This window comes from Thiohalophilus sp., from assembly GCF_034522235.1.
Taxonomy (GTDB): Bacteria; Pseudomonadota; Gammaproteobacteria; order UBA6429; family Thiohalophilaceae; genus Thiohalophilus.
This window is the reverse complement of record NZ_JAXHLN010000003.1, coordinates 283538-339884: the sequence shown is the minus strand read 5'-3', so window position 1 is coordinate 339884 and position 56347 is coordinate 283538. Positions and strand designations below refer to the sequence as shown.

Sequence of the window (56347 nt, the reverse complement as noted above, 5' to 3'; positions counted from 1 at the left end):
GATTTGTTGATACCCAGGGTTTCGGCGGTCTTATCCCGGCTGCCGTTGAAGCGATCCAGGATCTTGTAGATATAGCGTTTTTCCAGTTCGGCCAGGCTGGGCAGATCGCTATCGATACCGCCTCCGCTGCGGATGCTGTCGATATCATCCAGGTGCAATACCGGACTGTCGGCCAGGGCGATGGTGCGCTCGACAAGATTTTGCAGTTCGCGGACATTGCCGGGCCAGTCATGTTCCATCAGCTTCTGCATGGATTCCCGATCGAACTCCCTGACCTCCCGGCCATACAATTTAGCGTAATGGTCGATAAAGTGGCGTACCAGCAGGGGAATGTCGTCCCGCCGCTGGCGTAATGGCGGCATGCGGAATTTAACCACATTCAGACGATGATAGAGATCGTGGCGGAACTTGCCCTCGCTCACCAGCTGATCGATATCCTGATTGGTTGCCACGATAAAGCGCACATCGATGGGGGTGGGTTGCAGGCCGCCGACGCGGGTGATCTGCTGCTCCTGAATCGCGCGCATCAGCTTGATCTGCATGGCATCGGTGATGTTGCCGATCTCATCCAGAAACACCGTGCCACCCGTGGCCATCTCCAGCAAACCGCGTTTGCTTTGATGCGCGCCGGTAAAGGCGCCCTTCTCATGACCGAACAGCTCGTTTTCCAGCAGAGTATCGGTCAGTGCGCCGCAGTCGATCACCACAAACGGCTGGTCAGCATATTCACTCTGGTAGTGAATGGCCCGCGCCGCCAGCTCCTTGCCGGTACCCGATTCGCCTTCGATGACGACGTTGCAGCGGATGTCGGCGATCTTGCTGATGATTTTGTAGATTTCCACGATCGGATCGGCGTGACCGACCATGCCAAAGCGGTTGCGCTCGTCACTGAGTTGACGCTTGAGCAGCTGGTTTTCCTGGCGCAGCGCGTCGAGCTTGAGGTTGCGCTCGATCAGCAGCTGCAACTCGTCCATATCATAAGGTTTTTTGATAAAGTCGGTGGCACCGTGACGCATGGCCTCGATGGCATTATCCACGTTGGCGTAACCGGTGATGATAATAAAAGGAATATGGCTGTCCTGCTCGCGGACCGCCTGCAACAGTTCGGTGCCGCTCATATCGGGCATGCGCAGATCGCTGACAATCAGCTGTACCGGGTGCTGTTTGAAATACTCCAGCGCGGCGAGCGGTTCCTGATAGACCCGGCATTCGAACTCAGCCTCTTCGGTGAAGCGGGCCATCAGCTCACCGGCTTTGGGATCATCGTCGACAAACAGTATGACGGGCGGGTTATGCATTGGCGACTCGTTCCTGGTTCGCGCTGTCGGCCTGTAACGGTAGTACAACTGTGGCGGTGACACCAGCATCGGGGTTGTTTTCGATCGTCAGCGTGCCGTTATGGTATTCGATGATCCCCAGGCTGATCGACAGCCCCAGCCCGCTACCCTCGCCTTCGGCCTTGGTACTGAAGAAGGGATCAAAAATATTATCCAGTTTCTCCGGTGCGATACCCTCGCCTTCATCGCGAATGGTCAGTATCAATTGCCTCGCTTCGTTCCGGCAGCGGATCAGCACCTCGGTATCCGGGGGGCTGGCCTGAATCGCATTTAACAGCAGGTTGATCAATGCCTGCTGCAGCTGGCTGCGATCGCCTTCCAGCTCACCCGCGAAATCACACTGCAGGTTCAGATTCACACGTCGTCCCCTGGCGGCCTGTCTGACCAGCGCCAGGGTATTCTCCAGCCAGGGCCGAACCTCAAAGCGGGTGTATTGCGGCGGCACCTGGCGGGCGAAGTTGAGAATACCGCGCACGATATCCGAGGCCCGCAGCGCCTCGTCGCGCAGCGCCTCCAGATCCGCGTTTAAACGTTGACGGGTTTGTGCATCAGTGTATTCCCCTTTTTGCAAGGTGCGCTGCAATAATTTGGTATAGGAGAGCACATTGTTCAACGGGTTATTGATCTCATGACCGATACCCGCCGCCATCTGGCCGATGCTGGCCAGCTTGTTGCTTTGTAACATCATGTGTTCGGCGCGATCGCGCTGCTCGCGCGCGGTATCCAGGGTATCGGCCAGGTAATTGAAGGCCTGGGCCAGGGCCCCGATTTCATCGATCGCCTGCTTCTCCTCGGCACGCTGGGCATGATCCCCATTGGCATAGGCCTTGAGCCGCCCGGCCAGGCGACAGACCGGTTGCGCCACCTTGCGCACGCCGATGTCGGTCAGTAGCAGGGTAATAATCAGCGCGGCAATACCGAACAGCCCGATGCCGATGCGAATCGTCGAATAGGGGGAGAATATAACGCTTGAATCGATGTGCGAGGTCAGCACCCAGCTGATCAGTCGATCCGGATAGGGAATCAGCTCGACATAATAGTTATGGAAACGCTCGTCTTCACTCCGGTACAGGCCGCTGGTACTGTCCACCACCTCGTTCAACATCTGTTTGTCGTATTTGTCACCGACAAAGACCGCATCGGCCCGGATCTGGGCAAAACGGATATCGCTGCCCTTGTCATATAAAATCCGGCCGTGGCGTTGCGGATCGTCGGGGTTGTTTTCCACCACAAACAGTTCGCCCTGATACAGGCGCGAGGCGTTATCCAAGATCCGATCCAGATGCCGGCCGCCGAGGGTGACGGTCAACGCGCCGACCCACTGATCATCCTGATACAGCGGCACCACATAATCGAGCAAGGGAAAGTTGAACTCCAGCATCTCATTGAGCCGGTTGTGCGGCAGATCCAGCGCATGTGCCTGTTCCGGGGCCAGTTCGCGCAGCCGCGTGACGAACTTTTCGGAATTGATCTCCTGCTCGACATACGCCAGTCCCGACAGGCTCTCGTACGCGGGGACACTGCGGTTGTTGTGACTGACCTTGACCAGGGTGTTGCCATTAGTGTCCAGCAGGCGCAGATAAAAGGTGCCGGGCAAAATGGTCTGAAAGCCTTCGAAATAGCGATTGACCTGCGCGCGCAAACGGCGACTCTGGGTCGGCAGACGACCGGCGGTCTGCCCGGCCAGTACCGGGACAAATTCCTGTACCGCCGGCGCGCGCGCCATCCCCTGCGCCAGCTCCTGATTATCCCGCAGATGCCGTTCCAGCTCGCGGGAGACGCTTTCCAGACTCGATAACACATCGTGGGAAACCGCCTGTTGATAGGCACTCTGACTGTAATAGGTCGCACCCAGCATCAGACCGGTCAGCGGCACTACCGTGGCGAAAAATACCCAGATGAAGATGTTGGTTCGTATACGCAACGTTTCGCTTCCTGTCCGTCAGGCGGCTCGACGAAAATCTCACCACCAGGACACGAAGACACCAGGGGGAATAAAGTGGTGAATCGGGACTTCCCGGAACCCAAACAACGAATTCTTTGTGTCTTGGCGTCTTGGTGGTAATGCTTTTATGATCTATGCGTTAACGCACCTGTTCAGCGCCAGCGGCGCACTGCCTGTTCGGCAACGGCGTTGTCGGGCCGGGCGATCAGGCCGCTGGTGGTCAGGCTGACCGTGTATTCGGCGCGATCCGCCATCGGCATGTAGGTGGCGCTGCCATAGATCGCATCGACCCATGGCAACCAGCCCCGGTACTCGCGGGCCAGTTGCCAGATATCCATGCCGCGCGGCTGGTACAGACTGTAGACGGTATGCGGCGATTCCCGGGCCTGTTGCAGATTCCGGAAACGGCCGGTCAGGCGATCCAGTTGATAGGCAGTGTCCAGACCCAGCATGGTCGCCAGCCCGCTCCATTTCAGAACCCGTGCATCGATCTGCCATTCGTCACCGCGCAAGTCGAAACTCTGCGACAACTGATCGGGGTGGATCACATAGACCCGAAAGGCCTGCGGCCCGCGCGCTTCGAAACGCAGCGTGGCAATCGGTTGCTCCTGCGTGAAGCGTTGATAACCATACAGATTCAGCGCCACCGACCAGCTCAGGATGGCGGCAAAGATCAACAGCAGGCCGCTGAGCCCTTCCAGGGCACCGCGCAACAGCTTGCGCCGAAACAGCCGGGCGATGCCGGCCATCAGCAGCACCAGCCCCAGCAGTGAAATTCCCAGAATAACTATTTTGGTCAGCATACGCGTTACCGGCTGTTGATGGGGCCGCGACCTCTGACATCGGTCCGGCCATCCGCGTATAATGCCACAAACCTTCTATAAATGAGTCCGCCCATGCGCTTCTGCTGGCCACAAACCCTGTTTATCCTTCTGGTTATTGTCCTGGGCGTTGGCAGCATGCTCGCCGGCTGCGGCAAGAAAGGTCCCCTCTACCTGCCCGACGAACAACAACAAACCCGACAGGATTCCTGAACGAGCATGGATCATTTCAATTATCGCAACGGCGAGCTGTACGCCGAACAGGTGCCGGTGGCCGCAATTGCCGCGCAACACGGCACGCCCTGTTATGTCTATTCCCGCGCCACACTGGAGCGCCACTGGCAGGCCTTCGACCAGGCCCTGGGCGATCATCCACACCTGGTCTGTTACGCGGTCAAGGCCAATGCCAACCTGGCGGTGCTCAACCTGTTCGCGCGCCTGGGTTCCGGCTTCGATATCGTCTCCCAGGGCGAGCTGGAACGGGTGCTGGCCGCCGGCGGCGATCCGGCCAAAGTGGTCTTCTCCGGTGTCGGCAAACGGCCCGATGAGATGCGCCGTGCGCTGGAAGTGGGCATTCACTGTTTTAACGTGGAGTCCGAATCCGAGCTGCGGCGTCTCAACCAGATCGCCGGCGAACTGAACCTCAGCGCGCCGGTGTCGTTGCGGGTCAATCCGGATGTGGACGCCCGAACCCATCCCTATATTTCCACCGGCCTCAAGGAGAACAAGTTCGGTATCGGCATCGATCAGGCGCCGGACGTCTATGCCCGCGCCGCCGATCTGGCGCACATCACCGTTGTCGGCATCGATTGTCATATCGGTTCGCAACTGACCGAGACCGAACCGTTTCTGGATGCGCTGAGCCGGGTGCTGTTGCTGGTGGATCAGCTGGAGCAGGACGGTATCCCGATCGAACACCTGGATCTGGGCGGCGGTCTGGGGATCCGTTATCACGAGGAGACACCGCCGGAGCCGGGCGATTATGCCGCGGCCCTGCGCGAACTGCTGGCCGACCGGCCGCAAACCATTTTACTGGAACCGGGACGGGCCATCGCCGGCAATGCCGGTATTCTGGTCACACAGATCGAATACCTCAAGCAAACCCCGGACAAGAACTTCGCCATTGTCGATGCGGCGATGAACGATCTGATGCGCCCGGCCCTGTACAACGCCTGGCAGGAGATCATCCCGGTCAACACCGAACCCCACGGCGATCCCCGTTATTATGACGTGGTCGGACCGGTTTGCGAGACCGGCGACTTCCTCGGCAAGGATCGCGCCCTGTCGGTCGCCGAAGGCGACTTGCTGGCGGTGCGCTCCTGTGGCGCCTATGGTTTTTCCATGAGTTCCAATTACAACACCCGGCCGCGCGCCGCCGAGATCATGGTCGATGGCGATCAGATCCATGTAGTACGCGAACGTGAATCGCTGGCCGAGCTGTATGCCGGCGAAGCCACCCTGCCCTGAGCTGTATCCCCATGGAGCGTATCCCCGAACCGGAGCTGATGGACGAAGCGGAACAGGCCCGTGCCTATGCCTGGGCCGACTTCGACGCCCCGCACCAGTTTTTCATCGACTGTTTTCAGCAGCGTTTTACCAACCCGACCCTGCATGGCAACATCCTGGATCTGGGCTGCGGTCCGGCCGATATCAGCGTACGCTTTGCACGGGCCTACCCGCACTGCCATATTGACGGCGTCGACGGCGCCGAAGCGATGTTGCGGGAGGGTCGCCAGCGCCTGACGCAGGAACAGCTCACCGAGCGCATTCACCTGTATCGGGTCAAGCTGCCACGGGACACCATTCCCCTGCCCGCTTACGATGTCATTATCAGTAACAGCCTGCTGCATCACCTGCACGACCCGCAGGTGCTCTGGCAGGCCGTCATACAACACGGCCGCCCCGGCACACCGGTATTTGTCATGGACCTGCAGCGTCCCGCCAGCGCCCGGGAGGCACGCGAGCTGATGGAGCAGTATGCCGCGAATGAGCCGCCCATCCTGCAACGCGATTTTTATCACTCGTTGTGTGCCGCCTTTACGCCGGAAGAGGTGCGCCAGCAGTTACACCAGGCCGGACTCGATTATCTCGAGGTGAAAAGCGTCAGCGACCGGCATCTGGTGGTACAGGGCCACCTGGGCGAGTAGACTTATCACTATGGCCTTCACCAACCCCAGCCTTGAGGAAATCCGTGCCCTGCTCGGCACGATCCGGCACATTGCGGTGGTCGGTCTTTCTCCCAAACCAAACCGGCCCAGTCACCAGGTGGCCAGCGCGCTGCAACAGTTCGGCTACCACATTATTCCGGTCCGCCCGGCGGTGGACGACGTCCTCGGCGAGACAGCCTACGCAAACCTCGCCGACGCCCCCGGCCCCATCGATCTGGTCGACGTGTTCCGCGCCCCGGACCAGATCGCGCCGATCATCGACGCCTGCATCGAACTCAAACTGCCGGCCATCTGGCTGCAGGACGGCGTGATCAACGAAACCGAAGCCCAACGCGCCCGCGACGCCGGCCTCACTGTGATCATGGACCGCTGCATCTACCGCGACTATATGAATCTGATGCGTTAAAGCGCAGTCAAACGCCACCGGTTTGGTTACACTATCGTTCGTTAAGCAGGCTACCAGGCAGACTCGGCTGAAGACAAAGTGGTCTCTCCAGAGGTTTTAAATATAAAACTCTGCGCCTCTGCGTCTCCGCGAACTCTGCGTTAATTTTTTATTCTGGAAAAGTGACATGCCCTTACGGTTTACCAAAATGCACGGCCTGGGCAATGACTTCGTAGTCTTCGATGCCATAAATCAGGTGGTTGATCTGAGTCGCGAGCAGATCCGCCAGCTGGCGGATCGCCGCTTCGGCATCGGCTGTGATCAGCTGTTGCTGGTGGAGCCGCCGCGCGAGGCGGACGTCGATTTTACCTACCGGATATTCAACGCCGACGGCGGCGAGGTGGAACAGTGTGGCAACGGCGCGCGCTGCTTTGCCCGCTTCGTGCGCGACAAGGGCCTGATCGATCGCGACACCATCGAGGTGGCTACCGCCGCCGGGCGCATGACCCTGCAGATCGAGCCCGACGGGCAGGTGACCGTGAATATGGGCGTGCCACACTTTGCGCCGGCGGATGTGCCGTTTGAGGCACAAGCCCCCGCCGATCGCTACGATCTGCAGGTGGGGGATCAAACCCTCAGTATTGGTGTCGTTGCGCTGGGCAATCCGCATGCGGTGCTTGAAGTAGACAATATTGACACCGCCCCGGTCAGGCAACTGGGCCCGAAAATCGAGTCCCACCCCCGTTTTCCCCGGCGGGTGAATGCCGGGTTTATGCAGATACTCGATGCCGGCCATATCCGCCTGCGGGTCTACGAGCGCGGCGCCGGCGAGACCCTGGCCTGCGGCAGCGGCGCCTGCGCGGCGGTGGTTGTGGGTCGCCAACAGGGCCGACTTGGTGATATGGTTGAGGTCGCCCTGCCCGGCGGGGCCCTGCATATCCAGTGGCAGGGAGGGAATGCACCCGTACTGATGACCGGCCCGGCAACAACGGTGTTTGAAGGCAACATCCAGGTTCAGGGGTAATATCACGTTATGAGCAATCGCCAGGAAAACCCGCTTGCCGTGGACAAGGAGTTCGAGCGCGAGGTGGTGCGCTACCTGCGCGACAATCCCGATTTTTTCGAGCGCCATCTGGACCTGCTGGCGGACATGGTGCTGCCGCATCAGCCGCAGGGTGCCGTCTCCCTGATCGAGCGCCAGGTCTCGGTGCTGCGCGATCAAAAGCAGCAGCTCAAGCAACGCCTCCAGGAACTGACCGATTACGCCCGGCAAAACGAGGATCTCAGTACCCGGCTGAACAAGCTGATTCTGGATCTGCTGGATACCGATGACTTCGACAGCCTGCTGGGCCTGATCCAGGAGCGCCTCAAGTCCGACTTCGAGGCCGACGCGGTAGTGATTCGCCTGTTCAACTCCGGTGCGCCGATCCTCAAGGCCCATCCCGATATCATGGACTGGAGCGAACCGGCACTCGGTGCCTTTGAAAAAGTGATCGACGGCCGCAAACCGGTCTGCGGCCCCCTCAAACCGGGCCAACTCGATGCCCTGTTTAACGATTATGCCGACGTGGTGCGTTCCGCCGCGCTGATTCCGCTGGTGGAAAGCGAATCCAGCAAACAGTGTATCGGCCTGCTCGCCATCGGCAGCCAGGATCCACAACGCTTTCGCGCCAATATGGGGACCCTGTTCCTGTCTCATCTGAGCCACGTGCTCACCCGGATTCTGAAGCTCCATCTGGGCTCATGAACACCAGCGCACAGCAAGCCGTGCAGGATTATCTGGCCAAGCTGCAAAACGAACGCCAGGTTTCTCCCCACACCCTCAGCAATTACCAGCGCGATCTGCAACAACTCGCCGCGTTTTGTGCCGCGCACGATCTGACTGACTGGTCGCAACTGGATAGCCAGCATGTTCGTCAATATGTGGCACAACGCCATCGCAACGGCCTGGGCGCCCGCAGCCTGCAGCGGGCCCTGTCGGCCATGCGCGGGTTTTTTGATTTTCTGATCCGCGCGGGCCGACTCAACCATAACCCGGCCCGCGACATCCAGGCGCCGAAGATCAAACGCAAGCTGCCGCACACCCTGGACGTGGACAAGACCGCCGCGCTGCTGGATCTGCAGGGCAAGGATCCCCTGGTCATCCGCGATCGCGCCATTCTGGAACTGTTTTACTCCTCGGGGCTGCGCCTGGCCGAACTGGTGCAACTGGATCGATCCCAGCTGGATCTGGCCGAGGCGCAGGTGAGCCTGCACGGCAAGGGTAACAAAAGCCGCATCGTCCCCGTTGGCCGGCAGGCATTGGCGGCGTTGCAGGCCTGGCTCGTCGTCCGCCAGGCTATCCCCTTGCAAGATGAACAGGCTTTGTTTGTCAGTCGCCAGGGGCGGCGGATCTCCGGGCGCAATATTCAAAAACGCCTGCGCGAATGGGCGCAGCGCCAGGGTATCGATGTCCCGGTTCATCCCCACATGCTGCGTCACTCCTTTGCCAGCCATCTGCTCGAATCGAGCGGCGATCTGCGCGCGGTGCAGGAACTGCTCGGCCACTCGGACATCAGCACCACCCAGATCTATACCCATCTCGATTTCCAGCATCTTGCCAGGGTCTATGATCAGGCCCATCCCCGGGCGCGCAAGAAGCGGCGTGACTGAATCCGCACCTCACGAATAACCGCTGTCTATTCGCCTTTATCTGGGCTACGCTTGAGAATGTACTAATCGGACAACAGGAGTCCCTGACCATGTATCTGCTCCGCAAATTTCGTAAGGGCTTTAGTCTGTTCATTCTTACCACTATGCTGTCACTGGGGATCACGGCACCCGGTTACGCAGCCATGCTCGGTACCAATGACATTCTCGCTGGCGACAGCCTCCAGCAGGAACGGGCGCACGTAAAAGAAGTACTCCAGCGGGACGAAGTCCGGGACCAGTTGGTCGCGCTTGGTGTCGATCCGGCCGATGCGATCGAACGAGTTGATGCCATGACCGAACAGGAGATCCGGATGTTGGCCGGTCAGCTTGAGGAACTGCCTGCCGGCGCAAGCGCGCTGGGACTGCTCGCCTTTGTGCTGGTCGTTCTGTTGATTACCGATCTGCTTAACCTGACCAACGTCTACAATATCTGAGATCCGTTTTAATGGCTGTCTGTTACACCGGCCCCCGCCTTGCGGGGGTTTTTCTTTTGATCCTGACGGGTTTGCTGCCTGGCGGCTGTGCCGGAACACCGCAAAGCGATCGCCTGCTCGAGTCCGCTCCGGCCGACCTCAACCCGGTGGTGGAACTGACTGACGTCCCGTTTCATCCCCAGGAAGCCTATCAGTGTGGTCCCGCCTCACTGGCCATGCTTGCCAACTGGCAGGCTGTCGATATCACACCGCAGGAACTGACCCCGAAACTCTATATTCCCGGCAAAAAAGGCAGTCTGCAGATAGAACTGCTCAGCAATACCCGCCAACTGGGGCTGATCCCTTATGTCCTGAAACCCGAACTGCACGATCTGCTGCGCGAGGTCGAGGCAGGCAATCCGGTGCTGGTATTCCAGAATCTGGCCCTGGACTGGTATCCCCGCTGGCATTATGCGGTGCTGATCGGTTATGACCTCAATGCCGATACGATCATCCTGCGTTCGGGGACCGATCAACGACGTCTCAATACCCTGGCCCAGTTCGAACGCACCTGGCAGCGGGCCGATCGCTGGGCCATGCTGGCACTTCAACCGGGACAACTGCCGGCCACGGTGGAATACTGGCGTTATCTGCGCACCCTCGCCAGCATGGAACAGGTGAACCGACACGGGCCGGCGGCAGCGGGATACCGCGCCGGGTTGCAACAGTGGCCGGAGGATGTGCGCCTGCTGATGGGGCTGGCTAACAGTCAGTATGCACAGGGTCAAACCGCCGCAACGATGACGACCTTGCACCAATTACTCGATGCCCGACCCGATTATGCGCCCGCGCATAACAATCTGGCACACCTCTATTTGCAGCAAGGACGATTAACCCGGGCCGAACAACATGCCCGGCGCGCTGTGGCACTGGGCGGCGAACACCTCGGGACGTATCAACAAACGCTTGAGGAAATTCTTCAACGTCAACAGCTGGAGTAAATTATCGCGCCCGCTGTTTTCGGCTCAGCAGATAAAACAACCCGCCGGCTATTCCCAGTCCCCAGGCAATCATGGCCCCCGAAGGCAGATCAAATAATGCTGAGCACAGCAGCCCCACAAAATACCCGGTCACACCGATAGCGTAGGCCGCCAGACCCGGTCGACGCCAGTGCAGAGAGGCCAGCGCCGGAATGATCAAACTGGCAAACACCAGATAGACACCCACCAGTTGCGTGGAGAGGGTAATGGTCACGGCAAAAACGGGATAAAAGCCGTAGCTGCCAAGCCTCTCCCGCCAACCGAACCAGAGCGCCAGGATCACGGCATAGATGATCGCGGTGGCGATCAGGTCGCTGTATTCCACCCACAGGATCTGTCCGACCAGTACTTCACGCAATCGCTCTCCACCATGCGGATCCTTGGCCAGCAACAGAATACTGCCCGTCGCCGCCAGCATGAACAGGATGCCGATCAGGGCCTCCTGAATCGCAGCGGGGGCATGGCGTACCTGGTACAACAAACTGGCACCAACCACGGCGGCGCTGACCGCCACCAGCTGATTGATCAATGCCCCGTGCGCTTCCAGCCCGATAAAATGCGCGATGATCAGTCCCAGCGCCGCCATCTGGGCAATGGCCAGATCCAGGAAGATGATGCCCCGTTGCAGGACTTCCCGGCCGAGCGGGACATGGGTACTCAGGATCAACATACCGGCCAGCAAGGCCGGCAGGATGATGCCAAGTTGCAACATCAGATCATCAGATTTCACTGGCTGGCCTCCAGTAACTGATTCAGCATGGCGTCATACAGACTGAACAGATCCCCGGCCTGCTCGCTGCCACCGACGGTATAGGGCAGGGTAATCACCGCAAGCTGACTTCGCCGCGACAACCATTTTGCCCCCCGATCATTCTGGTAGGCCGCAAGAATAATGAAGTCGGGCCTGTCGCGTTGAATATTCTCCAGCAGACTTGCCAGATGTCCGCTGGTCGGCGGCAAGCCGGGCTTCGGCTCCAGATCGGCGACCGCCTCGATCCCTAACCAGGCAAACAGATAGCTCCAGGTACGGTGTTGCACCACCGCCTTCTTGCCGTGTAGCGGTTGCGCTTTTTTCTCCCATGCAGTAATGGCCGACTGCCAGCGTTCGGAAAACGCCTCGAGATTGGCCTGATACGCGGCGGCGTTATACGGATCGATCTTCTCCAGTCGCCGTGCAAGTTGCCCGGCAACTTGCAACAATCGATAGGGATCCAGATGCAGATGCGGATTTCCGGCGGCATGGATATCGCCCATACTGCGATCCACTTGCTCGAGCTTTTCGATCAGATCCACCTGCCCGGCCGCCATAAAATACCCCGGCTTGCCCTGCTGAATCCGCCCGTTACCGGACTGGCGCAGCAACAGCGGCAGCCAGCCCACCTCCAGTTCCGCACCGGTGCAAACCACCATATCCGCATTACGGGCTCGCGCAATCAGCGATGGCCGGGCCTCGATGTGATGCGGATCCTGGTAGGCGGTTGTCGCGGAAACGACACTGACCTGCTGTTGACCAATCGCCTCGGCCAGCGCCGCCCATTCCGGTTCGCAGGCCAGCACGTCCACTTTCGCCACGGCCTGAGAGGCCGTGGCGAACAGGAGGGCGAATAATGCAAGGAAGACTGGTTTGTTAAAGCTTCGCATCATCCTCCTCCTTTTCAGTACTTGTGCGCGCCATGCGCACCCAGGCTCATGATGTACTGCAGCATGACCATGTCGTTTTTCTCGTGTCCGTTATCCAGTTCGCTGTACTGCAAGCGCAGGCGGCTGAAATGGCTGGGCGAATAATCGATCATGACACTGACACGTTCGGGATCCTTCGCCTCGGTTCCCAGGCCCGACTCTTCGAGGTATTCATCCAGATCAATGTTCGTACCGGCAAAGTTGGTGATGGCGTTATCGGCCTTGAGACGGTCATAACGCAGCCCCACGCGCCAGGCGGGCATGAACTGATACACCCCTTGAAGATAGAAGCCCTGCTGTTCACCAACATAGTCAGCACTTGCGAATTCAGTGTCAGACTCGGCAAAGTCCGAATCGCCCTTTTCGTCGCGCACAAAATATTCCGCCTGGAATTTGAAATTGGTCTGCTTCGGGTTGCCGTTGGGCGCCCATTTGTAGACAAAATCAATCCCGGCGATATCGACCTCACCGTTGAGCAATTCATTATCGGCCGCATCCGTGCCTGCGCCATGAGCGTGCCCGCCCGCTTCACGCTTGTCGAATTTCGAGCTGTAGTAACTGGCGCCCAGTTGCCAGCTGGAACTGACACTCATATCCCCGCCGGTTTTAACAAACAGGCTGCGCCCGTTGTTGTTATCCGCGTTCTCGCCGCCGGGAAATGCGCTGCCGGCGGTGATCTCCGCGCCCAGGCTCAGATAAAACGGGGTCGGCGCGACCCAGCGTACCTGCATCCCGGTATCGTTCAGATGCCCACCCAGCATGGCATCATAGACCAGCGGTCGATCGGCAAAGTCGTGCGCATGGTCGTGGATGGCATTGAGATAGCCGATCCCCGAATAGAACTTGCCGCCTCTTATCATGACCCCCTGACCCAGTCCCAGGGTTTCGATAAAGGCCTCTTCCAGTTCAACGGTGGTTTCACCATCCTCGTAGACAATCGGCGCGGTCATCTGACCGTAGAATTTGTCATCGATATTGGCCGAGAGCACCAGCTCGTTGTGTCCCGTGGCAAAGCCCTTCTCGGGCAGACCGGCTTCGCCGCCGAGTTGAAAGCCGGGCAGTTCCAGCTCGCTGTTATCGATATCGGTATAGCGACCATCCAGAATCAAACTGATCGCGGGATTGAACTCATTACCGGCTATTTTTCCCATGCTCTGGGCTTGTGCAACGATCGGCAGGCTGGCGACGCCTGCCACACTCAGTGAAAGTATGCTTGTTCTGAACATTGTTAGCTCCTGACTCATTGTCCCGTCACATCACACCAATGACGATCGCTCATGTCTTGCATGGCGCAAAAACACGGCATGCCATGACGGGAAGATCACACCTGTACGCAATGCCCCGTTCGGGGATTACACTGTCAATTTAAATTTATGATCGAGGGAGTTCAGGCGCGCGGCGGGCCACGGGACGAATTGGCATAGACAGGGGAGAAGTAAACCGGCTGTTCAACAGACGGCGCAAGGATCCCGCGCCGTTCGAAACAGACGTTCAGAACCGGTGCGGAGTGTACCGCATTCATATTTGGCTGGGCATGCAGACAGAGCTGACATTCGCTCTCACCCGCGAAATCCCTGGCGTGTTCGCTCTCGTGCAACAGCAACGCGGACTGCCCCAGCAACACGAGCAGTAACAACACGCGTGTCAGGTTATGCCATCGAAATTGTCGCCAGGAGTGCATTGCTGTTATCAAGTCCGCTTCATGGAGAGGTCAGCTGCAGCTTATAACCCGAAAACTTGCGCAGGTTCAAGACGCCGCTGCTTAAAATCAGATATTGCCCCTTGATTCCCTGTAGCACACCTTCAATGAGTGGGGTTTTGTCGAAGTTCAGGGAAGTGATCTTCTGCGGATAAGCGGTGACCGGATAGCGGATGTCCACCACGGTCTCATCGGTCAACAGGCTCAGGCTATCCTCACCTTGTTGCGCCGCCAGCTGATTCAGTTCATTACGGCATTGTTCGAACAGCTCATCCCGGCGCGTCGCCAGATCGACGAACTCGGGTTCGCCCTTGAGCATTCGCTGCCAGGCGGTCTTGTCCGCCACGTGTTGCTTGAGAATCACTTCCGCCAGACCGGAGATCAGGCGGTTTTTAACCCGCATGATCGGCAGTGCCTGAGAAGCCCCCTGGTCCATCCAGCGGGTCGGGATCTGGCTGCCCCGGGTAATCCCCACCTTGATGCCCGACGAATTGGCCAGATAGACATAATGGTCCCGCAGACAGTGCTGCGCGGCCCATTCCGGCTCGCGGCAGGTCCCTTCGAAATAGTGGCATTGCTCGGGCTTGACGATGCAGCTGTCGCACTGGGCCAGGGAGCGGAAGCAGGGATAACAATAGCCCTGGTTGAAGCTTTTGCTGGTCTTGCGACCGCATTCGATACAGTGAATCTCGCCGAGGAACTGCAATTGGATGGCCCGGCCAAACAAGGGGCTCATTGCCAGCTGTTGATCCCCGATGGGTAGCTGGTAATCGACCGGATCAGACAGGTGCGTGGTGAGCTTGCGAATATTACCGATAATTTCCATGAGCGGATTGTCGCACAGTTTACGTCCGGCGCCCATCGCCGGGTATAAACTGCAGGATTAATCGAATCGGTGTTGATCGATTCAGTCGCCTTTGGCGAACTCCTCACGCAATTTCTTGTAGAAGGCGTTGGTGCCGCCCTCCATGAAGTAGTAGTCCTTCACACCACGCTGTTCGAGACGATACATCAACCAGCGTACCTGCTTGCCGGCTTCGTCATAGATATACATAGTCTCACCGGTCCTGGCCGCTTTGGCGATCAACTCGCCCATTTTCTTTTCATCCGCCAGGGAGGCCCGGTGTTCCTTGCCCATGAACAGCGCATAACCCGCGCGCTGTAACGGATCACGTGCATCGACGATCATGTTGCCATCCCGGTTGGCATTACCGACAAACTCCTCCGGTTTTATCAAATGTTGTTTGAACACCGGCTTGGCGATCAGTTTTGCCGGATCCAGTGGCGACTCACCCAGCAGCACCGACCGTTCCGGCTGGTTTTGTGCCCAGTCCATGATCCCGGCATCGAATGAGACTACATTCTCAACGCCGCGCTGCAACGCTTTACGCGCCGCCTTGTAGGACTTCATGCAGGTCTTGCCGTTACAGTAGGTCACAATGGTCTTATCCGGATTTGCCTGACGCAGCTGGTGCATGCGATCGACATAATCGGAGGCACCGAGTGAAATATTGATCGCCTTTTTGATATGCAGGGTATCGTATTCATAGCCGGAGCGGACATCGACGATAATCACCTCGTCATAGCGTTTGGCCAGTTCATCGAGTTCGATATGCGGGACATCCAGATACAGACTGCGACCGGGGAATTCGTCATTGGCCTGCGCCGAAGAGACCGCGATCAGAAGCAGACTCAAAAAACCGACAAGTACACGCATTTGACACCTCTGTAGTCATAAGCTGTGGGGCTGGTTGAATAAAATATATCGACCATCTGCTGTTCTGCTTGAATTATTTTTGAACCAGCTCACCTATTTATAATGCGTGTTTAACCGCCGTGGTAGGGGACACTCAATTCGTGGACGGCGTCAATAAAGGCGCGGGCGTGTTCCGGGTCCACATGCTGGTGAATGCCGTGTCCCAGATTGAAGATGTGTCCCTCGCCCGGCCCATAGCTCTCCAGGATAGTGGCCACTTCGGCGCGGATGCGCTCGGGGGAGGCGTAGAGGACGCAGGGATCCATATTCCCCTGCAGGGCAACCTGCTGACCTACCCGCTGGCGGGCCAGGCCGATGTCGATGGTCCAGTCCAGTCCCAGCGCGTCGGCACCGATGTCGGCCTGATCCTCCAGCCACTGGCAGCCCCCTTTGCTGAAGATGATCACCGGCACCTTGCGACCTTCGTGCTCGCGGGTCAGACCGGCGATGATCCGGCGCATATAGTGGAGGGAGAATTCACTGTAATCCCGCGTGGTCAGCACCCCGCCCCAGGTGTCGAAGATCATCACCGCCTGGGCGCCGGCGGCGATCTGGGCATTGAGGTAGTCGATCACGGTATGCGCCAGCTTCTCCAGCAACTGGTGCATCGCCCGGGGATTTTCGTAGAGCAACCCTTTGACCAGGGCGAACTCCTTGGTGGTGCCACCCTCCACCATGTAGGTGGCCAGGGTCCAGGGACTGCCGGAGAAACCGATCAGCGGCATCCGGCCGTCCAGCTCGCGACGAATCGTGCTCACTGCGTCCATCACATAACCGAGGCTGTCGGCGACATCGGGGACCGGCAGTTGCTCGATCGCCGCGGCCGAACGCAGCGGCCGCTCAAAGCAGGGACCTTCGCCCTCGGCAAAGTAGAGGCCCAGGTCCATGGCATCGGGAATGGTCAGAATATCGGAAAACAGAATCGCCGCATCCAGATCGAAGCGATCCAGCGGCTGCATCGTTACCTCGGTGGCCAGCTCCGGGTTCTTGCACAGATCCAGAAAACTGCCGGCCTTCTCACGCGTGGCGCGATACTCGGGCAGATAACGCCCGGCCTGGCGCATCATCCACACCGGCGTCACATCCACCGGCTCACGCGCCAGGGCCTTCAACAAACGATCATTTTTCAATTCAGTCATTCTTGTCCACTTTTTATGATCGACGACTCAAACGCGGAGCACGCAGAGGCGCGGAGGCGCAGAGAGAATCAATTCTGTTTCTTGTTGTCGGTTGCAGGCAGGATAAAGTCGCGCAGAAACGCAGGACGAAATTTATTATTTTTTTCTCCGCGCCTCTGCGACTCAGCGTCCTCTGCGTTAATTATTCACACCTCAAGATAGTCGAGGATGCCTTCGGCGGCTTCGCGGCCTTCGTAGACGGCGGTGACCACCAGGTCGGAGCCGCGTACCATGTCGCCGCCGGCGAAGATCTTCGGATTGGCGGTCTGGTGTTTGTATTCCTGTTTTTGCGGGGCCTTGACCCGACCGCGTTCATCGATCGCGATCTGGTATTCCTCGAACCAGTCACCGGGGCTGGGCTGGAAACCGAAGGCGATGATCACCGCATCGGCCATGATGATCTCTTCGGAGCCGGCCACCGGTTCGGGACGGCGACGGCCGCGCTCGTCGGGTTCGCCCAGCTGCGTGGTCACCACCTTGACGCCTTCCACCTGGCCGTTGCCGACGATCTCCACCGGCTGACGGTTCCACATGAACTTCACGCCCTCTTCCTTGGCATTGCCCACTTCCCGTTTGGAACCGGGCATGTTGGCTTCATCGCGCCGATAGGCACAGGTCACCGAGGCGGCACCCTGGCGAATCGAGGTCCGGTTGCAATCCATGGCGGTATCACCCCCGCCCAGCACCACCACGTGGCGACCCTGCATGCTGATGTAATCTTTCGGATCTTTTTCGTAGTTATAACAATGATTCACATTCGAAATCAGAAAATCGAGCGCCGCGTAAACCCCGTGCAGATCCTCACCGGCGATCCCGGCGGTCATGTATTTGTAGGTCCCCATCCCCAGGAACACCGCGTCATATTGATCCGCGATCGCCTTGAAGGCGATGTCCTTGCCGATCTCCACGCCGAGCCTGAATTCGATGCCCATGCCTTCGAATATCTCGCGGCGCTTGTGGACGACTTCCTTTTCCAGCTTGAATTCGGGAATCCCGAAGGTCAGCAGGCCGCCGATCTCCGGATAACGATCATAGACGGTGACAGCAACCCCGTTGCGCGCCAGCACATCGGCGCAGCCCAGACCGGCCGGGCCGGCACCGATCACGGCAACCTTTTTGCCGGTCGCCTCGACACCGCTCATGTCGGGCCGCCAGCCCTGTTCGAAGGCGGTATCGCTGATGTATTTTTCGATGGAGCCGATGGTCACCGCGCCGAAACCGTCGTTCAGGGTGCAGGCGCCCTCGCAGAGGCGATCCTGCGGGCAGACCCGGCCGCAGATCTCGGGCAGGGAGTTGGTGCGATGGGACAGCTCGGCGGCCTCGGTGATATTACCTTCGGCGATCAGCTTCAGCCAGTTGGGAATATAGTTATGGACCGGGCATTTCCATTCGCAATAGGGATTGCCACACTCCAGACAACGGTCTGCCTGCTGTGCCGCCGACTCGGCATCGTACTGACCATAGATCTCGCGATATTCCTTGATCCGGATATTGACCCGTTTCTTTTCCGGATCGATGCGCTTGACCTGTAAAAACTGAAACGTGTTACCCATGATTTGCTCTAACTGCCCATTGAGGCAGCCGGACAATCCCGGCTGCGGATTTATACTATCAATTAAAGAATTACGCAGCGCGGCGCTGCAGATCGTCCATCAAGGACTCCAGTGAAGCCGCTTTCGGTTTGACCAGCCAGAAGTGGCCCACTTCATCGGCAAAGTTGTCCAGTAACATCTGGCCACGTTGACTGCCAGTTTCACGGACAAACTCCTCAATCACTTCGCGTAGATGATTGCGGTTGGCTTCCATGTGTTCGGGTACGATGCGATGAATGTCGACATCGTGGCTGACACAATCGATAAAACTGTTGTCCGCGTCATAGACATAGGCAAACCCGCCGGTCATGGCCGCACCGAAGTTGAGTCCGGCCTGACCCAGTACGGTGACATGCCCGCCGGTCATGTATTCACAACCGTGATCGCCCACGCCTTCGACAACCGCATGACAGCCGGAGTTACGCACGCCGAAGCGTTCGCCGGCCGTGCCGGCCGCGTAGAGCTTGCCGCCGGTCGCGCCGTACAGGCAGGTGTTGCCGATGATCGTGGTCTCATGGCTGGCAAAACTGCTGCCCCTGGGCGGATAGAGGACCAGTTTGCCGCCGGCCATGCCCTTGCCCACATAGTCGTTGGCATCGCCTTCCAGGTACATGTGCAGACCGCCGGCATTCCAGACACCGAAGCTCTGCCCGGCGGTACCGCTAAGACGTAAAATAATCGGTTTGTTCTCCATACCCAGATCGCCGTGGCGTACGGCAATCTCGCCCGACAGGCGCGCGCCAATGGAACGGTGGGTATTACGTACTTCGTAATTGAACTCGCCGCCGGTCTTGTTTTCGATCGCCGGCAGGCAATCGGTGACCATCTGCTCGGCCAGCTCGGCCTTGTCGAACGGCTCATTCCTGGGTCGTACGCAACATTGCGGCTTGTCTTTGGCCACATCCGCATCACTGAGCAGGGCGGAGAGATCCAGACCGCGCTGCTTGCTGGTTTCCCCTTCCAGGGCTTCGAGCAGATCGGTGCGACCAATCGCATCGGTCAGCTTGCGCAGCCCCAGTGCGGCCAGCAGCTCACGCACTTCCTCGGCGATGAAGCGGAAATAGTTCATCACCCACTCCACTTCGCCGCGATAGTGATCCATGCGCAGCACCTTGTCCTGGGTGGCCACGCCGGTGGCGCAATTGTTCAGATGACAGATACGCAGGTACTTGCAACCCATGGCGACCATCGGCCCGGTGCCGAAGCCGAAGCTTTCCGCGCCGAGGATCGCCGCCTTGATCACATCCAGGCCGGTCTTCAGGCCACCATCAGTCTGCAGGCGCACCTTGTCGCGCAGATCGTTGGCGCGCAGGATCTGGTGCGTTTCACTCAAGCCAAGCTCCCACGGGCTGCCGGCATATTTGACCGAGGTCAGCGGCGAGGCCCCGGTACCGCCGTCATAACCGGAGATGGTGATCAGATCGGCATAGGCCTTGGCCACGCCGGCGGCCACGGTGCCGACACCGGCTTCGGAGACCAGTTTGACCGACACCAGGCCGTCGGGATTAACCTGCTTGAGATCGAAAATCAGCTGGGCCAGGTCCTCGATCGAATAGATATCATGATGCGGCGGCGGCGAGATCAGCGAGACCCCCGGCTTGCAGTAACGCAAGCGTGCGATGAGATCGTTGACCTTGTGACCGGGCAGCTGCCCGCCTTCGCCGGGCTTGGCACCCTGGGCCACCTTGATCTGCATGACTTCCGCCGAACGCAGATAGGCCGGCGTTACCCCGAAGCGTCCGGAAGCGACCTGTTTGATCTTGGAGCGCTTGTTGGTTCCGTAACGCTTGGGATCCTCGCCCCCCTCGCCCGAGTTGGAGCGAGCACCGAGGCGGTTCATCGCTTCGGCCAGGGTTTCGTGCGCCTCGGGCGACAACGCCCCCAGCGACATGGCGGCCGAATCGAAGCGGGTAGCGATCTCTTCCATCGGTTCCACTTCATCCAGTGCAACACGCTGATCAGTCTCGCGCAGCTGGAGCAGATCGCGCAGGGTCAGCGGCTGGCGTTGATTGACCAGTGCGGTGTATTCCTTCCATTTATCAAAGTCGCTGCTTTTAACCGCTTCCTGCAGGGTGCCGATCACATCCGGATTGTAGGCGTGATCCTCGCCGCCGCAAATAAACTTGAGCAGGCCGCCCTGCTGGATCGGCTTGCGCTTGTTCCAGGCCAGTTTGCACAACAGGCGCTGATCCTCCTGCAGATCACTGAAACCGATTCCCTGAATCCGGTTGGTGGTGCCGTTAAAGCAAAGATCTACCACCTCCTGATGCAGGCCGACCGACTCGAACAACTGGGCACCGCGATAACTGGCGATGGTGGAGATCCCCATCTTGGAGGTGATCTTGTACAGCCCCTTGTTAATGCCCTTGCGATAATTGGCATCCAGGTTGGCGGCACTGGGATCGGTGATCTCGCCACTGCGCTGCATGTCCCGCAGAGTGGCATAGGCCAGATAGGGATAGACGGCCGTGGCGCCATAGCCGATCAATACGGCGAAATGATGAGGATCCCTGGCTGTGCCGGTTTCCACAACAATATTGGCATCACAGCGCAGGCCTTCCTGCACCAGCCGATGATGCACGGCACCCGTGGCGAGCAGCGCGTGTACCGGGCGGGTCTCGCGAGTGATCTCGCGATCGCTGAGAACCAGCACGACCTTGCCCTGCTTGACGGCATTAACGGCCTGCTCGCAGATATCGCGGATTGCCGCCTCGAGTTCCGTGTCCTCGGGATAATTCAGCGAGATGAGCTGATTGGCGTAATTCTTCTCGCTTTGCCCCATCTCCAGCAGCTGGGTGAACTTGGTGTGCGAGAGCACCGGCGAGTCGACCAGCAGTCGCTCGGCATGTTGCGCAGTCTCGTCGAACATGTTGCGCTCGGGGCCAAAACAGGTTTCCAGGGACATGACGATCTGTTCACGAATCGGATCGATCGCCGGATTGGTCACCTGGGCGAACTGCTGGCGGAAGTTGTCGTAGGGCGAGCGCACCATGCGCGATAGGACCGGGAAGGGTGTATCGTCGCCCATGGAGCCGACGGCCTCCTGACCGACTTCACCGAGCACGCGGATCACCTGATCCCGTTCCTCGAAGGTGACCTGGAACATCTTCTGATAGACATCCACCAGGGATTCGTCCACCGGGCTGGCGTTGTTCTCTTCCTGCAGCAGAGACTTGAGCCGCCGGGCATGCTCCCGCATCCACTGCTTGTAGGGCTGGCGGCTCTTCAAGCGTTGATCAATGTCCTCCGGCAGCAGCAGTTTGCCGCTGTCGGTATCCACCGCCAGCATCTGGCCCGGCTTGAGCCGGCCCTTGGCGACTACGTCCTCGGGGGCGTAGTCGTAAACGCCGATTTCCGAGGCCAGGGTGATATGCCGGTCTCTGGTTATCACCCAGCGTGCCGGACGCAGACCGTTGCGATCCATGCTGCAGGCGGCGTGGCGCCCGTCGGTCAGCACGATGCCGGCCGGACCGTCCCACGGCTCCATGTGCATGGAGTTGTATTCATAAAAGGCGCGCAGATCCGCGTCCATGGTCTCCACGTTCTGCCAGGCCGGTGGAATCAGCAGGCGCATGGCGCGGAAGATATCCATGCCCCCGGCCAGTAACGCCTCGAGCATATTATCCAGGCTGTTGGAGTCGGAACCCGACGGGGAGACCAGCGGGCGCACGTCCGCCATCGGAATATGCGGGCTGTGGAACTTGTGGCCGCGCGCCACCGACCAGTTGCGGTTACCCTGCACGGTATTGATCTCACCGTTATGGGCCAGATAACGGAACGGCTGGGCCAGGCGCCACTCGGGCCAGGTGTTGGTCGAAAAACGCTGATGGAACACGGCCAGAGCGGAGGCCATGCGCGAGTCGTTCAGATCCTCGTAGAACACCGGCAGGTAGGCGGGCATGACCAGTCCCTTGAAGGAGATCACCCGCGAGGAGAGGCTGGGAATATAAAAGGTATCGTCCTGCGGCTCGATCGCCTTTTCGGTGCGCCGACGGGCTATATACAGGTGTCGTTCGAATTCGATTTCATCCATCGCCGCCGGTGCATTGATGAACAGCTGCTCGATCGTCGGCAGAGTGCGCAGCGCTTCCTTGCCACAAGCATCGGGGTTGACCGGGACCGTACGCCAGCCGAGGACGTCCAGTCCTTCCTGTTCCAGCTCACGAACCAGCTGATTGCGCGCCGCCTCGGCCAGCTGGCTGTCGGTGTTGAGAAACACCATACCCACGGCAAAGCGCTCATTGAGTGTAAAACCCTGCTCTTTGGCGACAGCCTGGAAAAAACTTTTTGGCTGTTTCAACAACAGACCGCAGCCGTCGCCGGACTTGCCGTCGGCCGCGATCGCGCCACGATGGGTCAGCCGCGCCAGGGCGCCGATGGCGGTCTCCAGGATCCAGTGGCTGGCTTCGCCATCCATATGGGCAATCAGCCCGAAACCGCAATTGTCCCGTTCAAAGTTCGGTTGGTAGAGCCCGCTGGAAAGTTGAGTCAGTTTGCTTTGTGTCACTGGAACCGCCACTAAATTCTTACCGTGATTCGACTTTTTACCCGCAGATCGCGGGCAAAATGGCCCAGAAGTATACAGCCAGGCCACAGGCCCCTGCAATGCTCCATAAGGAGCTGTTTTGCTTGATGTTTTAGGACAAAATGACAGGAGAACCGACAGGGTTATCGGGATTCCCGGGTGGCTCAGGGTGCGGCGAGTTCGCTATGAATATCGGCGAAGGCGCGCGGCCATGGCGCCTGTTCGCGCAGCGTCGCCGGCAATGCCTCACGTGCCGCCAGCGCCGCCGCGCGATCGGCATGCCGGCCCAGTACCACCACGAACCAGGGGTTGCCCTTGCGCCGGGTCTGATAAAACACGGCTTCGCCGCGCAGTGCATGGTGATCGATAAAGTCCTGGATCGCCGGCTCATTAGAACCGGCAATCAGCTGCAGGGTATAGGCGTCCGGATCCTGATCCCACAACCAGGCGGTATGTGCCCGCAAGGTGGCGCTGTGGGGCACCGGCTTGTCGGTAATCGGCTCGTCGGCCGGGTGCGCCAGGCTCGCCTGAACGTCCCCGATACGCCGGATCCACGGCGCCTCCAGGTCACCGGGCAGATCCGCGGCCGCCTCCCGGGCCACCCCGGTATCGGGATAACTGCCAAAGACCGCGGCATACCAGGGTTCACTGTTCTTGCGACTTTCGACAATCACACTTTGCGTGTCCAGGTCATGGCGTTGCAGGAAGGCCTGCAGATTGTCACGTTGTCGCGTTGCCAGCAGCTGCAGCGTGTAGTGATCGGCCGGCTGGCGCTGCAGCCAGTCAATGTCGAGGGTTTCCTTCACCGCGACTGCTGCCTTGGCTGATGCCGGTACGGGATCATTCTCTGCCGCCGCCCCGGGTTCTACCGTGAAACGGGTTCGGACCCGTTCATCGCTTTGTGGGTTGCGCACCAGCAGTTCCCAGGTTTGCGCGCGGGTCCCGACGCGCAGACGAAAATCGAGCTGTTTGTCGTTGATCAGCGCAACCCGGGAAGCAGCCAGCGTTTTGCGCTGATTACCCCATTCGACCGTAATACGAGTGCTCTCATCAAAGCCCTTGCCGTGCAGACTGACTGTCTGCAGTTCATCACTGGCCGGTACCGGATTGGGCTTGATCGCCTCGATGTGCAGTGCGGGAGTCGATGCTGCCACGGGTTCGCCCACCGGCTCCACCGACAGTTCCCGATCGTCGGGCACGTGCTGATCGCGTGCCGCTTCAAAAGGCGTACCGCTCAGCCGTTCGGGACGCAGTTCCACGATCTCCTGCGACGACGACATTGCGGCCGGTTCGCCCTGGCTGATCGATGGCGAGTGCGACGAGTCCACCGACGGTTGGATTTCCGACTCCGGCCACCAGAGCATCGCGGCGACAAGCAACACCATCGCACCACCGGCGGCAAGATAGCCGCGGCCCGATGCCCGCTTTCGCGTTGCAAGCGGTGCGCTCTCCAACTCGAAATCCGTCTCCTCCCCAATCTCTATCCCGACGAGCAGGCGGTAGGCGGCATCATTGATCCGGGCCGGTATGCCGTCGGCACTCCGGTAAATTGCGCGAATATCCCGGAGGGTAAAGGGACTGGCACCGTCCAGCCCGGCGACGGCCAGACGATGGCGAATATACTCGGCGGTCTGCGCCTCATCGAAAGGGGCCAGGCGCATGTGGTGGGTCACCCGTTCCTTGAGTGGCTGGATGGCGGACGATTCAAGCATCACCTCAATCGCCGGCTCGCAGAACAGCACCAGATGCAGCAGATTGCCCTCGCCGGCTTCGGCATCGGCAAGATAAAACAGCGCCTCCAGAGCGTCCCGGGGCAGTTCATGGGCATCGTCCACCAGCAACACCGGTGTCCGATCCTGCTGCTGCAGACCGGCCAGATAATGATAGAGGTTGTTCTGCAATTCCACCGGGGTGGCGGGAATATCGAGCAGACCAAAGCCCCGGGCAACACCTGAGAGCAGCTCGTTGGCATCCATCATCGGATGCGCCGCGACGTCACTGATCAGGTAACGCTCATCCGCCTGGTTGATAAAGTGCTGTCTGATGCTGGTCTTGCCGATGCCCCGTTCGCCGACAACGATCAGCATCAGCCGGCTGTAACGGGTCAGATGCTGCAGCATATCGAGTAATTGCCGGCGCTCGTCGTCCAGGTAGATAAAGCGATCATCGTGCTCGGTAAAAAAAGGCGGTCTCTGCAGACCGTAGTCCGCCAGATAGTCGGGCTCGTGTCGCAGCGTCGGGATGTCGTCGTAATTACTCATGCGGCAGTTCCTGTCCCTGCATGAACATCACCTTGTAACCGCGCTCGAGCTGCATATCCCGTACCTTGAGCAGCGCTGTCTGGGCCTGTTCCAGATCACTGTAATGATCCTGCTTGACCCGTCCGCGGCTGCCGGTCTCGCCCCAGTTGCGAATCAGATTCCAGCCGTCTACCAGGTCCTTTTGCAGCATGAGCTGGTAGAACCTTGGCGGCTTGTCTTCCATGGCCGGTATTTGCATATAGATACGCATGAACTGGCGCGCTCACAACTACACGGTTCAGGTTAATTCGGCCGGATCGAAAATGCGCCCGTATTCGGCAATCGCATAGCGATCGGTCATACCGGCGATATAGTCGGCAACGGCGCGGGCGCGGCCATTGGTGCCTTCTTTTTCTTCCATCGTGTAGACCTTCTGCTGATGTTTGGGTTGCAACAGCCTGGGGTCCTGAAAGAACGCGCTGAACAGCGACTCGATAATCCGTTGCGCCTTCGAGGTCATGCGATGCACCCGGTAATGGGAATAGAGCCGACTGCGCAGAAATTGTTTGAGCGCCATATTGGCGGCGCGCATCTCGTCGCTGAAACCGATCAGACTCTGACTGTGCCGGCGGACATCATCGATTTTCTGTGGCGCCAGCACTTCGATCGCCGCCTGACTGGTCTCTACCAGATCGATGATCTGACGGTTGATCATACGCCGAATAATCTCGTGGATCAGCCGTCGGTCGGTCAGCTCCCGATAGCGCTCCCTGACTTCCCGGTATTGATCATTAAACAGCTCGATCTCTTCCAGTTCCGCCAGGGTAATCAGCCCCGAGCGCAGGCCGTCATCCACGTCATGATTATTATAGGCAATCTCGTCGGCCAGGTTCACCGCCTGGGCTTCCAGCGAAGGCTGAGTCTTGTCGATAAAGCGGCGCCCCACCTCGCCCAGTTCACGGGCGTGCCTGAGCGAACAATGTTTGAGAATACCCTCGCGCGCCTCAAAAGTCAGATTCAATCCCTCGAAGTCCGCGTAACGCTGCTCCAGTTTGTCGACCGTACGCAACGACTGCAGATTATGTTCGAACCCGCCATACTCTTTCATACAATCGTTCAGGGCATCCTGGCCGGCATGGCCGAACGGGGTGTGTCCCAGGTCATGCGCCAGGGCGATGGTCTCACTCAGATCTTCATTAATATTGAGAATCCGGGCGATAGAGCGGCTGATTTGCGCCACTTCGATGGAGTGGGTCAGCCGGGTACGGAACATGTCCCCTTCGTGATTGACGAACACCTGGGTCTTGTATTCCAGGCGACGAAACGCGGCGGAGTGAACGATGCGGTCCCGGTCCCGCTGAAATTCGCTGCGGTAACTGGGTGCTTCTTCGGGAATATGTCGCCCCAGACTGTTCTTTTCGTTCGCGGCATAGGGCGCAAGACTTAGCATAGAATTTACCGTCTGTTTATTCCGTGGCGCGATGGGCCTCGACGGTCTCGCGCAGCAGGGCGGGATCGAAATCGGCCGTAACAACCGCCTCGCCCAATGATTTTAACAGCACCAGATTAACCTGGCCGGCACGGACCTTTTTGTCCACCGCCATCAGCTCCATAAACCGCTCATAGGTCATATTATGCGGTGCGCGAGTGGGCAGCTCCGCCTTGTCAAGCAGGTTTTCCACCCGCAGCACATCCTGCTCCGATAACCAGCCCTGGCGCATGGAAAGATCCGCCGCCATCAGCATTCCGGTACCCACCGCCTCGCCATGCAACCAGTGACCGTAACCGGCCCCGGTTTCAATGGCATGGCCGAAGGTGTGGCCGAGATTGAGCAGGGCCCGCACGCCGCTTTCTTTTTCATCGGCAGCCACGATGGCGGCCTTGCTGCGGCAGGAGGTCTCGATGGCATACGCGGTGGCTTCGGGATCGCGCGCCAACAGTTTATCCATATTCTGCTCCAGCCACTCGATGAATTCGGGGTCTCGAATCAGGCCATACTTGATGATCTCCGCCAGGCCGGCGCTCAACTGGCGATCATCCAGTGTTTTCAGGGTATCGGTATCAATAATCACACAGCGCGGCTGATGAAACGCCCCGATCATGTTCTTGCCCTGAGGATGATTGACGCCGGTCTTGCCGCCTACCGAGGAGTCGACCTGGGCCAGCAGGGTGGTGGGGATCTGGATAAAATCGACGCCACGTTGGTAACAGGCGGCGGCGAAGCCGGTCATATCCCCGATGACGCCGCCACCCAGGGCCACCAGGGTGCAGTGGCGATCAAAATGGCGCACCAGCAATTCATCAAAGATCCGGTTTAGAATCTCCAGATTCTTGTATTGCTCGCCGTCAGGCAGGATAACGTGGCCGGGGTCGTAGTCAGTAAACGCCTGCAGGGCCTTGTCAAGATACAACGGCGCAATCGTTTCATTGGTAACAATCATCACCTGGGTGCCGGCAATACAGGGGCTGACCCGCTCGGCATCGCCCAGCAACTGCTGGCCGATGAATATCGGATAACTGCGTTCGCCCAGATCGACGTTGAGAGTAATCATGTTGCCTTCATTGCGCCGGTAACTGTCAGATTATACAGGATAGTCGGCACAGCGCGCGAGAAGCAACGGCTCAGGCAAGTTTTTCCAGAATTGTATCGACCACGCTGCGGATATTGCCCTGGCCGGTATTGACTACCAGATCCGCCAGTTCGAGATAAAGCGGTTCCCGCTCCTGCAACAAACAGGTCAACCGGCCTTCAGGATCCCCGGTCTGCAACAACGGCCGATTCTTGTCTTTGCGGGTGCGCTCCAGCAACTGCTCGACATCAGCCTGCAGATAGACCACCATTCCACGCTGTTTCATGTGGCGGCGGTTTTCCTCGCGCAGTACCGCACCCCCGCCGGTGGCCAGCACCACATTGTCACGTTCGGTCAGCTCGTCGAGCACTGCCGATTCACGCTCCCGAAATCCCGCTTCCCCTTCAAGCTCGAAGATCAACGGGATATTCACCCCGGTGCGTGCCTCGATTTCGTGATCGCTGTCCATGAATTCCTTGCCCAGGGCCTGAGCAAGCTGGCGGCCGATGGTGGTTTTACCCGCCCCCATCAATCCGACGAGAAAGATATTATTGACTGAAGACATGAGGCCGCAGAAAAAACAATCCGGCCGGTGATGCCTCGCGGCATTACCGGCCGATCTGACTAGATCTGCATCTCATCCTTGATGATCTTCGGCGTCACGAAGATCAACAGTTCGTTCTTTTCATCTTGTTCGGACTTGCTTCTGAACAGAGCCCCGACTATTGGCAGGTCCGCAAAGAAGGGCACCCGGTTGATGGTGTTACTCTTGGTCTGCTCATAAACTCCGCCCAGCACAATCGTCTCACCGTTATTGATCAGCACCTGGGTCTGAACGTTCTGGGTATTGATTGGCGGTACACCCAGAACCAGATTACCAAAGTCAGGATTGTCACTCTTGACTTCCAGATCCATGATAATCCGATCATCCGGGGTGATTTGCGGTGTCACCGTCAGACTCAGCACGGCCTTTTTGAAGGAAACACTGGTCGCACCGCTGGAAGTGGCTTCCTGATAGGGAATTTCCTGCCCCGATTCGATCACCGCCTCCTGCTGATTGGCGGTGATGACCCGCGGGCTGGAGACGATTTCGGTTTCCCCCTCGGCCTGGGCCGCGGACAACTCCAGCTCCACCAGGGTGCCGAACGGTAATCTTGCCAATGCCATGCCAATGGTGCCGGCTGAAGAACTTGCCGCGGGTAAATTTACGTTCCAGCGATCCGGAGACGTCAAGGTATCGTTGTTAATCAGCTGATCGACGGCATTCAAATTGCCGGAGGTTGCCCGTTCACGACCATCGGAGCCAACATAGTCTCGGGACACCCCGAAGCGCACCCCGACTTCCTTGCTGAAGTTGGTGCTGGCCAGCACGATGCGCGACTCAATCAGCACCTGACGCACCGGCACATCCAGCTCATTGACCAGGGAGATAATGGCATCGATACGTTCCGCCGTTTCCTGAACCAGCAATTTGTTGGTACGCTCATCAACGCTCACGTTACCGCGCTCGGACAGGAGTTCGCTGCCTTTTGTCTTGAGCAGGCTAGCCAATTCCGAAGCCTTGGCATAATTGACCTGGATCGTCTCGCTAATCAACGGGGCAAGCGCCTCGACTTGCCGGTTTGCCTCCAGCTCCATTTTCTCGCGCGCGGCGATCTCCTCGGCCGGCGCGACCAGCATCACATTTCCGTTCTGACGTTTATCCAGTCCCTTGGTCTTGAGAATCAGATCCAGCGCCTGATCCCAGGGCACGTTTTTCAGTCGCAGGGTCACATTCCCCGAGACCGTATCACTGGTCACCATATTGATGCCGGTAAAGTCCGCGATTAATTGCAGTACCGCCCGCACCTCAATATTCTGAAAGTTGAGCGACAGCTTTTCACCCGTATACTCTTCTCGTCGGCGTTGTTTCTCTTCTTCTTCGGCCTTGACGATCGGTTTGAGATCGATAGTCAATTTCTGGTCCGCCTGATAAGCAATATGTTCGAACTCATCCGTCGCGCTGATAATCACGCGTACATCATTACCCTGGTTAAAGGCATCCACGGTACTGACCGGCGTGGCAAAATCCTGTACATTGACGCGCCGCTCCAGTTTTTCATCCAGGACACTGTTTTTCAGTGTCACCACCACCTGACTACCGCGCCGCTTCATGTCCACGGCCGTGTTCGGATCAGCCAGAGTCATTTCCACCCGCCCTTCACCCGAGGCGCCACGACGAAAATCAAGATCCAGCACATTGACCGAAGCACCCTGGCTGAAAGTTCTCTTCTGATCTGCCCCACCGGCACGGGAGAAACGGGTTTCGCCGCTTTCATTCAGGGTAATCACCACATCATTGCCTTCCAACGCGGTGCTGTAACCCACCAGACTGGAAAGATTCAGAACAACCCGGGTTCGGCCGCCAGCCTCCGCTGTCGTGACACTGCGGGCCACGCCAATACCGATATCCCTGGTGCGCTCACCAAGATTCAGTTTGGTATCGGGCAGATCGAAAGCGATGCGAGCCGGGTTATCGATGGTGAAGCTTGCCGGTTCAGCCTCCAGCGGCCGATCCAGTTTCAGCTTGATCTGCACCTTGTCGCCAGGGAGAGTTGAATAGCTTATATCGCTCAGGCTATTTTGGGCCTGGGCCTGGGACGATACCAGAAACATCAACAGCATCACCGACAGCATGCCGGTGACGTTCATGATTCTGCTTGCATAACCACTCTGGTTTATCATGGTTCTACTCCAAAAATTATACGGAGCCCGACTTACTCGCTTTCCAGCGTGAGGGCCGCCTCTCTTTCAATCCATCCACCACTTCCATCAGACACAATTTCTGTTATCAGTACTTGGGTCTCGGAAATCTCTTCTATTTCGCCATAATTCTGGCCGATATAATTGCCTTCTCTTACCTTGTAGACAGTCGAATCCGGTGACGAGATCAGTCCCCACAGCACGCCATCTTTTTCCAGGTGCCCGACAAACACCAGTGAATCGAGCGAGAACTGTTCCAGTGCTTCGCGCTTGCGGTTTGTATCCGGCCGTAGCCCGGTATTGGCCGGCGTCTCCTGGACCGCTGCTTGCTGCACAAAAGGCGTGAAGGGATCCCGCAGATCATCCGACTTATAGGTAAATGTTTCGTACGGCTTGATCTCGGGTAACGGCTCAATACGGCCCTGTTTCTTTGCCTTGACCCGTTGCACATACTCCTGCAGATCGGCATGTTCCGGGCCGCTACACGAGGCGCCCAACAGCATCACGGCTGCCAACAGAGCAAGTTTTGTCAATTTGTTATTCAGCATAGGTTGCACTCAGGAATTGAACCCCTATCGCCTCCGCTTTTCATTCTTCTTTTTCGCTGAGGCCAGCTCATTTTCATCAAGATAGCGATAGGTCTTGGCCGTGACATCCATCTGCAATCTGCCATCCTTGCTACTTGTAAGATTAATATCATGAAGAGTCACAATCCGCGGCAGGGCGGCGACACCACTGACGAACTTTCCAAACTGGTGATACGTGCCCAGCATGCTTATCTGGATCGGCAGTTCGGCATAAAATTCGATTCGCTTTTCTGACTGGGGTTTGAACAGCTCGAACTCGACACCGCTGCTTAGTCCGGTTTGCGAGACATCGATCAGCAGGTCATCCACCTCGGTTTTACTGGGCAGCTGCCGCAACATGGTGCCGAAAGACTCTTCCATCTCCTGCATCTGTTTTTTATAGGCATCCAGATTTGCCGCCTTCGCCTGTTTCTTCTCAAACTCTCTCTTCAGGCTTGGCTCTTTGGCCCGTACCTGCTCCAGCTGCTCCATTTTTTTCTGAATATGCAGGAAATACCCCAGGGCCAATACTGCAACACAGACTACGGCAACTACCGCCGCCTTGACCGCAGCCGGCCAGGAACCGATGGTACTCAGGTCTAATTCACTTAAATCGAGATCTTTCATTTTTTCTCATCCCCATCGGCACTGTCCACACTGACCTGTGACAGATGCAGAACAAATTCCCTCGAACTGTCCCGCTCATTACCTTTGCCTTTTTTCTGGATAACCTCCAACCGGGGATCCGTCAGCCAGTCCGAGGATTCGATATTGCGCATAAAGGCCGACACCCTGGCATTGGATTGGGCAACGCCATTGAGCACCAGCTTGTTGCCAGATTGCTTCAGACTGTCCAGATGTATCCCGTCCGGGATAATCCGCGCAACTTCATCAAACAGATGGACGACCTCGGGCCGATTGCGCTGCAATTGCTGTATGACGTCCATGCGGGCCAACAGACGTGCCTTGTCCTTTTCGAGCTGATTAATTTCCTTGATCTGTTTTTCGACTTTGCTGATTTCACCCTGCAGATACTGGTTTCGCGACTCCTGGTGATCGATCATGCCCGCCAGGCGCAAATGTACCGCCAGAATGATCAGTCCCATGAGAATCACAGACAGAACAAGAATGGTCAGAAACTGCCGTTGCTGCTCACGGCGTAATTCTTCGCGCCAGGGTAAGAGGTTGATATGTGCCATCAGTCAAAACTCCTCATGGCCAACCCGCAGGCGATCATCAATGCCGGGGCATCATTACTCAGGCTCTGCGCCTTGACCTTTGAGGCCAGTGTCATATTGGTAAACGGATTGGCAATAGAGGTATGCACGCCCAGCTTGTCGGCGATCATTTCGTCGATCCCGGCAATCATGGCGCTGCCCCCGGCCAGGACAATATGGTCCACACTGTTGTAGGCGCTGGAGGAGAAGAAAAACTGCAGAGAACGGCTGACCTGCTGGGCCATGGCGTCCTTGAATGGCTCCAGCACTTCCGGCACATAGTTGTCCGGCAAGCCGCCCTGGCGCTTGGCCATCCCGGCCTCTTCATAGGACAGGCCGTAACGCCGCTGAATCTCCTCGGTCAGCTGCTTGCCGCCGAAGACCTGCTCGCGGGTATAGATGTTTTTCAGATCGTGCATGACATTCAACGTGGTCATGGTCGCGCCGACATCCACCACGGCGACGGTCTGATCCAGCCCCTGTTCCGGTAACTGGGGTGCCAGCATCTGGAAGGCATTTTCCATAGCGTAGGCCTCGACATCGACAATCTTTGCCTTGAGGCCGGCCAGCTCTATGGCTGCCACGCGCACATCCACGTTCTCGCTGCGCGAAGCGGCCAGCAACACGTCCACCCGCTCGGGATCATTTTCCGAGGCACCCATCACCTCGAAATCGAGGTTCACCTCTTCCAGGGGATAGGGAATATATTGATCGGCTTCCAGCTGGATCTGTTGCTCCATGTCATCCTCGCTCAACGAGGAGGGCATGGAGATGATTTTGGTAATCACCGCCGAACCGGCCACGGCCGCCGCAGCCTGCTTGTTGCGGGTGCCCGAACGTTTGACCGCCCGTTTGATCGCTTCACCCACCGCCTCGACATCGGAAATGTTTTTCTCGATGACCGAGTTGGGCGGCAGCGGTTCCACCGCGTAACTTTCGACCCGCAGACGATCGCCGGCCTTCCCCAGCTCCAGCAGCTTGATCGCCGTGGAACTGATGTCTAGCCCGATGACGGGGGGTTTTTTCGGCTTGATGAGATCCCTGAGGCCCATATTTTTCTTTATTCGTAGTAAGTTATGGTAGATATATGTATAACTACTTTAGGTTTATGAGTCAACTATAGGTCAACAAAACTATAAAAACAAATGGGAATAGTGTTCACAGAACGGAAGAATTATACTGGACCCTTGCCCTGTATCGGGTGGGACAATCCGATTCTTTATTAAAATTAGATATATGAAGCCCATATTTAAGAAACTGGTCACATTTTCCCTCGCCTCCGCCTTAACCCTGGGTCTGCTTGGTGCGCTCGGCCTGCTGGGGGCCTACGCCTATATCACGCCACGCCTGCCGGATATCGACACCCTCAAGGATGTGCATCTGCAGGTCCCCCTGCGAATTTACGACAAAAAGGGCGGGTTGATCGCGGAATTCGGCGAAATGAAGCGAACTCCGCTGAAATACGAGGAATTCCCGCCTCGCCTGATCCAGGCGTTCCTGGCCGCCGAGGATGACCGCTTCTTCGAACATCCGGGCGTCGATTACCAGGGAATCCTGCGCGCCGCGATCAACTTGATCCTGACCGGCGAAAAGGGCCAGGGCGGCAGCACCATCACCATGCAGGTGGCGCGCAACTTCTTTTTGAGCCGGGAAAAGACCTACCTGCGCAAGCTCAACGAAATCTTCCTGGCGCTGAAAATCGAGGGCGAGCTCTCCAAGGAGGATATTCTCGCCCTCTATCTGAACAAGATCTATCTGGGCAAGCGGGCCTACGGTGTCTCCGCCGCCGCGCAGGTCTACTACGGCAAGGCGCTGGCCGATCTGAGCCTGGATGAAATGGCGATGGTCGCCGGACTGCCCAAGGCCCCCTCCAGCTACAATCCGGTAGCCAACCCCGCTCGCGCGATTCAGCGCCGCAACTATGTTCTGGGCCGAATGCGCGATCTCGACTACATCGCCGAAGAGGCGTACCAGCTCGCTCTGGCCGTCCCGGTCCACGCCAAAACCCACGGCCAGTCCATCGATCTCGAGGCACCCTATATCGCCGAGATGGTGCGTAACGAGATGGTCGCCCGCTACGGTGACGACGCCTACACCGCCGGTTACGAGGTTTACACCACCGTGGACCCGCAACGGCAAAAAGCCGCCAATCAGGCCCTGCGTGAGGCGTTGCTGGAATATGACCGGCGCCACGGCTATCGCGGCCCCGTTAATCATATCGATCTGCTCGGCAACGTCACCCCCGACCCGGCGCTGCAGCCCGGGGAGCTGCCAGAGAATGCCGAGCAGACCTTGCTCGAGATCCCGGCCGCCGAGGCGGACTGGGCTGCACTGCTGCGTAATGTGCCCGCCCCGGGCAACCTGACCCCGGCGCTGGTACTGGCGGTCGAGGAGCAGGCGGTCTACGCCCTGACCCGTGACAACCGGCTGACCTACCTGCCCTGGGAGCAACTCAACTGGGCACGCGAGTATATTGATGAAAACAATCGCGGACCGGAACTGGAATCAGCCGCCGAGGTGCTGCAACGGGGGGATGTGATTTACGTGACCCCGGCCGGGGCGGGTTGCAGCTGGCTGGCCCAGCTACCGCAGGTGGGCGGCGCGCTGGTCTCGCTCAACCCCGATAACGGCGCCATCGAGGCGCTCAGCGGTGGTTTCGACTATTACACCAGCAAATTCAACCGGGTCGTCCAGGCCCAGCGCCAGCCCGGCTCCAGCTTCAAGCCATTTATCTATTCGGCGGCAATCGACAAGGGTTTTACCGCCGCGAGCATCATCAATGACGCACCGGTGGTGTTCGATGCGCCCGGCCTGGAAGATACCTGGCGACCGGAAAACTACAGCGGTCGTTTCTACGGCCCTACCCGCCTGCGCGTGGCGCTGATCAAATCCCGCAACCTGGTCTCCATCCGCCTGTTGCGCGAAATCGGCATCGGTTACGCGTTGCGCTATCTCGAGCGTTTCGGCTTTGACCGCAATACTCTGCCGCGGGATCTCTCCCTGGCGCTGGGCAGCGGGGTCCTGACTCCCATGGAGCTGGCCCGCGGCTACGCCGTGTTTGCCAATGGCGGCTATTTCGTCGAGCCCAACTTGATCGATTACGTCCTGGATGCCGACCAGCAAGTCGTTCTGTTGAATCGACCGGCCCGGGTCTGCCCGGAATGTCTCGATGCCCGGAGCGAGGACGACACCGATCAGCCATCGGACGAGACCACCCCGGCGGACGAGCCGTGGGTGCCCAGCTTCACACAGGAAGAGGTAACGCCCCAGGAGTGGCGACAGGTCATGCAGGGACCGCAGCAGCCGCGCATTGCCCCGCGGGTGCTCACGCCGCAGACCGCGTTTTTAATGAACAGCATGATGCGTGAGGTGATCCGCCACGGCACCGGCCGCGGCGCCATGGTGCTGGGACGGGATGATCTGGCCGGCAAAACGGGCACCACCAACGATCAACGCGATGCCTGGTTCACCGGCTTCAACCGTAATCTGGTCACCATCTCCTGGGTCGGCTTCGACACGCCCCAGCCGCTCGGCTACCGGGAAACCGGCGCCCGCGCCGCCCTGCCCATGTGGATCAAATATATGCGCGAGGCCCTGCGCGACGAACCCGAGGCGCGGCTGGAACAGCCTCCGGGCATCGTCTCGGTATTGATTGATCCCGAAACCGGTGAACTGGCCGGCAGTGGTGCGCCGGACGCCGTGTTCGAGTATTTTCTGGAAGATCAGGTGCCCGAGCGCCGCACCGAAAACCGGGTCGATTCGAACGGTGACCAGCAGGGCAGTGGCAACATCACCCGCGATCTCTTCTAGCCGTCGTACAATGGGACACAAACACACCAAGGATCTGCAAATGCGGCAGCGGCTGGCCCAGGCCGCCGCCCAGATCCTGGCCGAGACCGGCAGCCGCGATTTCTACGCCGCCAAACGCAAGGCGGCCCTGCACCTGGGTGCGGTGGATACCCGCAACATGCCCAGCAACACTGAAATCGATCAGGCCCTGCGCGAGTACCAGCGTCTGTTCCGGGCCGATGCCCAGCCAGCGGCCCTGCAAAACCTGCGCGCCCGGGCCCTGCAGGCGATGGAATTTTTTGCCCCCTTCAGACCCAAACTGGTCGGCAGCGTCCTCGACGGCAGCGCCGACATCCACTCGCCCGTGGTCCTGCACCTGTTCGTGCCGCGCCTCGAAGATCTGGACATCTTTTTGATGGAGCACCAGATCCCTTATGAGCAGGGCGAACGCAAGGTCCGCTTCTCCGCGGAACAGACCCTCACGCTGCCGGTGCTGCGCTTTTATGCGGAAGACACTCGCGTTGAGCTGGTGGTGTTTGTCCAGGACGGCCCCCTCCAGCCACCCCTGAGTCCGGTCGATGGCCGGCCGATGCAACGGGCCTCATTGAACCGGGTGCGGGAACTGCTGGACTAGGCCCGGGGCGTATACGCCACCCGCGCCACGCCACTGTCCTGCGCCGCCCGCGCCACCGCCCCGGAGACAAACTCTCGCAATCGCGGATCAAACGGCTTGGGAATGATGTAGTCCCGTCCAAAGACGAGCTGTTCGAGTCCGTAGGCCTGCAGCACCTCCCGCGGCACCGGCTCATGGGCCAGCTGCGCCAGCGCCTTCACCGCCGCGATCGCCATCTCGGTATTGATGGCCGAGGCCTGCACATCCAGCGCCCCGCGAAAAATAAACGGAAACCCCAGAACATTGTTCACCTGATTGGCATAATCACTGCGCCCGGTCGCCATGATCAGATCGCTGCGTGCCGCATGGGCATTGGCCGGGGTGATCTCCGGATCGGGATTGGAAAGGGCAAAGACAATGGGATTATCGGCCATGCGCTGCAGCATGCCCGGCGAGACCAGATTCGGCCCCGAAACCCCGATGAAAACATCCGCGCCGGCCAGCGCCTCTTCCAGGGTGCGCAGGCCGGTGCGCCGGGCAAATTCGCGCTTGTGGGCATTAATGTTGCGCCGCTCGGAATGAATGACCCCTTTACGATCCACCAGCGTGATATGCCGCTTGTCGGCGCCCAGTTCATGCAACAGTCGCATCGAGGCGATGCCCGCCGAACCGGCGCCCAGGCAAACGATACGCGCCTCCTTGAGCGTGCGCCCGGTCAGCTCCAGGGCATTGAGCAGTCCGGCGGCAATGATGATCGCAGTGCCGTGCTGATCATCATGGAATACCGGAATATCCAGTTGCTCCTTGAGCGCCTGCTCGATATCGAAGCAGTCGGGCGCGGCGATATCCTCCAGGTTGATCCCGCCAAAACTCGGCGCGATACGGCGCACGGTGTCGATAAAAGCTTTTGGGGATTCAGCATCCACCTCGATGTCTACCACATCCACATCGGCGAAATATTTAAACAGCACCGCCTTGCCTTCCATCACCGGCTTGCTGGCCAGCGCGCCCACGTTGCCCAGTCCCAGCACCGCGGTGCCGTTGGAAATAACGGCCACCAGATTCCCCTTGTTGGTATAGCGATAGGCCCGCTGCGGATCCTCGGCGATGGCCCGCACCGGCACCGCCACCCCCGGCGTGTAGGCCAGGCTCAGATCGTGCTGGGTCGCGACCGGCTTGGTCAGGGCGGTGGCGGTTTTACCCGGGCGCGGTTCGGCGTGATAGCGCAGGGCCTGTTCGGAAAAGGGCAGTTCGTCGTCGTTCATGATCTCATTCAACTCAATCCGTTGTGCTACCGGCAAAACTCCGCACCGGGCCAATGGTTATCTCAGCGGGAATTCCCATGGTGGGGCATGCCCCGCTGTTTTGCCAGCGGGGCTTTAGTCAGCCCCTTCCAGCAGTGCCGCCGGGTGGCGCAAACGCATGCGCCACTGGCCATTGCGCCGATAGATCCAGCCCTGCGCCAGCAGTGGTTGCCGGCGCCAGGCCTCGATCTGCCGACGCTCGAAATAATCCAGATCCGATCGGACGATACGCAGCGCAAACTCCTCACCCAGGTTGAGCCACAACGCGGAGCGACTTTCGCCAATGCGGGTCAGGCGCCCGTGCACCAACCGATAGCCTTCGGCATTGCCCGCATTCAGTTGCGCGGCAGACAAGGGCTGATAGGCCGGCAGAGCCCACAGACCCCGTTGCGTCCGGCGTGCCGCCTGCTGAGCGCGGCGATAACAGTCGACGAACTTCAGATTCGGCGGAATGACCAGCAGCTGCCCGGCCCCCGCGGCAAGCAGCCGGCGAGTGATGTTACGCCCCTGGTGATCGAACACATGGGCCAGCAGACGACCGTAACGATCCCGCCGCTGCTGATCATAGACCAGCGACCAGGGCCCTTCGGCATAGGCCTGCAGCTGGCGCCGCGCGGTGTCGGCATAAGGCTCGGCGGGCTGTTCCTCGCGGGCCCGTTCGGGGGTATTGATGCCGATGATCCGCAGCTTGCGCCCGTCATGCAGGTGCACGGTGTCGCCGTCATGCACATAACGCACGCTGACCTGTGCGTCGAATTGCGCCGGCCGGCAGATGTCGGCGATCGCCGCCGACGATCCCAGCACCAACAAAAAAGGCGCTGTGAACAGCGCCTTTTTGATAACTTCCGTCGTGCGTATCGCCACGGACTTACTTTTTCATGCCGTACTTCTGGCGGAACTTGTCCACGCGACCGGCGGTATCCAGCAGTTTCTGCTTGCCGGTATAGAACGGATGACACTGGGCGCAGACTTCGATATTCAGATCCTTGCCGACCGTCGAGCGGGTGGTGAAGTGATTGCCACAACTACAGGTGACGGACACTTCCTGGTAAGCGGGGTGGATTTCAGCTTTCATGGGTAACCTCACAGTTCTCTTTCGGGCGCATCGCCACCCCGGCCTCTCCGGAGCACCATACGCAACGAGGCCGGCGATCATACGGGAATTGGCCGCCGCAGGGCAAGCCTTGCCGGTGATTTACGCCTTGCTGCGGGGCTGTTCGGGAAACGGCAGAATGCGCGCACAGCGGCGGAACGGCGGACGCCGGCAGTGCTGCAAATCGTCATAGGCCTCGTCCAGGTGACTGAAGCTGGACCACATCATGTTGGAAATGGAGATACAGGCCGAGAGGGGGTTGCTGGCGGTATTTCGCACCTGGTTAATACGCCATTGCAGCCGCCGCAACCGCTCCTGGCGGTCGGTCGGAGCACGGGTAATACAGTAATCCAGCACCCGATCCCGCAAATCCTCGAAACGCGCCGGATCGGTTTTGGCCAGGCGTACCCAATCGTCGAAATCGATATGGTAGGCCGTCTCGGATCTTGCCATGGTTTGGTCCTGCAGTTTCCCGGGGCAACCCGACAGCGGCACCCCTGCAGTAATCTTCGTCCTTTTCCCCGAAGCTGTCAAAACCGGTACTGTGCATCAGCTCACAAACCACCTGAAGAACTGTTTGCAGTGGTTTGTCCTGGCAGGAATTTTCGTCTTGATTCAGTGCTGCCGCGGGATGGGGTCTGATCAACGCTTCATGGAGTCAAAAAACTCGGCGTTGGTCTTGGTCGCCTCCAGTTTGTCGTGCAGGAATTCCATGGCGGCCACTTCATCCATGTCGTGCACCACCTTGCGCAGGATCCACATTTTCTGCAACTCGTCGGGGGCCGTCAGCAACTCTTCGCGACGGGTACCCGAGCGATTGATGTTGATCGACGGATAGATACGCCGCTCGGCAATCTTGCGATCCAGATGGATCTCCATGTTGCCGGTCCCCTTGAACTCCTCGTAGATCACATCGTCCATGCGCGAGCCGGTCTCGACCAGCGCGGTGGCGACGATGGTCAGGCTGCCGCCTTCCTCGATGTTGCGTGCCGCGCCGAAGAAGCGTTTGGGTCGCTGCAGGGCGTTGGCATCCACACCGCCGGTCAGCACCTTGCCGGAGGAGGGCACCACGGTGTTATAGGCGCGGCCCAGGCGGGTGATGGAATCAAGCAGGATCACCACGTCTTTTTTGTGTTCCACCAGCCGCTTGGCCTTTTCGATCACCATCTCGGCCACCTGCACGTGGCGGCTGGCCGGCTCGTCGAAGGTACTGGAGACCACCTCGCCGCGCACCGAGCGCGACATTTCGGTCACTTCCTCGGGCCGCTCGTCGATCAGCAGAACGATCAGATGGCATTCGGGATGGTTATGGGTAATGGAGTGGGCGATGTTGTGCAACATCATGGTCTTGCCGGCCTTGGGCGGCGAGACCAGCAGGGCGCGCTGGCCCTTGCCGATGGGGGCAACCATGTCGATGACCCGGGCGGTAATATCCTCGGAACTGCCGTTACCGATCTCCAGTTGCATCCGTTCATTGGGATGCAGCGGGGTCAGATTTTCGAACAACACCTTGTTCTTGGCTTTTTCCGGCGGCTCAAAATTGATTTCGTTAACCTTGAGCATCGCGAAGTAACGTTCGCTGTCCTTGGGCGGGCGAATCTTGCCGGAAATCGTGTCGCCGGTACGCAGGGCAAAGCGCCGGATCTGACTGGGCGAGACATAGATATCATCGGGGCCGGCCATGTAGGAGCTTTCCGCCGAACGCAGAAAGCCGAAACCGTCCTGCAGGATCTCCAGAACACCATCGCCGTAGATATCTTCGCCGCTTTTGGCGTGGGCCTTGAGAATGGAGAAAATGATGTCCTGTTTGCGCGAGCGGGACATACCCTCGATACCCACCTGTTCGGCGAGCACGATCAAATCGGTGACATGCTTTTGTTTGAGTTCCGTGAGGTTCATAGGTGTTTTCTTACAATCAGGTTGGTTACGCGGCATCACACGCACCGGACTGCCGGCTACGCGGTCAGCGTCGTATCAGGGTTGCTTGAGGGGTTGCCCGTGAAGGCAGATTACAAATAAAACGATGGTATTCGTATGCGTTCTTGGCCTTAAAGTTATCACCAAAAAACAGGTTCGTCCAGCCCCGACGTGATGAGCTGGACCAGAAAAATGTTCACAGGTTGCTGTCGATGAACGCGGTCAGCTGGGACTTGGAAACCGCGCCTACCTTGGTCGCCTCGACATTGCCGCCTTTGAACAACATCAGGGTCGGAATACCGCGAATCCCGAACTTGGGCGGGGTCCCGGGATTTTCATCAATATTGAGTTTGGCGACCTTGATCTTGCCGGCATATTCATCGGCAATCTCATCCAGAATCGGCGCAATCATTTTGCAGGGACCGCACCAGTCTGCCCAGTAATCGACCAGCACCGGCTCTTCCGCTTTGAGAACTTCATCTTCAAACGTGGCGTCTGTGACGTAAACGATCTTGTCGCTCAACGTGTTTCTCCCATTTGTGTTGTTTTGCAGTCGCAGAACATTGACTGACTCGGGTGATATCGGGCGGCTAACCTTAACACGTCTTCGGGCGCCGGACATACCATGTGGGCCATTGCCCTGCTCGAGCGGGGTCGCCTGCGCAGGGGGTGTATGAAATCACATTTGAGCCCAAGATTGGCGTTATTTCAAGTCCCAAAAAGACACCGATCTGCTATTCTGTGCGCCCATGAGTGATACACATCTGTCCGACACCCGCTTCGACAGCCTGGATCTGCCCGCCCCGCTGCTGCAAGGCATTGAAGAGGCGGGCTTTTCATACTGCACCCCGGTTCAGGCCGAGACCCTGCCCCTCGCCCTCGCGGGCAGGGATGTCTCCGGTCAGGCCCAGACCGGCACCGGCAAGACCGCGGCGTTTCTGATCGCCCTGTTTACCCATCTGCTGCGCCATCCCGCCGACGCCCAGCGCAAGCCCAACCAGCCCCGCGCGCTGATCCTGGCTCCGACCCGCGAACTGGCGGTGCAGATCCACAAGGACGCCGAACTGCTCAATAAACACCTGAACATGCGGCTGGGCCTGGCTTACGGGGGCACCGGCTACGAGAGCCAGCGCCAGCAGCTGGAAGCCGGGGTCGATGTCCTGATCGGCACCCCCGGGCGGATCATCGATTATTTCAAGCAGAAGGTGTTCGATCTGCACGCCATCCAGGTGATGATTCTGGATGAGGCCGATCGCATGTTCGATCTCGGCTTCATCAAGGATATTCGCTTTTTGCTGCGCCGCCTGCCCGAGGCCGACCGGCGGCTGAACCTGCTGTTCTCCGCCACGCTCTCACACCGGGTCAAGGAGCTGGCCTATGAACACATGAACAACCCCGAAGCGGTGGAGATCGAGCCGGAGCAGATCACCGCCGAGCAGGTGGTCGAAAGCGTCTATTACCCCGCCAAGGAAGAGAAGATCAGTCTGCTGCTGGGCATCCTCACCAATCAGCACGTCGAGCGTGCGCTGATCTTCGTCAACACCAAACGGGTGGGGGAGAAGATCGCCGACTACCTGCGCGGCAACGACCAGGCCGCCGCGCTGCTGACCGGCGATGTACCGCAAAAACAGCGCCTCAATCTGCTGCGTCAGTTCAGTGACGGGGAGCTCAACCTGCTGGTGGCCACCGATGTGGCCGCCCGCGGTCTGCACATTCCGGCGGTCAGCCATGTCATCAACTTCGATCTGCCGCAGGACGCCGAAGACTATGTGCATCGCATCGGCCGCACGGCCCGCGCCGGCGCCACGGGCGAGGCGATCAGCTTCGCCTGTGATGAGTATGTCTTCTCACTGCCGGATATTGAGGCGTACATCGGCCACAAGATCCCCGTGGCCCCGATGGATCCGCAGTTACTGATCAAACCCAACCCCCCACAACGGGATCCCAACGCCCGGCCGCCCCGCAAAAAAACCGCACAGGGCCGGCGGCGCCCCGGGCAGGGTGGCCAACGGCGCGGTGGCAATGCCCGGTAACGCAACAGCCAGTCCCGCCCCCTGAGGCTGGCTTACGTCGCTCAGCGCCTTGACTCCGGCTTGTATTGGAACGATCGACACTAAAACGAGACGCCCGACCCTGCCGGGTCATTCGCCGGGTCTGGGGCAGGGCTTTTGAAAATAGCGGGTCAGGGCACAGGTGCCCGCCGTCAATAACCAGAACAAAAAGAAGCCGACGGTATACCCCGCCAGGCGACTGATCTCGCCGTAACCGGCCTGCTCCACCAGCAACTGTGGATCAAACGCTGTGAAGAACAGGATCGTCGCCAGACCCGCGGTCAAAAACGAGGGCCAGAGTACCGCGACCACCTGCTGGATTTTCGGTATTTGCGACATCTTCTTTCTCCCGGACAAAAGCCCGCTGATTATAGCCCTTATTCGCCTGTGCCTTGAGCGGGCGCAAGCTCGATCCGCCCCTCGCCGGGCCATTCCAGCCGCCCAATCAGGCGCCAGCTCCCCTGTTCCGGCTCCAGCAACAGATGCCAGTGTCCCGCCTGCGGCGTCTCCAGCCGGCCGCGATAACGGTCGGGCGCTTCCCCCGCCACCAACCAGAGCAACTGGTCCTGATTGGCCCGGGTGGGATGAAGCAGGCGCAGGCGGAGTCTGTCCGCCGCAACCGGTTGCTTGCCGCTCAATACCAGCTGTACCCGGCCGTCCGCGCCGATCCGCCCGCTCGCCTGCAGATCCAGAAAACGGGCGTGGCGATCCCGGGCGAGGGTCTGATTAATCGCCAGCCCCTGTTTGTAATAGTCATCCACCACCAGCCCATCGGGGTTCTGCATGGCAATGATCAGGGTCGCAATACTGGCGATGACCGCCGCGCCCGGCAGGGCGATCAGGGCCCAGGGCCAGAACTGCCGATACCAGGGTGGCGGGTTATTTTCGACAGCCGTGTAAGCCATTCCCGTGATCCCCTTGAGTTAGCGCATCGCCGGACCAATAAAACGGCCGGTCTGGGTGACCGACAGATCCGGTTGATCGATGGCTTGCAGATGAAACTTGATGTCATAACCGGTCTTCTCCAGATAGACCGGGTCGATACGTAACTGTACCGGCAGCTGGGTAACACTCCCGCCTTCCACGTGCAAGGTCTCGCGCCCCATGTGTAATTCCATCTGCGGCGGGCCGTCGATGGTCAGGCGATAGGTATGCGCGGCCTCATCCATATTCAGTATCTTGAGGGTATAGATATTTTCCACCAGGCCCTGATTGGTTTCGCGATACAGGGTATTGCGATCACGCAGCACGTTCAGTTCCACGGGCACCCGGGTGGCAATGCTGTAAAAGACCGCTGCCGTAATCAGTACCAGTAATAGCCCATAAACGACAATACGTGGCCGCAGGATGCTGGCGCGCTTGCCCTCCAGGGCATTTTCGGTGGTATAGCGGATCAGCCCGCGTGGATAATCCATCTTGTCCATGACTTCATTACAGGCATCGATACAGGCGGCACAACCGATACACTGATATTGCAGTCCCTCGCGGATATCGATCCCGGTAGGGCAGGCCTGCACACAGAGCGTACAGTTGATACAGTCACCCAGCCCGGCCTGCTCACGATCGGTACTGCGTTTGCGTGCGCCGCGCGGCTCACCCCGGTTGGGATCGTAGGAGATGACTAACGTGTCCTTGTCGAACATGGCACTTTGAAAACGCGCATACGGACACATGTAGATGCACACCTGCTCGCGCATGAAGCCGGCATTGCCATACGTGGCAAAACCGTAGAAAAAGACCCAGAAGGTCTCCCACGGCCCCAGATCAAATTGCAGCATGCTCTGCCACAACTCGGTAATCGGTGTGAAATAGCCGACAAACGTGAAGCCGGTCCACAAGGACAACAAGATCCACACAGCCTGTTTGCCACCACGGCGTAAAAGCTTGTTGGCGTTCCAGGGCGATTTGGCCAGCTTCATCTGTTTGGGCCGATCGCCCTCGATCTTGCGTTCGATCCAGAGAAACAGCTCAGTCCAGACTGTCTGCGGACAGGCATAACCACACCATAGACGGCCCGCAAGGGCAGTAAAGAAAAACAGCGACAGGCCGGCGATGATCAACAACGCCGCCAGATAGAAAAAATCCTGCGGCCAGAAGGTCAGCCCGAATATATAAAACTTGCGTGCCGGCAGATCGAACAACACCGCCTGATGGCCGTCCCAGGAAAACCATGGCAACAGGTAATAAAGGCCCAGCAAGACCAGCACCCCGAGAATTCGCAGGGTGGCAAAAATACCGTGCACTTCGCGCGGATAGATCTTCTGGTGTTTGGCGTAAAGTTCCTGCTCAACCGCCTGTTCGGACGAGTGAGCCTGGTGTTTCGGGTTATTCATCGACACCCCGATAACTGCTTGATTGTCCTGGTTTATCCAATCTGATTCCCGTCAACCGGATGCCGGCCCGGGCCAATGGCTCATGGCCTGCGGCGAACGAACATATGCTATAGGTCATTGTTTGGGCGGTCGAATAAAAAATACATAAAAAAGATAGCCGACGATGGCAACCGAAATCACCAGCACGCTCAGCGACAGGATACCGGTCCAGGTTCCGAACAGCAGTTCCAGCATGACGCAACTCCTTATGATGTTGGGCGGCGGGCAACAGCCCGCCGCCGCCGCGGCGGATTAATCAGACAGACTGTAGACGTAGGCCGCCAGCAAATGCACCTTGTCCTCGCCAAGAAACTCCTCGTGCGCGGGCATCTGGCCCTGACGCCCCTCGCGAATTGTCTGACGAATCACTCCCGGCGATCCGCCATACAACCAGATGTTGTCGGTCAGGTTGGGCGCTCCCATCGCAATCTGTCCCCTGGCATCCGGGCCGTGGCAGACGGCGCAGTTCTGGTTAAATACCTGTTTGCCGGCCTGGATCCTGGCCGCATCGGCTTCGCGACCGCTGAGGCTCATCACATAGGCAGTCACATTATCGATCTTCTCCTCACCCAGATGGGCCTGGGCAGGCATCACGCCGGTACGCCCGTTGAGGATACTGGTCTTGATCGCCTGGGGATGCCCCCCCACAACCAGGCATCATCCTTGAGGCTGGGAAACCCGCGCGCCCCGCCGGCATCAGAACCGTGACAGGTGGCGCAATAGTTCAGGAACAGGCGTCGGCCGGAGGCCATCGCCTCATCATCCTGCGCCAGCACCGGAATCTCGGTTTCGGCATAACGGGCAAAGATGGGACCATATTCCTGCTGGGCCACGTCCATCTCCTGCTCATACTGGCCGGTGGACGTCCAGTTCAGGACGCCCTTGAAATTACCCAGCCCCGGATACAGGATTAGATAGATCAGCGCGAAAATAATGGTGATGTAAAACAGCCACAACCACCAGTTGGGCAGCGGGTTGTTGTACTCCTCCAGGTTGCCATCCCAGGTATGCCCGGTGACATCGCCTTCGGCCGCCTCACCACTACGGCTTTTGGTGGTCCATTTAATTAACCAGTAGCAGGCGAAAATCATGCCCAGGCTAATCACGGCCACAAACCAGCTCCAGAAGCTACTCATGATCCGTTCTCCTTATTCTTTTGCTCGCGGGGATATTCCGGCTCGTTCAGGGGCAGATGAGCCGCTTCGTGAAAATCACGCTTGCGTTTACTGCTCCAGGCCCAGATAAAAATGCCAATGAATACCACAAAAATAACCACGGTGTACCAGCTGCGCACGTCGTTCATATCCATTGCGTTTACCTCCGTGCCTTGATGCTGGTACCCAGGCTCTGCAAATAGGCCACCAGGGCATCCATCTCTGTTTTCCCCCTGACATCCTCGGCCGCGCTGGCGATCTCCTCCTCGCTGTACGTCTGGCAACCGTTACAGGTCGCTCTGGTGAGCTTGTTCATCACCTGCAGTTTTCTGGCCGTGTACTTGCCGTCGAGTTCGTTCTCCGCCAGCCAGGGGAAGCCCGGCATGTTGGATTCGGGCACCACATCGCGCGGATTGATCAGATGAACCCGATGCCACTCGTCCGAATAGCGCCCGCCGACCCGCGCCAGATCCGGCCCGGTCCGCTTGGAGCCCCACTGGAACGGCCGGTCATAGACGAACTCGCCGGCCACCGAATAGTGCCCATAGCGTTCGGTCTCGGCCCGGAACGGACGAATCATCTGCGAATGGCAGGTATAGCAACCCTCGCGCACATAGATATCACGACCTTCCAGCTGCAACGCGCTGTAGGGCTTGAGCCCGTCGACCGGCTCGGTCGTATCCTTGATAAAAAACAGCGGCACGATTTCCACCAGTCCCCCGAAACTGATCACGATAACAATGAGCAGGGCCAGGAGGCCGGCACGTGTTTCTATTTTGTCATGACTCATGATGCTCTCCTCCGTTAAGCCGTCTGCGGAATGCGTTCATCCGCCGCGGCCTTCGGGCCGGCGATGGTCTTCCACACGTTGTACGCCATGATCAACATACCGGCCAGATACATCAGGCCACCGAGCAGGCGCACGGCATAGAACGGATACATGGCCTCCAGACTTTCCACAAAGCTGTAGGTCAGGGTGCCGTCATCGTTAATGGCGCGCCACATCAGCCCCTGCATCACACCGGCGATCCACATGGAGGCGATGTACACCACAATGCCGATGGTCGCGATCCAGAAATGCACATCGATCAGTTTCACCGAATGCATCTGCTCGCGGCCAAACAGCTTGGGAATCAGAAAATAGACCGAGCCGATAGTCACCAGGCCGACCCAGCCCAGTGCCCCGGAGTGCACATGGCCGATGGTCCAGTCGGTGTAGTGAGACAGGGAGTTGACGGTCTTGATCGCCATCATCGGTCCCTCGAAGGTCGACATGCCGTAGAACGACAGCGAGACGATCAAAAATTTGAGAATCGGATCGGTGCGCAGTTTGTGCCAGGCGCCCGATAACGTCATGATGCCGTTGATCATCCCGCCCCAGGACGGCGCCAGCAGGATCAGCGAGAACACCATACCCAGCGACTGGGCCCAGTCGGGCAGGGCGGTGTAGTGCAGATGATGCGGGCCGGCCCACATATAAATGGCAATCAGCGACCAGAAATGCACCACCGACAGCCGGTAGGAGTAGATCGGCCGCTCCGCCTGCTTGGGGATGAAGTAATACATCATGCCCAGAAAACCCGCGGTCAGGAAAAAGCCCACCGCATTATGGCCGTACCACCACTGCACCATGGCATCGATGGCCCCGGGGTAGACCGAGTAGGACTTGGTCAGTGTCACCGGCATGGCCAGACTGTTGACCACATGCAACACCGCGATGGTCAGGATAAAGGCACCAAAAAACCAGTTCGCCACATAAATATGTTTGACCCGGCGTTTGGCGAGTGTGCCGAAAAAGACAATGGCGTAGACGACCCACACCACGGTAATCAGCAGATCGATCGGCCACTCCAGTTCGGCATACTCTTTACTGCTGGTCACCCCCAGGGGCAAACTGATAGCCGCCAGCAGAATCACCAGGGTCCAGCCCCAGAAGGTAAACGCCGCCAGCCGATCGCCGAACAGTCGCACCTGACAGGTTCGCTGGACCACATAATACGACGTGGCAAACAGCGCCGAACCGCCGAAGGCGAAGATCACGGCATTGGTATGCAATGGCCGCAGGCGGCTGTAGGTGAGCCAGGGGATATCGAAATTGAGCGCCGGCCAGACCAGCTGCGCCGCAATCACGACCCCGACCAGCATTCCGACGATGCCCCAGACGACGGTCATCACCGTAAACTGGCGCACCACCTTGTAGTTATAAGTCGATTGGTTATCCATGGACTTTCCTTTTTATTCTCAGCAAAGCAAGGGAAGGCTACGAGCTTGAACCATATCCAAGCCACAGGAATAAACCTAGTCCAGGCCTTGATCTGGATCAAAAAAAAAGACGTATTTTTTTTAAACGTCGGGGAATCGCCGCCCGGGTGAGCGGCTCAGGCGCTGTGGGAACTGGAGTTATCCACGGGACTATCAGGCAGTTCGCAACAATGGCCGACGATCGCGCGCAAACCGGCCGGGTCAAGAATACGAATATGCTTGCGTTCTACCCGGATCAGGCCCTGATCCTGAAAACCGGTCAGTAACCGGCTGATGGTCTCCATGGCCATACCGAGCATATTGGCGATATCCCCGCGCGACATGCTGAGGTTGAACTCGTAGGCCGAGTAACCGCGCAGCTTGTAGCGATCGGACAGGTTCAGCAAAAAACTGGCCAGGCGGTTTTCCACCGGCATGCGGGCCAATACTGTCATGTGACACTGATCGTGCTGAATTTCGGCACTCATCAGCCGGAACAGATGATGCTGCAGACCGGGGATTTCCCGACTCAACGGTTCCAGATGATCGAAGGGAATCTCGCAAACACTGGTAGTCTCCAGTGCCACTGCCGAGCAGCCATGGCGGTTGTCGCCGATCGCATCCAGGCCAATCAACTCGCCAGGCAGGTGCATGCCGATAACCTGCTCCTGACCATCGCTTTGACTGGTATAGGTTTTCAACGACCCCGAACGGATGGCATACAACGAGGTAAAGTCCTCGCCCAGGCGGAACAGAAATTCGCCTTTTTCCACCGGCCGGCGACGTTTGATAATTTTATCGAGCCTGTTGAGATCGCCTTCGGCCAACCCCATCGGCATGCACAACTGATACAGACTGCATTTCTGACATTGGGTACGAACTTCGGACAAATTGACGACGCGTTGTTTGGACATGGACCTCGACCCGACTCCGGTTGGTTGGCTATGACAAGTTAACGGCAGCCGGCAGGGCCACCTTGATAAACTATACTCGCACCCGGCCCGACTTAACAAAACAGTTGGTTTAATCGCTTGATTAAAAACCGCCGGAATACCCGAGCCAAAACCTGCGGCATCGCCTGTGGAATCTGGTAGAATCCGGATTTTCCCGCAGCCGTTTATTTCGGTATGCTATCGCTTTGAACCGGCGCCGGCCCGCGCCCCTGACTGGAGTCATCATGTCCGCACGTCGTGCCAACATCGAACGCAACACGCTGGAGACCCGGATCCAGGTCAGTATTGATCTGGACGGCCAGGGCGAGGTCGAGCTGAACACCGGCCTGCCGTTTCTCGAGCACATGCTCGAGCAGGTAGCGCGCCACGGCATGATCGATATCACCCTCCAGGCACAGGGCGATCTGCACATCGATGCCCACCACACGGTGGAGGATATCGGCATCAGCCTGGGCCAGGCCTTCGACAAGGCGGTGGGCGACAAGCAGGGCATCCGCCGCTACGGCCATGCCTATGTCCCGCTGGATGAGGCCCTCTCGCGGGTCGTTATCGATTTTTCCGGCCGGCCCGGCCTGGAATACGGGGTTGATTTCCCGCGCTCGCACATCGGTGAGTTTGACGTGGACCTGTTTGGCGAGTTCTTCCAGGGCTTCGTCAACCACGCCCGGGTGACCCTGCACATCGACAACCTGCGTGGCCGCAACGCCCACCATATTGCCGAAACCGCCTTCAAGGCCTTCGGCCGGGCATTGCGCATGGCGCTGGAACCCGACCCGCGGATGCAGGGCATTCTGCCCTCCACCAAAGGTAGCCTCTGAACCAACTACCGGGGGCGACCCCGCTTAACCGTCCCGACTGCTATGTCTACTGTTGCTGTAATTGATTATGGAATGGGCAATCTCCACTCGGTGAGCAAGGCCCTGGAAAAGGCTGATCCCGCCCGCCGGGTTCTGGTTACCGCCGATCCCGAACAGATCGGCCAGGCCGAGCACGTTGTCCTCCCCGGCGTGGGCGCGATTCGCGATTGCATGGCGGAAATCCGTCGCCTGGGTCTGGAACCGGTGATTCACCAGGTGGCCGAACAGGGTACGCCGCTGCTGGGGGTCTGTGTCGGCATGCAGGCGATGATGGAGTACAGCGCCGAGAACGACGGGACCCGCTGTCTGGGGCTGCTGCCCGGCAAGGTACTGGCCTTTGCCCGGGATATGCGCGATCCCCTCAGCGACGAACGGCTCAAGATCCCGCACATGGGCTGGAACCAGGTCTATCCACAGGTCGAGCACCCCTTGTGGCAGGGCATTGCCAATGGCGCGCGCTTCTATTTTGTCCACAGTTATTATGTGGAGCCGGCCGAGCCGGATTTGATCGCCGCCTCCTGCAGCTACGGCATTCCGTTTACCTGCGCACTGGCAAAAGGTAATGTATTTGCCGTACAGTTCCATCCGGAGAAAAGCCAACACACCGGTATACAACTGTACACCAACTTTTTGAACTGGGACGGTTCCCTCTAAGCACACCACTGTGACGTTCGAGCAAACACGAGAGACTTCACCATGCTGCTGATCCCTGCCATCGACCTCAAGGACGGCAAATGCGTCCGTTTGCGTCAGGGCAAAATGGAAGATGAAACGATTTTTTCCGACGACCCGGTCAGCGTGGCCGCACGTTGGGTCGAGGCCGGCGCCCGACGCCTGCATATCGTCGATCTCAACGGCGCCTTCGCCGGTAAACCGGTCAACGCCGACGTGGTCCATGCCATCGCCAGCGCCTTCCCCGATCTGCCCATCCAGATCGGCGGCGGTATCCGCGACGAGGAAACCGTGGAGACTTATCTCGATGCCGGCGTGCAGTATGTAATCATCGGCACCAAAGCGGTCAACGCGCCCCATTTTGTCAATGATCTGTGCATGGAATACCCCGGCCACATTATCGTCGGCCTGGACGCCAAGGACGGCAAGGTGGCCATCGACGGCTGGTCCAAGCTCTCGCGTCACGATGTCATCGATCTGGCCCAGCATTTTGAACAGGACGGCGTCTCGGCCATCGTCTACACCGACATCGGCCGCGACGGCATGATGAGCGGCGTCAACGTCGAGGCCACCGTCAAGCTGGCCCAGTCGATGGCTATCCCGGTCATCGCCTCCGGCGGCATTACCAACATGGACGATATCCAGGCCCTGTGCGAGGTCGCCAACGAGGGTATTATGGGCGCCATCACCGGCCGGGCCATCTACGAAGGCAGCCTCGACTTCACCGAAGGCGCCGCCCTGGCCGACAGCTGCGGGGGCGAGTAATAATTTTGAATGTTGAATTTTAAATTTTGAATTGCCAAATCGGTAGTTAATTCAACATTCAACATTTAGCATTCAAAATTGCTCTACGTCGTCTCTGCGGTAAAAAACTATTTGAGGTATTCATATGGGTCTGGCCAAACGTATTATTCCCTGCCTGGACGTGGACAAGGGCCGGGTTGTGAAGGGGGTGCAGTTCGTGGATATCCGCGATGCGGGGGATCCGGTGGAGATCGCACGCCGCTATGACGAGCAGGGCGCCGACGAGCTGACCTTTCTGGATATCACCGCGAGTCACGAAAACCGCGAGACCATGATCCATGTGGTGGAACAGGTGGCCGGCCAGGTGTTTATTCCGCTGACCGTCGGCGGCGGCATTCGCAAGATCGAGGATGTGCGCGCCATGCTCAACGCCGGCGCCGACAAGGTCGCGATCAATACCGCGGCGGTGGACAATCCCGAGTTCGTGCGCGAGGCAGCACAGAAATTCGGCTCCCAGTGCATTGTGGTGGCCATCGACGCCAAACAGGTGAGCGAGGACCCGAAAAAGTGGGATATCTTCACCCATGGCGGGCGCAAGGCCACCGGCCTGGACGCGATCGAGTGGGCCAGGAAAATGGTCGACTACGGCGCCGGCGAGATCCTGCTGACCAGCATGGATCGCGACGGCACCAAACAGGGCTTCGATCTGGATCTGACCCGCGCCATCTGCGATGCGGTCAGCGTCCCGGTGATCGCCTCCGGCGGCGTCGGCAACCTGGACCACCTGGTTGACGGCATCAAACAGGGCCACGCCGACGCCGTGCTCGCCGCCAGCATCTTCCACTTCGGCGAATACAGCATCGAGGAAGCCAAGCGGCGCATGGCCGGCAGCGACATCGAAGTCCGGCTTTAGAAAAAATTTCACCGCAGAGGCGCAGAGGACGCGAAGAAATAATTTTTAGTGTTGAATTTTAAATTTTGAATTGCAAAATCCGCATTTAATTCAAAATTCAAAATTAAGCATTCATAATTAACTTTGCGCTCTCTGCGCCTCTGCGGTAAAAAATCATTATGAGTACAAACTGGCTGGATGAGATCAAGTGGACCGGGGACGGGCTGGTACCTGTGATTGCCCAGGAGACGGGCACGGGCCAGGTGCTGATGCTGGCCTGGATGAACCGCGAGTCGCTGGCGCTGAGCGTGCAGGAGGGCAAGGCGATCTACTGGTCGCGCTCCCGGGGCAAGCTGTGGCGCAAGGGCGAGGAGTCGGGCCACGAGCAGATCATCCGCGACATCCGCCTGGATTGCGATAATGACGTGATTTTGCTGGAGGTGGAGCAAAAAGGCGGCATCGCCTGTCATACCGGCCGACATCGCTGTTTTTTCAAGCAGTTACAGGGTGATCAGTGGGTCGAGGTGGAGCCGGTGATCAAGGATCCCGACGCCATATATAAATAGCATCCCCACAAACGGCCCCAAACGTGGAATAATCCCCGCCTATGAGCGACATATTGCAACAACTCGCCGAGGTGCTCGAACAGCGTAAAGGGGCCGATCCCGACAGCTCCTACGTCGCCGGCCTGTACGGCAAGGGGCTGGACGCGATTTTGAAAAAAATCGGCGAGGAGGCCACCGAAACGGTGATGGCCGCCAAGAACGGGGACCCGCAACAGATCGTTTATGAAACCGCCGATCTGTGGTTTCATACCCTGGTGATGCTGGCGCATCAGGGGCTTGGCCCGGATCAGGTGCTCGATGAGCTGGCGCGCCGCTTCGGCCTGTCGGGGCTGGAAGAGAAAGCCAACCGGAACCAATGAGGTCATCATGAGCGACTGCCTGTTTTGCAAAATTCTCGCTGATGAAATTCCCTCGGATCGGGTCTATGAGGATGATCAGATGATCGTCTTCAAGGATATAAACCCCAAGGCCGAGGTGCATTTGCTGGTGATCCCGCGCGAACACATCGACAGCCTTAATGAGCTGGAACCACAACACGATGCACTGGTGGGACACATGCTGCGGCAACTGCCGAAAATCGCCAAACAGCAGGGGCTGGATGACGGCTTTCGCACCATTATTAACACCGGCGAAGGCGGGGGACAGATTATTTTTCATCTGCACATCCATCTGATGGGCGGAAAGAATATGCCCGGCTTTGAATAGTCACAACGCTGATTGTTATTTACTGACACAGACAGCGCTTCAATAATCGTTAACGTTCAGGACGTGGAGTAACATCATGGGTATTGGTATCTGGCAACTGGTTATTATTCTGCTGATTGTGCTGCTGCTGTTCGGCGCCAAGCGCCTGCGCAACATCGGCTCCGATCTCGGCAGTGCGGTCAAGGGCTTCAAGAGCGCGGTCAAGAGTGAAGAAGACGCCGCTGAGGACAATGACTCGTCCAAACTGGAAAGCAGCGACGAAAACCAGACCATCGAAGGCGAAGCCACCAAGGTCAAGGACGAGGACAAAACCTGAAAGGGTTTCTGAGCATGGCAACGATAGCAGGGGTCAGAGATCTGCCTGTCTCCTCGTCCCTCGTCCCTCGTCACTCGTCCCTTTTACGCTATGTTTGATATCGGCTTTCTTGAACTGATTATCATCACGGTCGTGGCCCTGGTGGTCGTCGGCCCCGAACGCTTGCCTGCGGTGGCCCGCAATGTCGGCAAGTGGGTCGGCCGCACGCGCCGTTTTGTCACCCAGGTCAAATCCGACATCGATCGCGAGATGAAACAAGAAGAGCTGCGCAAGGCGCTTGAAGAAGATGCCGGCCTGGACGAGATCAAGCAGATCATGAACAGCGACCGCTTCACCATCGAGGAAGAAGAGAAGCCGGATTACCTGGTCAAGGCGACCGGCGACGACGAGACAGAACAGACCTCCGAACAATCCGACGCCGAAATTATCGATAAGCCCCACAACGACAAACCATCGTCCGACACCGCAGCTGATGAGCAAGAAAAGCCCGAACGATAACGATCAGAGCGCGGAACAGGAGACGCCGTTCCTCTCGCATCTGGTCGAGCTGCGCGATCGTCTGCTGCGTATAGTCGGACTGGTCTTGATTCTAACCGTGGCACTGATGGCAGTCGCCAACGATCTCTATTATTACTTCTCGCTGCCCCTGCAGGGCTATCTGGTCGAGGGCAACAAGATGCTTGCCATCGGGGTGATCTCACCCGTCTTCACGCCATTCAAGCTGGCCCTGATTGCTGCGTTTTTTCTCTCTGTCCCCTATGTCCTTCATCAGATATGGTCCTTCATCGCGCCCGGTCTTTATAAGCACGAGAAAAAACTGGCTCTGCCTTTGCTCGTCTCGAGCATTATCCTGTTTTACCTGGGCATGGCCTTTGCCTATTACGTGGTCTTCCCGCTGGTGTTCGAATTCACTTCCAGCTTCGCCTCGGAAAGTATCGACTACCGACCGGATATCGCCAGCTATCTCGATTTTGCCATTAAACTGTTTTTTGCTTTCGGTGTGGCGTTCGAGGTACCCATCGCTACCATTATGCTGATTCTGGCCGGGGTCACGACCCCGGAAGCCCTGTCGCAAAAACGACCCTATATCATCGTAGGCGCTTTCGTGGTTGGCATGCTGCTGACCCCGCCGGACATCATTTCCCAGACCCTCCTGGCTGTGCCCATGTGGCTGCTGTTTGAGGTCGGTGTCATCTTCGGGCGCATCATGAAGCGCAAGCGCGAAGAAGAGACGTCTGCCGAAGAAGCGGAGCAGGAAGAAGCCCCGCTTAGTAGCGAGGAGATGCAAGCGGAAATGGAAGCCGAACTGGATCGTGCCATTGCCGAGGAAGAGGCGCTGAACAAGGATGACAACAGCGACAACAGCGACAACAGCGACGATACTCAGAAAGATTGAGCACCAAAAGGCCGATCACTGATTACAGACCCGAAGTGCCATTTGCCTTCACCCCGGGCCGCCGGGGTCTAGATTGAAAAGTTTCCCCTCCATTGCCCTTGTTTAAAATCTATCGTCAGCTCGCGGGGGCGCATTTTTTTTGCCCCG

Annotated in this window: 59 protein-coding genes and 1 pseudogene (2 of these 60 cut by a window edge); 22 read left to right on the top strand and 38 right to left on the bottom strand. The window is 58.5% G+C overall.

What is annotated here, in order from left to right:
* The 3 genes from U5J94_RS04530 to U5J94_RS04520 form a co-directional block, all read right to left on the bottom strand.
* Window positions 1-1298, bottom strand: partial view of a sigma-54 dependent transcriptional regulator gene (locus U5J94_RS04530; protein ID WP_322564449.1) — the 5' portion only. It extends 52 nt beyond the left edge of the window; the window shows 1298 of its 1350 coding nt (coding positions 1-1298); it begins with the start codon at window positions 1296-1298; its stop codon lies off the left edge, out of view.
* Window positions 1291-3261 carry a HAMP domain-containing sensor histidine kinase gene (locus tag U5J94_RS04525; protein WP_322564448.1) on the bottom strand — a complete coding sequence of 657 codons (1971 nt, stop codon included), beginning with the start codon at window positions 3259-3261 and terminating at the stop codon, window positions 1291-1293. The genes U5J94_RS04530 and U5J94_RS04525 overlap by 8 nt, the downstream gene beginning before the upstream one ends.
* A 173-nt stretch (window positions 3262-3434) precedes the next feature.
* Window positions 3435-4085 carry a hypothetical protein gene (locus tag U5J94_RS04520; RefSeq protein ID WP_322564447.1) on the bottom strand — a complete coding sequence of 217 codons (651 nt, stop codon included), beginning with the start codon at window positions 4083-4085 and terminating at the stop codon, window positions 3435-3437.
* A 93-nt stretch (window positions 4086-4178) separates the two neighbouring features.
* Here U5J94_RS04520 and lptM point away from each other — a divergent pair, with 93 nt between their 5' ends.
* The 9 genes from lptM (at window position 4179) to U5J94_RS04475 (ending at window position 10761) form a co-directional block, all read left to right on the top strand.
* Window positions 4179-4316, top strand: coding sequence for an LPS translocon maturation chaperone LptM (gene lptM, locus U5J94_RS04515; protein WP_322564446.1), 138 nt, complete (start codon window positions 4179-4181; stop codon window positions 4314-4316).
* A gap of 6 nt (window positions 4317-4322) precedes the next feature.
* Window positions 4323-5570 carry a diaminopimelate decarboxylase gene (lysA, locus tag U5J94_RS04510; RefSeq protein ID WP_322564445.1) on the top strand — a complete coding sequence of 416 codons (1248 nt, stop codon included), beginning with the start codon at window positions 4323-4325 and terminating at the stop codon, window positions 5568-5570.
* Window positions 5571-5581: 11 nt separating this feature from the next.
* Window positions 5582-6250, top strand: a complete 669-nt coding sequence (locus U5J94_RS04505) for a class I SAM-dependent methyltransferase (RefSeq protein WP_322564444.1) — start codon at window positions 5582-5584, stop codon at window positions 6248-6250.
* Window positions 6251-6260: 10 nt separating this feature from the next.
* Window positions 6261-6677, top strand: coding sequence for a CoA-binding protein (locus U5J94_RS04500; protein ID WP_322564443.1), 417 nt, complete (start codon window positions 6261-6263; stop codon window positions 6675-6677).
* 166 nt (window positions 6678-6843) lie between these two features.
* Window positions 6844-7680, top strand: a complete 837-nt coding sequence (gene dapF, locus U5J94_RS04495) for a diaminopimelate epimerase (RefSeq protein WP_322564442.1) — start codon at window positions 6844-6846, stop codon at window positions 7678-7680.
* A 9-nt stretch (window positions 7681-7689) separates the two neighbouring features.
* A complete protein-coding gene (locus U5J94_RS04490; protein ID WP_322564441.1) occupies window positions 7690-8403 on the top strand; it encodes a DUF484 family protein in 714 nt (237 codons plus the stop codon).
* Window positions 8400-9308 (top strand): tyrosine recombinase XerC, encoded by a 909-nt coding sequence (gene xerC / locus U5J94_RS04485; RefSeq protein WP_322564440.1) that lies wholly within the window; start codon window positions 8400-8402, stop codon window positions 9306-9308. The genes U5J94_RS04490 and xerC overlap by 4 nt, the downstream gene beginning before the upstream one ends.
* An 89-nt stretch (window positions 9309-9397) precedes the next feature.
* Complete coding sequence (locus U5J94_RS04480) at window positions 9398-9781, top strand: PA2779 family protein (RefSeq protein WP_322564439.1); 384 nt, start codon at window positions 9398-9400, stop codon at window positions 9779-9781.
* 56 nt (window positions 9782-9837) lie between these two features.
* A complete protein-coding gene (locus U5J94_RS04475) occupies window positions 9838-10761 on the top strand; it encodes a PA2778 family cysteine peptidase (protein ID WP_322564438.1) in 924 nt (307 codons plus the stop codon).
* Between the two features lies 1 nt (window position 10762).
* Here the strand turns inward: U5J94_RS04475 and U5J94_RS04470 are convergent, their stop codons facing one another.
* The 19 genes from U5J94_RS04470 to U5J94_RS04380 all read right to left on the bottom strand — a co-directional run bounded on the left by U5J94_RS04470 (window position 10763) and on the right by U5J94_RS04380 (window position 33617).
* Window positions 10763-11530, bottom strand: coding sequence for a metal ABC transporter permease (locus U5J94_RS04470; protein ID WP_322564437.1), 768 nt, complete (start codon window positions 11528-11530; stop codon window positions 10763-10765).
* Window positions 11527-12444 (bottom strand): metal ABC transporter substrate-binding protein, encoded by a 918-nt coding sequence (locus U5J94_RS04465; protein WP_322564436.1) that lies wholly within the window; start codon window positions 12442-12444, stop codon window positions 11527-11529. Before U5J94_RS04465 ends, U5J94_RS04470 begins: the two co-directional genes overlap by 4 nt.
* A gap of 11 nt (window positions 12445-12455) precedes the next feature.
* Window positions 12456-13706 carry a hypothetical protein gene (locus tag U5J94_RS04460; protein ID WP_322564435.1) on the bottom strand — a complete coding sequence of 417 codons (1251 nt, stop codon included), beginning with the start codon at window positions 13704-13706 and terminating at the stop codon, window positions 12456-12458.
* A gap of 161 nt (window positions 13707-13867) precedes the next feature.
* Window positions 13868-14119: a hypothetical protein gene (locus U5J94_RS04455; RefSeq protein WP_322564434.1), complete on the bottom strand. Its 252-nt coding sequence runs from the start codon at window positions 14117-14119 to the stop codon at window positions 13868-13870.
* Window positions 14120-14180: 61 nt separating this feature from the next.
* Entirely contained in the window at window positions 14181-15041 is an 861-nt protein-coding gene (locus tag U5J94_RS04450) for a DUF2797 domain-containing protein (RefSeq protein WP_322564433.1), read from the bottom strand.
* Window positions 15042-15086: 45 nt separating this feature from the next.
* Window positions 15087-15896 carry a rhodanese-like domain-containing protein gene (locus U5J94_RS04445; RefSeq protein WP_322564432.1) on the bottom strand — a complete coding sequence of 270 codons (810 nt, stop codon included), beginning with the start codon at window positions 15894-15896 and terminating at the stop codon, window positions 15087-15089.
* A gap of 110 nt (window positions 15897-16006) precedes the next feature.
* Window positions 16007-17074, bottom strand: coding sequence for a uroporphyrinogen decarboxylase (hemE, locus tag U5J94_RS04440; RefSeq protein ID WP_322564431.1), 1068 nt, complete (start codon window positions 17072-17074; stop codon window positions 16007-16009).
* Between the two features lie 185 nt (window positions 17075-17259).
* Window positions 17260-18666 (bottom strand): glutamate synthase subunit beta, encoded by a 1407-nt coding sequence (locus tag U5J94_RS04435; RefSeq protein WP_322564430.1) that lies wholly within the window; start codon window positions 18664-18666, stop codon window positions 17260-17262.
* 70 nt (window positions 18667-18736) lie between these two features.
* Window positions 18737-23212, bottom strand: coding sequence for a glutamate synthase large subunit (gltB, locus tag U5J94_RS04430; protein WP_322564429.1), 4476 nt, complete (start codon window positions 23210-23212; stop codon window positions 18737-18739).
* Window positions 23213-23394: 182 nt separating this feature from the next.
* Window positions 23395-25491 carry an SPOR domain-containing protein gene (locus tag U5J94_RS04425; protein ID WP_322564428.1) on the bottom strand — a complete coding sequence of 699 codons (2097 nt, stop codon included), beginning with the start codon at window positions 25489-25491 and terminating at the stop codon, window positions 23395-23397.
* On the bottom strand, window positions 25484-25729 hold the full coding sequence (locus U5J94_RS04420) for a WGR domain-containing protein (protein WP_322564427.1): 246 nt from the start codon (window positions 25727-25729) through the stop codon (window positions 25484-25486). The genes U5J94_RS04425 and U5J94_RS04420 overlap by 8 nt, the downstream gene beginning before the upstream one ends.
* A gap of 39 nt (window positions 25730-25768) precedes the next feature.
* Window positions 25769-26920, bottom strand: a complete 1152-nt coding sequence (locus tag U5J94_RS04415; protein WP_322564426.1) for a deoxyguanosinetriphosphate triphosphohydrolase — start codon at window positions 26918-26920, stop codon at window positions 25769-25771.
* Window positions 26921-26936: 16 nt separating this feature from the next.
* Window positions 26937-28022 carry a 3-dehydroquinate synthase gene (gene aroB / locus U5J94_RS04410; RefSeq protein WP_322564425.1) on the bottom strand — a complete coding sequence of 362 codons (1086 nt, stop codon included), beginning with the start codon at window positions 28020-28022 and terminating at the stop codon, window positions 26937-26939.
* A gap of 70 nt (window positions 28023-28092) precedes the next feature.
* Window positions 28093-28605 carry a shikimate kinase AroK gene (gene aroK, locus U5J94_RS04405; RefSeq protein ID WP_322564424.1) on the bottom strand — a complete coding sequence of 171 codons (513 nt, stop codon included), beginning with the start codon at window positions 28603-28605 and terminating at the stop codon, window positions 28093-28095.
* Window positions 28606-28664: 59 nt separating this feature from the next.
* Window positions 28665-30764, bottom strand: a complete 2100-nt coding sequence (gene pilQ / locus U5J94_RS04400) for a type IV pilus secretin PilQ (RefSeq protein ID WP_322564423.1) — start codon at window positions 30762-30764, stop codon at window positions 28665-28667.
* A gap of 32 nt (window positions 30765-30796) precedes the next feature.
* Window positions 30797-31330: a pilus assembly protein PilP gene (locus U5J94_RS04395; RefSeq protein WP_322564422.1), complete on the bottom strand. Its 534-nt coding sequence runs from the start codon at window positions 31328-31330 to the stop codon at window positions 30797-30799.
* Window positions 31331-31354: 24 nt separating this feature from the next.
* Window positions 31355-31975: a type 4a pilus biogenesis protein PilO gene (locus U5J94_RS04390; RefSeq protein WP_322564421.1), complete on the bottom strand. Its 621-nt coding sequence runs from the start codon at window positions 31973-31975 to the stop codon at window positions 31355-31357.
* A complete protein-coding gene (locus U5J94_RS04385) occupies window positions 31972-32547 on the bottom strand; it encodes a PilN domain-containing protein (protein WP_322564420.1) in 576 nt (191 codons plus the stop codon). Before U5J94_RS04385 ends, U5J94_RS04390 begins: the two co-directional genes overlap by 4 nt.
* Window positions 32547-33617: a pilus assembly protein PilM gene (locus U5J94_RS04380; protein ID WP_322564419.1), complete on the bottom strand. Its 1071-nt coding sequence runs from the start codon at window positions 33615-33617 to the stop codon at window positions 32547-32549. The genes U5J94_RS04385 and U5J94_RS04380 overlap by 1 nt, the downstream gene beginning before the upstream one ends.
* Before the next feature lie 184 nt (window positions 33618-33801).
* Between U5J94_RS04380 and U5J94_RS04375 the strand changes: the two genes are divergently transcribed.
* Window positions 33802-36375, top strand: a complete 2574-nt coding sequence (locus U5J94_RS04375) for a penicillin-binding protein 1A (RefSeq protein WP_322564418.1) — start codon at window positions 33802-33804, stop codon at window positions 36373-36375.
* A gap of 10 nt (window positions 36376-36385) precedes the next feature.
* On the top strand, window positions 36386-36988 hold the full coding sequence (locus U5J94_RS04370) for a hypothetical protein (RefSeq protein WP_322564417.1): 603 nt from the start codon (window positions 36386-36388) through the stop codon (window positions 36986-36988).
* Here the strand turns inward: U5J94_RS04370 and U5J94_RS04365 are convergent.
* The 6 genes from U5J94_RS04365 to trxA form a co-directional block, all read right to left on the bottom strand.
* Window positions 36985-38232, bottom strand: a complete 1248-nt coding sequence (locus U5J94_RS04365) for a malic enzyme-like NAD(P)-binding protein (RefSeq protein ID WP_322564416.1) — start codon at window positions 38230-38232, stop codon at window positions 36985-36987. The genes U5J94_RS04370 and U5J94_RS04365 overlap by 4 nt on opposite strands.
* A 114-nt stretch (window positions 38233-38346) precedes the next feature.
* On the bottom strand, window positions 38347-39135 hold the full coding sequence (locus U5J94_RS04360) for a thermonuclease family protein (RefSeq protein ID WP_322564415.1): 789 nt from the start codon (window positions 39133-39135) through the stop codon (window positions 38347-38349).
* A 4-nt stretch (window positions 39136-39139) separates the two neighbouring features.
* Window positions 39140-39346, bottom strand: a complete 207-nt coding sequence (gene rpmE, locus U5J94_RS04355; protein WP_134080516.1) for a 50S ribosomal protein L31 — start codon at window positions 39344-39346, stop codon at window positions 39140-39142.
* Between the two features lie 120 nt (window positions 39347-39466).
* Window positions 39467-39817: a DUF3135 domain-containing protein gene (locus U5J94_RS04350; protein ID WP_322564414.1), complete on the bottom strand. Its 351-nt coding sequence runs from the start codon at window positions 39815-39817 to the stop codon at window positions 39467-39469.
* Window positions 39818-40006: 189 nt separating this feature from the next.
* Window positions 40007-41263, bottom strand: coding sequence for a transcription termination factor Rho (rho, locus tag U5J94_RS04345; RefSeq protein WP_322564413.1), 1257 nt, complete (start codon window positions 41261-41263; stop codon window positions 40007-40009).
* A 214-nt stretch (window positions 41264-41477) separates the two neighbouring features.
* Complete coding sequence (trxA, locus tag U5J94_RS04340; RefSeq protein ID WP_322564412.1) at window positions 41478-41804, bottom strand: thioredoxin TrxA; 327 nt, start codon at window positions 41802-41804, stop codon at window positions 41478-41480.
* A gap of 226 nt (window positions 41805-42030) precedes the next feature.
* On the opposite strand from trxA, the gene rhlB reads away from it, so the two are divergent.
* Window positions 42031-43314 (top strand): ATP-dependent RNA helicase RhlB, encoded by a 1284-nt coding sequence (rhlB, locus tag U5J94_RS04335; RefSeq protein ID WP_322564411.1) that lies wholly within the window; start codon window positions 42031-42033, stop codon window positions 43312-43314.
* Window positions 43315-43422: 108 nt separating this feature from the next.
* Here rhlB and U5J94_RS04330 read toward each other — a convergent pair whose 3' ends face one another.
* From U5J94_RS04330 to fnr, 9 genes and pseudogenes are all read right to left on the bottom strand, one after another.
* Window positions 43423-43671, bottom strand: coding sequence for a hypothetical protein (locus U5J94_RS04330; RefSeq protein WP_322564410.1), 249 nt, complete (start codon window positions 43669-43671; stop codon window positions 43423-43425).
* A gap of 38 nt (window positions 43672-43709) precedes the next feature.
* Window positions 43710-44237: a FixH family protein gene (locus U5J94_RS04325; protein WP_322564409.1), complete on the bottom strand. Its 528-nt coding sequence runs from the start codon at window positions 44235-44237 to the stop codon at window positions 43710-43712.
* A gap of 18 nt (window positions 44238-44255) precedes the next feature.
* Window positions 44256-45665 (bottom strand): cytochrome c oxidase accessory protein CcoG, encoded by a 1410-nt coding sequence (gene ccoG / locus U5J94_RS04320; RefSeq protein WP_322564408.1) that lies wholly within the window; start codon window positions 45663-45665, stop codon window positions 44256-44258.
* Window positions 45666-45779: 114 nt separating this feature from the next.
* Window positions 45780-45899 carry a DUF3149 domain-containing protein gene (locus U5J94_RS04315; protein ID WP_322564407.1) on the bottom strand — a complete coding sequence of 40 codons (120 nt, stop codon included), beginning with the start codon at window positions 45897-45899 and terminating at the stop codon, window positions 45780-45782.
* 57 nt (window positions 45900-45956) lie between these two features.
* A pseudogene (gene ccoP / locus U5J94_RS15215) lies at window positions 45957-46840 on the bottom strand (cytochrome-c oxidase, cbb3-type subunit III).
* A complete protein-coding gene (locus tag U5J94_RS04300) occupies window positions 46837-47013 on the bottom strand; it encodes a cbb3-type cytochrome c oxidase subunit 3 (protein WP_322564405.1) in 177 nt (58 codons plus the stop codon). Before U5J94_RS04300 ends, ccoP begins: the two are co-directional and overlap by 4 nt.
* A gap of 5 nt (window positions 47014-47018) precedes the next feature.
* The gene (ccoO, locus tag U5J94_RS04295) at window positions 47019-47648 is read right to left on the bottom strand and encodes a cytochrome-c oxidase, cbb3-type subunit II (RefSeq protein ID WP_322564404.1); all 630 of its coding nucleotides are present in this window, start codon (window positions 47646-47648) and stop codon (window positions 47019-47021) included.
* A 14-nt stretch (window positions 47649-47662) separates the two neighbouring features.
* The gene (gene ccoN, locus U5J94_RS04290) at window positions 47663-49081 is read right to left on the bottom strand and encodes a cytochrome-c oxidase, cbb3-type subunit I (RefSeq protein ID WP_322564403.1); all 1419 of its coding nucleotides are present in this window, start codon (window positions 49079-49081) and stop codon (window positions 47663-47665) included.
* 155 nt (window positions 49082-49236) lie between these two features.
* Complete coding sequence (gene fnr, locus U5J94_RS04285) at window positions 49237-50013, bottom strand: fumarate/nitrate reduction transcriptional regulator Fnr (protein ID WP_322564402.1); 777 nt, start codon at window positions 50011-50013, stop codon at window positions 49237-49239.
* Between the two features lie 263 nt (window positions 50014-50276).
* On the opposite strand from fnr, the gene hisB reads away from it, so the two are divergent.
* The 10 genes from hisB to tatC all read left to right on the top strand — a co-directional run bounded on the left by hisB (window position 50277) and on the right by tatC (window position 56200).
* Window positions 50277-50870, top strand: a complete 594-nt coding sequence (gene hisB, locus U5J94_RS04280; RefSeq protein WP_322564401.1) for an imidazoleglycerol-phosphate dehydratase HisB — start codon at window positions 50277-50279, stop codon at window positions 50868-50870.
* Window positions 50871-50912: 42 nt separating this feature from the next.
* Complete coding sequence (hisH, locus tag U5J94_RS04275) at window positions 50913-51563, top strand: imidazole glycerol phosphate synthase subunit HisH (RefSeq protein WP_322564400.1); 651 nt, start codon at window positions 50913-50915, stop codon at window positions 51561-51563.
* Between the two features lie 42 nt (window positions 51564-51605).
* On the top strand, window positions 51606-52346 hold the full coding sequence (hisA, locus tag U5J94_RS04270; protein WP_322564399.1) for a 1-(5-phosphoribosyl)-5-[(5-phosphoribosylamino)methylideneamino]imidazole-4-carboxamide isomerase: 741 nt from the start codon (window positions 51606-51608) through the stop codon (window positions 52344-52346).
* 124 nt (window positions 52347-52470) lie between these two features.
* Entirely contained in the window at window positions 52471-53238 is a 768-nt protein-coding gene (gene hisF / locus U5J94_RS04265; RefSeq protein ID WP_322564398.1) for an imidazole glycerol phosphate synthase subunit HisF, read from the top strand.
* A gap of 158 nt (window positions 53239-53396) precedes the next feature.
* On the top strand, window positions 53397-53783 hold the full coding sequence (gene hisI, locus U5J94_RS04260; protein WP_322564397.1) for a phosphoribosyl-AMP cyclohydrolase: 387 nt from the start codon (window positions 53397-53399) through the stop codon (window positions 53781-53783).
* Window positions 53784-53824: 41 nt separating this feature from the next.
* Window positions 53825-54142 (top strand): phosphoribosyl-ATP diphosphatase, encoded by a 318-nt coding sequence (locus U5J94_RS04255; RefSeq protein ID WP_322564396.1) that lies wholly within the window; start codon window positions 53825-53827, stop codon window positions 54140-54142.
* A 7-nt stretch (window positions 54143-54149) separates the two neighbouring features.
* Window positions 54150-54488 (top strand): histidine triad nucleotide-binding protein, encoded by a 339-nt coding sequence (locus U5J94_RS04250; protein WP_322564395.1) that lies wholly within the window; start codon window positions 54150-54152, stop codon window positions 54486-54488.
* 76 nt (window positions 54489-54564) lie between these two features.
* A complete protein-coding gene (gene tatA, locus U5J94_RS04245) occupies window positions 54565-54804 on the top strand; it encodes a twin-arginine translocase TatA/TatE family subunit (RefSeq protein ID WP_416224148.1) in 240 nt (79 codons plus the stop codon).
* Between the two features lie 90 nt (window positions 54805-54894).
* Window positions 54895-55302: a Sec-independent protein translocase protein TatB gene (gene tatB / locus U5J94_RS04240; RefSeq protein WP_322564394.1), complete on the top strand. Its 408-nt coding sequence runs from the start codon at window positions 54895-54897 to the stop codon at window positions 55300-55302.
* On the top strand, window positions 55277-56200 hold the full coding sequence (tatC, locus tag U5J94_RS04235; RefSeq protein WP_322564393.1) for a twin-arginine translocase subunit TatC: 924 nt from the start codon (window positions 55277-55279) through the stop codon (window positions 56198-56200). The genes tatB and tatC overlap by 26 nt, the downstream gene beginning before the upstream one ends.
* Window positions 56201-56268: 68 nt before the next feature.
* Here the strand turns inward: tatC and U5J94_RS04230 are convergent, their stop codons facing one another.
* Window positions 56269-56347, bottom strand: the 3' portion of a protein-coding gene (locus U5J94_RS04230) for a hypothetical protein (protein ID WP_322564392.1). Its footprint extends 383 nt past the window's final position; only the last 79 of its 462 coding nucleotides appear in the window; its start codon lies beyond the right edge, outside the window; it ends in the stop codon at window positions 56269-56271.

What these genes read in the sequence shown, in the direction of transcription:
- U5J94_RS04520 (WP_322564447.1), bottom strand. Translation starts at nt 4,085, where the DNA reads ATGCTGACCAAAATAGTTATTCTGGGAATTTCACTGCTGGGGCTGGTG.
- lptM (WP_322564446.1), top strand. Translation starts at nt 4,179, where the DNA reads ATGCGCTTCTGCTGGCCACAAACCCTGTTTATCCTTCTGGTTATTGTC.
- lysA (WP_322564445.1), top strand. Translation starts at nt 4,323, where the DNA reads ATGGATCATTTCAATTATCGCAACGGCGAGCTGTACGCCGAACAGGTG.
- U5J94_RS04505 (WP_322564444.1), top strand. Translation starts at nt 5,582, where the DNA reads ATGGAGCGTATCCCCGAACCGGAGCTGATGGACGAAGCGGAACAGGCC.
- U5J94_RS04500 (WP_322564443.1), top strand. Translation starts at nt 6,261, where the DNA reads ATGGCCTTCACCAACCCCAGCCTTGAGGAAATCCGTGCCCTGCTCGGC.
- dapF (WP_322564442.1), top strand. Translation starts at nt 6,844, where the DNA reads ATGCCCTTACGGTTTACCAAAATGCACGGCCTGGGCAATGACTTCGTA.
- U5J94_RS04490 (WP_322564441.1), top strand. Translation starts at nt 7,690, where the DNA reads ATGAGCAATCGCCAGGAAAACCCGCTTGCCGTGGACAAGGAGTTCGAG.
- xerC (WP_322564440.1), top strand. Translation starts at nt 8,400, where the DNA reads ATGAACACCAGCGCACAGCAAGCCGTGCAGGATTATCTGGCCAAGCTG.
- U5J94_RS04480 (WP_322564439.1), top strand. Translation starts at nt 9,398, where the DNA reads ATGTATCTGCTCCGCAAATTTCGTAAGGGCTTTAGTCTGTTCATTCTT.
- U5J94_RS04465 (WP_322564436.1), bottom strand. Translation starts at nt 12,444, where the DNA reads ATGATGCGAAGCTTTAACAAACCAGTCTTCCTTGCATTATTCGCCCTC.
- U5J94_RS04460 (WP_322564435.1), bottom strand. Translation starts at nt 13,706, where the DNA reads ATGTTCAGAACAAGCATACTTTCACTGAGTGTGGCAGGCGTCGCCAGC.
- U5J94_RS04450 (WP_322564433.1), bottom strand. Translation starts at nt 15,041, where the DNA reads ATGGGCGCCGGACGTAAACTGTGCGACAATCCGCTCATGGAAATTATC.
- U5J94_RS04445 (WP_322564432.1), bottom strand. Translation starts at nt 15,896, where the DNA reads ATGCGTGTACTTGTCGGTTTTTTGAGTCTGCTTCTGATCGCGGTCTCT.
- hemE (WP_322564431.1), bottom strand. Translation starts at nt 17,074, where the DNA reads ATGACTGAATTGAAAAATGATCGTTTGTTGAAGGCCCTGGCGCGTGAG.
- U5J94_RS04435 (WP_322564430.1), bottom strand. Translation starts at nt 18,666, where the DNA reads ATGGGTAACACGTTTCAGTTTTTACAGGTCAAGCGCATCGATCCGGAA.
- U5J94_RS04425 (WP_322564428.1), bottom strand. Translation starts at nt 25,491, where the DNA reads ATGAGTAATTACGACGACATCCCGACGCTGCGACACGAGCCCGACTAT.
- U5J94_RS04420 (WP_322564427.1), bottom strand. Translation starts at nt 25,729, where the DNA reads ATGCAAATACCGGCCATGGAAGACAAGCCGCCAAGGTTCTACCAGCTC.
- U5J94_RS04415 (WP_322564426.1), bottom strand. Translation starts at nt 26,920, where the DNA reads ATGCTAAGTCTTGCGCCCTATGCCGCGAACGAAAAGAACAGTCTGGGG.
- aroB (WP_322564425.1), bottom strand. Translation starts at nt 28,022, where the DNA reads ATGATTACTCTCAACGTCGATCTGGGCGAACGCAGTTATCCGATATTC.
- aroK (WP_322564424.1), bottom strand. Translation starts at nt 28,605, where the DNA reads ATGTCTTCAGTCAATAATATCTTTCTCGTCGGATTGATGGGGGCGGGT.
- pilQ (WP_322564423.1), bottom strand. Translation starts at nt 30,764, where the DNA reads ATGATAAACCAGAGTGGTTATGCAAGCAGAATCATGAACGTCACCGGC.
- U5J94_RS04395 (WP_322564422.1), bottom strand. Translation starts at nt 31,330, where the DNA reads ATGCTGAATAACAAATTGACAAAACTTGCTCTGTTGGCAGCCGTGATG.
- U5J94_RS04390 (WP_322564421.1), bottom strand. Translation starts at nt 31,975, where the DNA reads ATGAAAGATCTCGATTTAAGTGAATTAGACCTGAGTACCATCGGTTCC.
- U5J94_RS04385 (WP_322564420.1), bottom strand. Translation starts at nt 32,547, where the DNA reads ATGGCACATATCAACCTCTTACCCTGGCGCGAAGAATTACGCCGTGAG.
- U5J94_RS04380 (WP_322564419.1), bottom strand. Translation starts at nt 33,617, where the DNA reads ATGGGCCTCAGGGATCTCATCAAGCCGAAAAAACCCCCCGTCATCGGG.
- U5J94_RS04375 (WP_322564418.1), top strand. Translation starts at nt 33,802, where the DNA reads ATGAAGCCCATATTTAAGAAACTGGTCACATTTTCCCTCGCCTCCGCC.
- U5J94_RS04370 (WP_322564417.1), top strand. Translation starts at nt 36,386, where the DNA reads ATGGGACACAAACACACCAAGGATCTGCAAATGCGGCAGCGGCTGGCC.
- U5J94_RS04365 (WP_322564416.1), bottom strand. Translation starts at nt 38,232, where the DNA reads ATGAACGACGACGAACTGCCCTTTTCCGAACAGGCCCTGCGCTATCAC.
- rpmE (WP_134080516.1), bottom strand. Translation starts at nt 39,346, where the DNA reads ATGAAAGCTGAAATCCACCCCGCTTACCAGGAAGTGTCCGTCACCTGT.
- U5J94_RS04350 (WP_322564414.1), bottom strand. Translation starts at nt 39,817, where the DNA reads ATGGCAAGATCCGAGACGGCCTACCATATCGATTTCGACGATTGGGTA.
- rho (WP_322564413.1), bottom strand. Translation starts at nt 41,263, where the DNA reads ATGAACCTCACGGAACTCAAACAAAAGCATGTCACCGATTTGATCGTG.
- rhlB (WP_322564411.1), top strand. Translation starts at nt 42,031, where the DNA reads ATGAGTGATACACATCTGTCCGACACCCGCTTCGACAGCCTGGATCTG.
- U5J94_RS04330 (WP_322564410.1), bottom strand. Translation starts at nt 43,671, where the DNA reads ATGTCGCAAATACCGAAAATCCAGCAGGTGGTCGCGGTACTCTGGCCC.
- U5J94_RS04325 (WP_322564409.1), bottom strand. Translation starts at nt 44,237, where the DNA reads ATGGCTTACACGGCTGTCGAAAATAACCCGCCACCCTGGTATCGGCAG.
- ccoG (WP_322564408.1), bottom strand. Translation starts at nt 45,665, where the DNA reads ATGAATAACCCGAAACACCAGGCTCACTCGTCCGAACAGGCGGTTGAG.
- U5J94_RS04315 (WP_322564407.1), bottom strand. Translation starts at nt 45,899, where the DNA reads ATGCTGGAACTGCTGTTCGGAACCTGGACCGGTATCCTGTCGCTGAGC.
- U5J94_RS04300 (WP_322564405.1), bottom strand. Translation starts at nt 47,013, where the DNA reads ATGGATATGAACGACGTGCGCAGCTGGTACACCGTGGTTATTTTTGTG.
- ccoO (WP_322564404.1), bottom strand. Translation starts at nt 47,648, where the DNA reads ATGAGTCATGACAAAATAGAAACACGTGCCGGCCTCCTGGCCCTGCTC.
- ccoN (WP_322564403.1), bottom strand. Translation starts at nt 49,081, where the DNA reads ATGGATAACCAATCGACTTATAACTACAAGGTGGTGCGCCAGTTTACG.
- fnr (WP_322564402.1), bottom strand. Translation starts at nt 50,013, where the DNA reads ATGTCCAAACAACGCGTCGTCAATTTGTCCGAAGTTCGTACCCAATGT.
- hisB (WP_322564401.1), top strand. Translation starts at nt 50,277, where the DNA reads ATGTCCGCACGTCGTGCCAACATCGAACGCAACACGCTGGAGACCCGG.
- hisH (WP_322564400.1), top strand. Translation starts at nt 50,913, where the DNA reads ATGTCTACTGTTGCTGTAATTGATTATGGAATGGGCAATCTCCACTCG.
- hisA (WP_322564399.1), top strand. Translation starts at nt 51,606, where the DNA reads ATGCTGCTGATCCCTGCCATCGACCTCAAGGACGGCAAATGCGTCCGT.
- hisF (WP_322564398.1), top strand. Translation starts at nt 52,471, where the DNA reads ATGGGTCTGGCCAAACGTATTATTCCCTGCCTGGACGTGGACAAGGGC.
- hisI (WP_322564397.1), top strand. Translation starts at nt 53,397, where the DNA reads ATGAGTACAAACTGGCTGGATGAGATCAAGTGGACCGGGGACGGGCTG.
- U5J94_RS04255 (WP_322564396.1), top strand. Translation starts at nt 53,825, where the DNA reads ATGAGCGACATATTGCAACAACTCGCCGAGGTGCTCGAACAGCGTAAA.
- U5J94_RS04250 (WP_322564395.1), top strand. Translation starts at nt 54,150, where the DNA reads ATGAGCGACTGCCTGTTTTGCAAAATTCTCGCTGATGAAATTCCCTCG.
- tatA (WP_416224148.1), top strand. Translation starts at nt 54,565, where the DNA reads ATGGGTATTGGTATCTGGCAACTGGTTATTATTCTGCTGATTGTGCTG.
- tatB (WP_322564394.1), top strand. Translation starts at nt 54,895, where the DNA reads ATGTTTGATATCGGCTTTCTTGAACTGATTATCATCACGGTCGTGGCC.
- tatC (WP_322564393.1), top strand. Translation starts at nt 55,277, where the DNA reads ATGAGCAAGAAAAGCCCGAACGATAACGATCAGAGCGCGGAACAGGAG.